General features: G+C 74.6%; 55 protein-coding genes (2 of these 55 only partly in view). 22 read left to right on the forward strand and 33 right to left on the reverse strand.

From position 1 onward, the window contains the following. The 3 genes in view from PIR53_11890 to mmsB are tightly spaced (at most 40 nt apart) and all read right to left on the reverse strand, a layout consistent with a single transcriptional unit that may run on beyond the window. Positions 1–689, reverse strand: the 5' portion of a protein-coding gene (locus PIR53_11890) for an aldehyde dehydrogenase family protein (GenBank protein ID WZH50722.1). Its footprint begins 796 nt before the window's first position; only the first 689 of its 1,485 coding nucleotides appear in the window; it begins with the start codon at positions 687–689; the stop codon falls past the left edge of the window. 40 nt (positions 690–729) lie between these two features. After that, positions 730–2,085: an MFS transporter gene (locus PIR53_11895; GenBank protein WZH50723.1), complete on the reverse strand. Its 1,356-nt coding sequence runs from the start codon at positions 2,083–2,085 to the stop codon at positions 730–732. Continuing rightward, the gene (gene mmsB, locus PIR53_11900; protein WZH50724.1) at positions 2,082–3,026 is read right to left on the reverse strand and encodes a 3-hydroxyisobutyrate dehydrogenase; all 945 of its coding nucleotides are present in this window, start codon (positions 3,024–3,026) and stop codon (positions 2,082–2,084) included. The genes PIR53_11895 and mmsB overlap by 4 nt, the downstream gene beginning before the upstream one ends. Before the next feature lie 178 nt (positions 3,027–3,204). On the opposite strand from mmsB, the gene PIR53_11905 reads away from it, so the two are divergent. The 4 genes from PIR53_11905 to PIR53_11920 all read left to right on the forward strand — a co-directional run bounded on the left by PIR53_11905 (position 3,205) and on the right by PIR53_11920 (position 8,625). Next, on the forward strand, positions 3,205–4,098 hold the full coding sequence (locus PIR53_11905; protein ID WZH50725.1) for a LysR family transcriptional regulator: 894 nt from the start codon (positions 3,205–3,207) through the stop codon (positions 4,096–4,098). 87 nt (positions 4,099–4,185) lie between these two features. Further along, the gene (locus tag PIR53_11910; protein ID WZH50726.1) at positions 4,186–5,565 is read left to right on the forward strand and encodes an MFS transporter; all 1,380 of its coding nucleotides are present in this window, start codon (positions 4,186–4,188) and stop codon (positions 5,563–5,565) included. Between the two features lie 301 nt (positions 5,566–5,866). Then, positions 5,867–7,852, forward strand: coding sequence for a glycosyltransferase family 39 protein (locus tag PIR53_11915; GenBank protein ID WZH50727.1), 1,986 nt, complete (start codon positions 5,867–5,869; stop codon positions 7,850–7,852). Next, positions 7,849–8,625 carry a glycosyltransferase gene (locus PIR53_11920; GenBank protein WZH50728.1) on the forward strand — a complete coding sequence of 259 codons (777 nt, stop codon included), beginning with the start codon at positions 7,849–7,851 and terminating at the stop codon, positions 8,623–8,625. Before PIR53_11915 ends, PIR53_11920 begins: the two co-directional genes overlap by 4 nt. A gap of 59 nt (positions 8,626–8,684) precedes the next feature. On the opposite strand, the gene PIR53_11925 is transcribed toward PIR53_11920, so the two are convergent. The 3 genes from PIR53_11925 to PIR53_11935 are packed head-to-tail and all read right to left on the reverse strand — an operon-like array spanning position 8,685 to position 11,045. Continuing rightward, the gene (locus tag PIR53_11925) at positions 8,685–9,392 is read right to left on the reverse strand and encodes an NUDIX domain-containing protein (GenBank protein ID WZH50729.1); all 708 of its coding nucleotides are present in this window, start codon (positions 9,390–9,392) and stop codon (positions 8,685–8,687) included. A 32-nt stretch (positions 9,393–9,424) separates the two neighbouring features. Next, on the reverse strand, positions 9,425–10,357 hold the full coding sequence (locus PIR53_11930) for an alpha/beta hydrolase (protein ID WZH50730.1): 933 nt from the start codon (positions 10,355–10,357) through the stop codon (positions 9,425–9,427). 55 nt (positions 10,358–10,412) lie between these two features. Next, the gene (locus PIR53_11935; GenBank protein ID WZH50731.1) at positions 10,413–11,045 is read right to left on the reverse strand and encodes a TetR/AcrR family transcriptional regulator; all 633 of its coding nucleotides are present in this window, start codon (positions 11,043–11,045) and stop codon (positions 10,413–10,415) included. 71 nt (positions 11,046–11,116) lie between these two features. Between PIR53_11935 and PIR53_11940 the strand changes: the two genes are divergently transcribed. Both PIR53_11940 and PIR53_11945 read left to right on the forward strand, forming a co-directional pair. Next, positions 11,117–12,691, forward strand: coding sequence for an NAD(P)/FAD-dependent oxidoreductase (locus PIR53_11940; protein WZH50732.1), 1,575 nt, complete (start codon positions 11,117–11,119; stop codon positions 12,689–12,691). After that, on the forward strand, positions 12,688–13,512 hold the full coding sequence (locus PIR53_11945; GenBank protein WZH50733.1) for an SDR family NAD(P)-dependent oxidoreductase: 825 nt from the start codon (positions 12,688–12,690) through the stop codon (positions 13,510–13,512). The genes PIR53_11940 and PIR53_11945 overlap by 4 nt, the downstream gene beginning before the upstream one ends. On the opposite strand, the gene PIR53_11950 is transcribed toward PIR53_11945, so the two are convergent. Next, the gene (locus PIR53_11950) at positions 13,467–14,759 is read right to left on the reverse strand and encodes an O-antigen ligase family protein (GenBank protein WZH50734.1); all 1,293 of its coding nucleotides are present in this window, start codon (positions 14,757–14,759) and stop codon (positions 13,467–13,469) included. The genes PIR53_11945 and PIR53_11950 overlap by 46 nt on opposite strands. A gap of 63 nt (positions 14,760–14,822) precedes the next feature. Here PIR53_11950 and PIR53_11955 point away from each other — a divergent pair, with 63 nt between their 5' ends. Next, entirely contained in the window at positions 14,823–15,353 is a 531-nt protein-coding gene (locus PIR53_11955; GenBank protein ID WZH50735.1) for a DUF402 domain-containing protein, read from the forward strand. Beyond that, positions 15,350–15,892: a hypothetical protein gene (locus PIR53_11960; GenBank protein ID WZH50736.1), complete on the forward strand. Its 543-nt coding sequence runs from the start codon at positions 15,350–15,352 to the stop codon at positions 15,890–15,892. Before PIR53_11955 ends, PIR53_11960 begins: the two co-directional genes overlap by 4 nt. Positions 15,893–15,933: 41 nt before the next feature. On the opposite strand, the gene PIR53_11965 is transcribed toward PIR53_11960, so the two are convergent. After that, positions 15,934–17,265 carry a threonine/serine exporter family protein gene (locus tag PIR53_11965; GenBank protein ID WZH50737.1) on the reverse strand — a complete coding sequence of 444 codons (1,332 nt, stop codon included), beginning with the start codon at positions 17,263–17,265 and terminating at the stop codon, positions 15,934–15,936. A 73-nt stretch (positions 17,266–17,338) separates the two neighbouring features. On the opposite strand from PIR53_11965, the gene PIR53_11970 reads away from it, so the two are divergent. Next, positions 17,339–18,472 carry a glutamate--cysteine ligase gene (locus PIR53_11970; protein WZH50738.1) on the forward strand — a complete coding sequence of 378 codons (1,134 nt, stop codon included), beginning with the start codon at positions 17,339–17,341 and terminating at the stop codon, positions 18,470–18,472. Positions 18,473–18,516: 44 nt separating this feature from the next. Here PIR53_11970 and PIR53_11975 read toward each other — a convergent pair whose 3' ends face one another. From PIR53_11975 to PIR53_11985, 3 genes are all read right to left on the reverse strand, one after another. Continuing rightward, positions 18,517–19,614, reverse strand: a complete 1,098-nt coding sequence (locus PIR53_11975) for an FUSC family protein (GenBank protein ID WZH50739.1) — start codon at positions 19,612–19,614, stop codon at positions 18,517–18,519. Positions 19,615–19,672: 58 nt separating this feature from the next. After that, a complete protein-coding gene (locus PIR53_11980) occupies positions 19,673–20,080 on the reverse strand; it encodes a hypothetical protein (protein ID WZH50740.1) in 408 nt (135 codons plus the stop codon). A gap of 155 nt (positions 20,081–20,235) precedes the next feature. Continuing rightward, positions 20,236–20,925 carry an HNH endonuclease family protein gene (locus PIR53_11985; GenBank protein WZH50741.1) on the reverse strand — a complete coding sequence of 230 codons (690 nt, stop codon included), beginning with the start codon at positions 20,923–20,925 and terminating at the stop codon, positions 20,236–20,238. Between the two features lie 165 nt (positions 20,926–21,090). Here PIR53_11985 and PIR53_11990 point away from each other — a divergent pair, with 165 nt between their 5' ends. After that, complete coding sequence (locus tag PIR53_11990) at positions 21,091–22,491, forward strand: wax ester/triacylglycerol synthase family O-acyltransferase (GenBank protein ID WZH50742.1); 1,401 nt, start codon at positions 21,091–21,093, stop codon at positions 22,489–22,491. Here PIR53_11990 and PIR53_11995 read toward each other — a convergent pair. Further along, positions 22,478–23,665, reverse strand: a complete 1,188-nt coding sequence (locus tag PIR53_11995; GenBank protein ID WZH50743.1) for a site-specific DNA-methyltransferase — start codon at positions 23,663–23,665, stop codon at positions 22,478–22,480. The two genes, PIR53_11990 and PIR53_11995, sit on opposite strands and share 14 nt — an antisense overlap. Positions 23,666–23,720: 55 nt before the next feature. On the opposite strand from PIR53_11995, the gene PIR53_12000 reads away from it, so the two are divergent. Beyond that, positions 23,721–24,266, forward strand: coding sequence for a GNAT family N-acetyltransferase (locus PIR53_12000; protein WZH50744.1), 546 nt, complete (start codon positions 23,721–23,723; stop codon positions 24,264–24,266). Here the strand turns inward: PIR53_12000 and PIR53_12005 are convergent. Continuing rightward, positions 24,211–24,582: a hypothetical protein gene (locus PIR53_12005; protein WZH50745.1), complete on the reverse strand. Its 372-nt coding sequence runs from the start codon at positions 24,580–24,582 to the stop codon at positions 24,211–24,213. The genes PIR53_12000 and PIR53_12005 overlap by 56 nt on opposite strands. Positions 24,583–24,622: 40 nt before the next feature. Here PIR53_12005 and PIR53_12010 point away from each other — a divergent pair, with 40 nt between their 5' ends. From PIR53_12010 to PIR53_12020, 3 genes are all read left to right on the forward strand, one after another. Continuing rightward, positions 24,623–25,504 (forward strand): matrixin family metalloprotease, encoded by an 882-nt coding sequence (locus tag PIR53_12010; GenBank protein ID WZH50746.1) that lies wholly within the window; start codon positions 24,623–24,625, stop codon positions 25,502–25,504. A 100-nt stretch (positions 25,505–25,604) separates the two neighbouring features. Continuing rightward, positions 25,605–26,507 (forward strand): ABC transporter permease, encoded by a 903-nt coding sequence (locus PIR53_12015; protein WZH50747.1) that lies wholly within the window; start codon positions 25,605–25,607, stop codon positions 26,505–26,507. Next, positions 26,500–27,327, forward strand: coding sequence for an ABC transporter ATP-binding protein (locus PIR53_12020; GenBank protein WZH50748.1), 828 nt, complete (start codon positions 26,500–26,502; stop codon positions 27,325–27,327). The genes PIR53_12015 and PIR53_12020 overlap by 8 nt, the downstream gene beginning before the upstream one ends. 493 nt (positions 27,328–27,820) lie before the next feature. Here the strand turns inward: PIR53_12020 and PIR53_12025 are convergent, their stop codons facing one another. Beyond that, a complete protein-coding gene (locus tag PIR53_12025) occupies positions 27,821–28,813 on the reverse strand; it encodes a glycosyltransferase family 2 protein (GenBank protein ID WZH50749.1) in 993 nt (330 codons plus the stop codon). An 83-nt stretch (positions 28,814–28,896) separates the two neighbouring features. Between PIR53_12025 and PIR53_12030 the strand changes: the two genes are divergently transcribed. Further along, entirely contained in the window at positions 28,897–30,132 is a 1,236-nt protein-coding gene (locus PIR53_12030) for a phosphodiester glycosidase family protein (GenBank protein WZH50750.1), read from the forward strand. A gap of 27 nt (positions 30,133–30,159) precedes the next feature. Here the strand turns inward: PIR53_12030 and PIR53_12035 are convergent, their stop codons facing one another. From PIR53_12035 to PIR53_12050, 4 genes are all read right to left on the reverse strand, one after another. Next, positions 30,160–30,780, reverse strand: a complete 621-nt coding sequence (locus tag PIR53_12035; GenBank protein ID WZH50751.1) for a response regulator transcription factor — start codon at positions 30,778–30,780, stop codon at positions 30,160–30,162. After that, the gene (locus PIR53_12040; protein ID WZH50752.1) at positions 30,777–31,979 is read right to left on the reverse strand and encodes a histidine kinase; all 1,203 of its coding nucleotides are present in this window, start codon (positions 31,977–31,979) and stop codon (positions 30,777–30,779) included. Before PIR53_12040 ends, PIR53_12035 begins: the two co-directional genes overlap by 4 nt. A gap of 122 nt (positions 31,980–32,101) precedes the next feature. Then, complete coding sequence (locus PIR53_12045; GenBank protein WZH50753.1) at positions 32,102–32,920, reverse strand: ABC transporter permease; 819 nt, start codon at positions 32,918–32,920, stop codon at positions 32,102–32,104. A gap of 1 nt (position 32,921) precedes the next feature. Then, positions 32,922–33,923, reverse strand: a complete 1,002-nt coding sequence (locus PIR53_12050; protein WZH50754.1) for an ABC transporter ATP-binding protein — start codon at positions 33,921–33,923, stop codon at positions 32,922–32,924. A 91-nt stretch (positions 33,924–34,014) separates the two neighbouring features. Between PIR53_12050 and PIR53_12055 the strand changes: the two genes are divergently transcribed. After that, the gene (locus PIR53_12055; protein WZH50755.1) at positions 34,015–34,620 is read left to right on the forward strand and encodes a mismatch-specific DNA-glycosylase; all 606 of its coding nucleotides are present in this window, start codon (positions 34,015–34,017) and stop codon (positions 34,618–34,620) included. A 22-nt stretch (positions 34,621–34,642) separates the two neighbouring features. Here the strand turns inward: PIR53_12055 and PIR53_12060 are convergent, their stop codons facing one another. Together PIR53_12060 and PIR53_12065 are read right to left on the reverse strand one after the other, a co-directional pair. Next, entirely contained in the window at positions 34,643–36,130 is a 1,488-nt protein-coding gene (locus tag PIR53_12060) for a gluconate:H+ symporter (protein ID WZH50756.1), read from the reverse strand. Next, entirely contained in the window at positions 36,127–36,651 is a 525-nt protein-coding gene (locus PIR53_12065) for a gluconokinase (GenBank protein ID WZH50757.1), read from the reverse strand. The genes PIR53_12060 and PIR53_12065 overlap by 4 nt, the downstream gene beginning before the upstream one ends. 125 nt (positions 36,652–36,776) lie before the next feature. Between PIR53_12065 and PIR53_12070 the strand changes: the two genes are divergently transcribed. Then, positions 36,777–37,544, forward strand: coding sequence for an FCD domain-containing protein (locus PIR53_12070; protein WZH50758.1), 768 nt, complete (start codon positions 36,777–36,779; stop codon positions 37,542–37,544). A gap of 41 nt (positions 37,545–37,585) precedes the next feature. On the opposite strand, the gene PIR53_12075 is transcribed toward PIR53_12070, so the two are convergent. The 3 genes from PIR53_12075 to PIR53_12085 all read right to left on the reverse strand — a co-directional run bounded on the left by PIR53_12075 (position 37,586) and on the right by PIR53_12085 (position 40,791). Beyond that, entirely contained in the window at positions 37,586–38,575 is a 990-nt protein-coding gene (locus PIR53_12075) for a hypothetical protein (GenBank protein ID WZH50759.1), read from the reverse strand. Positions 38,576–38,703: 128 nt separating this feature from the next. Continuing rightward, the gene (locus PIR53_12080) at positions 38,704–39,807 is read right to left on the reverse strand and encodes a hypothetical protein (protein WZH50760.1); all 1,104 of its coding nucleotides are present in this window, start codon (positions 39,805–39,807) and stop codon (positions 38,704–38,706) included. Between the two features lie 150 nt (positions 39,808–39,957). Further along, entirely contained in the window at positions 39,958–40,791 is an 834-nt protein-coding gene (locus PIR53_12085) for a hypothetical protein (protein ID WZH50761.1), read from the reverse strand. A 155-nt stretch (positions 40,792–40,946) separates the two neighbouring features. Here PIR53_12085 and PIR53_12090 point away from each other — a divergent pair, with 155 nt between their 5' ends. After that, the gene (locus PIR53_12090) at positions 40,947–41,393 is read left to right on the forward strand and encodes a VTT domain-containing protein (GenBank protein WZH50762.1); all 447 of its coding nucleotides are present in this window, start codon (positions 40,947–40,949) and stop codon (positions 41,391–41,393) included. A gap of 25 nt (positions 41,394–41,418) precedes the next feature. Then, positions 41,419–43,206: a DUF429 domain-containing protein gene (locus tag PIR53_12095; protein WZH50763.1), complete on the forward strand. Its 1,788-nt coding sequence runs from the start codon at positions 41,419–41,421 to the stop codon at positions 43,204–43,206. Here the strand turns inward: PIR53_12095 and PIR53_12100 are convergent. Then, positions 43,203–43,679, reverse strand: a complete 477-nt coding sequence (locus PIR53_12100; protein ID WZH50764.1) for a GNAT family N-acetyltransferase — start codon at positions 43,677–43,679, stop codon at positions 43,203–43,205. The genes PIR53_12095 and PIR53_12100 overlap by 4 nt on opposite strands. Continuing rightward, positions 43,676–44,308 (reverse strand): tRNA (adenosine(37)-N6)-threonylcarbamoyltransferase complex dimerization subunit type 1 TsaB, encoded by a 633-nt coding sequence (gene tsaB / locus PIR53_12105; GenBank protein WZH50765.1) that lies wholly within the window; start codon positions 44,306–44,308, stop codon positions 43,676–43,678. Before tsaB ends, PIR53_12100 begins: the two co-directional genes overlap by 4 nt. Positions 44,309–44,411: 103 nt before the next feature. Here tsaB and PIR53_12110 point away from each other — a divergent pair, with 103 nt between their 5' ends. Further along, on the forward strand, positions 44,412–45,776 hold the full coding sequence (locus PIR53_12110; protein ID WZH50766.1) for a hypothetical protein: 1,365 nt from the start codon (positions 44,412–44,414) through the stop codon (positions 45,774–45,776). Between the two features lie 23 nt (positions 45,777–45,799). On the opposite strand, the gene tsaE is transcribed toward PIR53_12110, so the two are convergent. From tsaE to glmS, 6 genes are read right to left on the reverse strand one after another with little or no spacing between them, the layout of a single operon-like run. Beyond that, positions 45,800–46,723: a tRNA (adenosine(37)-N6)-threonylcarbamoyltransferase complex ATPase subunit type 1 TsaE gene (gene tsaE / locus PIR53_12115; GenBank protein ID WZH50767.1), complete on the reverse strand. Its 924-nt coding sequence runs from the start codon at positions 46,721–46,723 to the stop codon at positions 45,800–45,802. Further along, positions 46,716–47,819, reverse strand: coding sequence for an alpha/beta hydrolase (locus tag PIR53_12120; protein ID WZH50768.1), 1,104 nt, complete (start codon positions 47,817–47,819; stop codon positions 46,716–46,718). Before PIR53_12120 ends, tsaE begins: the two co-directional genes overlap by 8 nt. Continuing rightward, positions 47,816–49,012, reverse strand: coding sequence for an alanine racemase (gene alr / locus PIR53_12125; GenBank protein ID WZH50769.1), 1,197 nt, complete (start codon positions 49,010–49,012; stop codon positions 47,816–47,818). The genes PIR53_12120 and alr overlap by 4 nt, the downstream gene beginning before the upstream one ends. Before the next feature lie 43 nt (positions 49,013–49,055). Next, positions 49,056–50,480, reverse strand: a complete 1,425-nt coding sequence (locus PIR53_12130; GenBank protein WZH50770.1) for an NAD(P)H-hydrate dehydratase — start codon at positions 50,478–50,480, stop codon at positions 49,056–49,058. A 23-nt stretch (positions 50,481–50,503) separates the two neighbouring features. Next, positions 50,504–50,860, reverse strand: coding sequence for a holo-ACP synthase (locus PIR53_12135; protein ID WZH50771.1), 357 nt, complete (start codon positions 50,858–50,860; stop codon positions 50,504–50,506). Between the two features lie 4 nt (positions 50,861–50,864). Continuing rightward, the gene (gene glmS, locus PIR53_12140; GenBank protein ID WZH50772.1) at positions 50,865–52,709 is read right to left on the reverse strand and encodes a glutamine--fructose-6-phosphate transaminase (isomerizing); all 1,845 of its coding nucleotides are present in this window, start codon (positions 52,707–52,709) and stop codon (positions 50,865–50,867) included. 119 nt (positions 52,710–52,828) lie between these two features. Between glmS and coaA the strand changes: the two genes are divergently transcribed. Then, positions 52,829–53,812, forward strand: coding sequence for a type I pantothenate kinase (gene coaA / locus PIR53_12145; GenBank protein WZH50773.1), 984 nt, complete (start codon positions 52,829–52,831; stop codon positions 53,810–53,812). Positions 53,813–53,842: 30 nt separating this feature from the next. On the opposite strand, the gene PIR53_12150 is transcribed toward coaA, so the two are convergent. After that, complete coding sequence (locus PIR53_12150) at positions 53,843–54,025, reverse strand: DUF5302 domain-containing protein (GenBank protein WZH50774.1); 183 nt, start codon at positions 54,023–54,025, stop codon at positions 53,843–53,845. 237 nt (positions 54,026–54,262) lie between these two features. Continuing rightward, entirely contained in the window at positions 54,263–55,666 is a 1,404-nt protein-coding gene (locus PIR53_12155; GenBank protein ID WZH50775.1) for an amidase, read from the reverse strand. Positions 55,667–55,833: 167 nt separating this feature from the next. On the opposite strand from PIR53_12155, the gene PIR53_12160 reads away from it, so the two are divergent. Beyond that, positions 55,834–56,331, forward strand: partial view of a tryptophan synthase subunit alpha gene (locus PIR53_12160; GenBank protein ID WZH50776.1) — the 5' portion only. 306 nt of this gene lie beyond the right edge of the window; only the first 498 of its 804 coding nucleotides appear in the window; its start codon is at positions 55,834–55,836; its stop codon lies beyond the right edge, outside the window.

Raw genomic sequence — 56,331 nt, forward strand, 5'->3', positions numbered from 1 at the left:
ACCTTGTCGACGCCGCGGTGCTGCACGAGCGCCTCACCGACCTCCGCGCCGTACCCGGTGAGCACGTTGAGCACGCCGTCGGGCAGGTACGGCGCGACGAGCTCCGCCATCCGGATGATGGTGAGCGGCGCGTCCTCCGCGGCCTTGAGCACGATCGTGTTGCCCGCCGCCAGCGCCGCCGGCACCTTCATGGCCGCGATCATGAGCGGGGAGTTCCACGGCAGGATGCCCGCGACGACGCCGAGCGGCTCCCGACGCGTGTACTGCAGCTGGTCGTCGCCGGCCGGCAGCGTGACGCCCTTGAACTCGCCCGCGACGCCACCGAAGTAGCGGAACAGCGCCACGAGCGTCTGCGACTCCGGACGCGCCTGGGGACGCAGCGCGTTGCCGGTGTCGATCGCGGTGAGCTGGGCCAGCTCCTCGGCCGCGGCCTCGAGCGCGTCGGCCGCCTTGAGCAGCGCGAGCTGACGGTCCTTGAAGTGGGTGGCGCGCCACGCGGGGAAGGCGGCACGAGCAGCGCGTACGGCGCGGTCGGCGTCCTCCTCGCGGGCCCGGGGCGTCCGGCCGAGCGAGAGTCCGCGGCGGCCGGGCGAGGTGACGTCGATCCACTCGCCGGCGGCGGCCGCGACGCGCTCGCCGCCGATGAGCATCAGGTGGTCGCCGGAGGGCGTCTCGATGGTCTGGGTCATCTTCACTCCTGGATCGTTCGGGATCGGTGGTCGGGAGCGCTCAGCGCGCGTCGTACTCGTCGTCGAGGGCGGTGAGCGAGGTGCCCTTCGTCTCCTGCGCGAAGGCGAGCGCGACGAGGCTGACGAGCGCGGCAGCGGCGAGGTAGATCGCGATCGGCGTGGTGCTGTCGTACTTGTCGAGCAGCGCGACGGCGATGATCGGCGCCATCGAGCCCGCGACGATCGCGGTCACCTGGTAGCCGAGCGACACCCCGGCGTACCGCATGCGGGTCGGGAACATCTCCGACATCAGCGAGGGCTGGGGGGCGTACATGAGGCCCTGGATGGCGAGGCCGCCGACGATGGCCACGACGACGAGCAGGTCGTTGGCGGTGTCCATCATCGGGAAGGCCCAGAAGCCCCACGTGGCGGTGCCGAGCACGCCGACGAGGTAGACGGGGCGGCGGCCGTAGATGTCGGAGAGCAGGCCGACGGTCGGCACCACGAAGACGTGGGAGAGGTGGCCGACGAGCAGGAGCAGCAGGACGTGCTGGACGTCGAACCCGATGTGGTCCTGGCGCAGGTACGAGATCGTGAACGTGACGACCATGTAGTACATGATGTTCTCGCAGAAGCGCAGGCCCATGGCCACGACGACCTGCTTCGGGCGGTACTTGATCGCGTCGAGCACGGTCGAGCGGGTCGCCTTCTCGGCCTCCTCCTTCTCGAGCGCGGCCTTGAAGATCGGCGCGTCCTCGACCTTGGTGCGCACGTACCAGCCGACGAGCACGATGATCGCGGAGGCGAAGAACGCGATGCGCCAGCCCCAGCTGAGGAAGGCCTCCTCGCTCAGCGCCGCCGACAGGCCGAGCATCACGAGCGTGGCGATGAGGTTGCCGACCGGCACGCCGGCCTGCGGGTAGCTGGCCCAGTAGCCGCGACGGTTGTCCGGCGCGTGCTCCGCGACGAGGAGCACGGCGCCGCCCCACTCGCCGCCGACGGCGAAGCCCTGCACGAAGCGGAGCAGCACGAGGAGGACGGCCGCGCCGTACCCGATCTGGGCGTGGGTCGGCAGCGCACCCATGAGGAAGGTGGAGACGCCGACCAGCACCAGGGAGAGCTGCAGCAGGCGCTTGCGGCCGAACTTGTCGCCGTAGTGACCGAAGACGAGGCCGCCGATCGGGCGGGCGATGAAGCCGACCGCGTAGGTGCCGAGGGCGGCGATCGTGCCGACCGTCGGGTCGCTCTCGGGGAAGAAGAGGGCGGGGAAGACGAGGATGGCCGCGGTCGCGTAGACGAAGAACTCGTACCACTCGACGATCGTGCCGGCCATGGAGGCGGCGACGACCTTGCGGAGGTTGGAGCGACCGGCCGGGGGGACGCTCCGGGCGCTGGTGGGGGTGGTGCTGGTGGTCACGCGGTGGTCTCCTGGCTGAGGGTGCGGGCGACGGCCTCGTCGCGCGCCGGTGAGGTGAGCTCGCCGTCGACGAGCTTGACGAGGACGGAGCAGTCGCGGTCGGCGAGGCCGAGCTCGACGAGCTGGTCCATCCGGTCACGGACGGCGGTGGCGAACGGGAGGGCGGTGGAGGTGGACTCCCCCGCCGCGAGGGCGAGCTCGAGGTCCTTGCGCAGCAGCGCGGTGGCGAACCCGCCCGTGAAGTCACGGTTGACGGCGGCGGTCTCGACGACGCCGGCCACCGGGTACCAGGTGCGCAGGGCCCAGCTGTCGCCGGAGGACACCTGCGCGAGCTCCCAGAAGGTGGTCGCGTCGAGGCCGAGGCGCTCCGCGAGCACCGCGCCCTCCGCCGTCGCGGCGAGGGTGATGCCGAGCATCATGTTGTTGGTCAGCTTGGCGGCCTGGCCGTTGCCGGGCCCGCCGGTGTGGAAGATCCGGCCGGCCATCACCTCGATGACGGGGCGCACCTCCTCGAGCACGGCCGCGTCGCCGCCGACCATGAAGGTGAGCGTGCCGGCGGCCGCACCCGAGATGCCGCCGGAGACCGGGGCGTCGAGGAAGCGGAACCCGGCGGCGGAGACCGACGCGTGGAGGGAGCGCGCGGCGTCGATGTCGATGGTGGACGAGTCGATGACGACCGCGCCCGGCTCGGCGTGCGCGAGCACGCCGTCGGGGCCGTCGAGGACGGCGGTGACGATGCCGTGGTTGGGGAGCATCGTGACGACGACGTCGGCCCCGGCGACCGTCGCGGCCACCGTGTCCTCGACCGTGACGCCCTGCGCCGCGGCGGCCTCACGCGCCGCCTCTGCGAGGTCGTAGCCGTGGACCTCGTGGCCCGCGGCGACGAGCCGCCCGCTCATGGGGGCGCCCATGTTGCCCAGTCCGATCCAGCCGATGCGCATGCCTGCTGCTTTCTACGAGGGAACGTGGAGGTGGGTCCGCGGCGTGACGGGCGTCGCGTGACGCGGACCACTCGACGATCCATGCTCGACCTTCGGTCAGGTGCGCGCAATGAGGGGTCGGGCGGGGTGCCTGTGCGGAAATGCACGGCCTCCCGCAGGCTCGACTAGGGTCCGGAGCGTGCGCGCCGACGACCTCCTCATCCTGCTCGAGGTGGCGCGTGCGCGCTCGTTCGTGCAGGCCGGTGTGGCTCTCGGCATCGACCACACGACCGTCTCGCGACGCATCGGCAGCCTCGAGAAGGAGCTCGGCGACCGGGTGCTCGACCGGTCGCTCTCCGGCGTGCAGCTGACGGCGTTGGGGCGGGCGATCCTGCCGGCCGCCGAGCAGGTGGCGCGGGCCATGGACGCGGCGAGCCAGGCCGCGCGCCCGGACCGCGACGTGGCCGGCCACGTGCGCATCGCCTCCACCGAGGCGTTCGCCGCCGTCTTCGTCGCGCCCGCCATGGCCCGCGTGCAGCGGACCCACCCCGGGGTGAGCCTCGACCTCGTCGCCGCCACCCGCCCGCTCGGCCAGGCCACGGGCGTCGACGTCGAGATCGGGGTGGGCACGCCGCCGTCCCGGGGCTTCGAGGTCACGCCGCTGACCGACTACCGCCTCTCGCTCTACGCGGCGCCGTCCTACCTCGAGCGCGCCGGCGAGGTGACCCCGGCGAACCTGGCCGAGCACCCGATCGTCTACTACATCGACGCCCTCCAGCGCGTCGACGAGCTCGGGCTCACCGAGGCGGGCATCCCCGTCGACGCCGTGCGGCTCGGCTCCACGAGCGTGCTCGTGCAGCACGAGCTGACCGTCGCCGGCGGCGGCGTCGGCCTGCTCCCCGACTTCCTCGCCCGCTCGACGCCCGGCCTGGTGCGCCTGCTCCCCGACGAGGTGCGCATGACGAAGACGTTCGTCGCGCTGCTGCCGCCGCGGGCCCTGCGACGCCCCGCGGCGATCGCGTTCATGTCGGCGCTCGTGCGGGAGATGGCGGAGCGGCGCGACGAGCTGGACGACGACCTGGCCGGTTCCTGAGTCGGGTCGCTGGGCGAGACCGGATTCTCGCTGCGCGAGACGTCGGGCGTAGCGTGCTCCGGTCCCCCTCCCCGGCCGGAAAGACCGATGACCACCGCCCAGCAGTCCGCCACCCCGCCCACCCCCGAGCGCGCCTCCGACGTCACGTCCGAGCCCGCCAACCCGCGCTCGCGGGTGCTCGTCGCCAGCCTCGTCGGCACGACGATCGAGTTCTACGACTTCTACATCTACGCCACCGCGGCGGTGCTGGTCTTCCCGCACCTGTTCTTCCCGGCCGGCAACGACACGACGGCGCTGCTGGCGTCGTTCGCGGTGTTCGGCGCCGCGATGGTGGCCCGCCCGCTCGGCGCCGTCTTCTTCGGCCACCTCGGCGACCGTCGCGGTCGCAAGGTGACCCTCGTGGCGTCGCTGCTCACGATGGGCATCGCGACCTTCGCGATCGGCCTGCTCCCGACGTACGCGCTCGTCGGCTGGCTCGCCCCGCTGCTCCTCGTGCTCATGCGCCTCGCGCAGGGCTTCGCCATCGGCGGCGAGTGGAGCGGCGCGGCGCTGGTCGCCACCGAGAACGCGCCGGAGGGCAAGCGCGCCTGGTACGGCACCTTCCCCCAGCTCGGCGCCCCCCTCGGGTTCATCCTCGCCAACGGCCTTTTCCTCGCCATCGCCGCGGCCATGCCGTCCGACGACCCCTCGACGCCCTCCGACATGTTCCTGTCGTGGGGCTGGCGGATCCCGTTCCTGTTCTCGGCGGTCATGGTGCTCGTGGGCCTCTACGTGCGCCTGCGGCTCGTCGAGAGCGCCGCGTTCCAGCGGGCCGTCGACAAGGGCACCGTCACGCGCCTGCCGCTGGGCGAGGTCGTCCGCACCCACGGCCGTGAGCTCGTGCTCGGCACGTTCCACATGCTCGCGACCTACGTGCTCTTCTACCTGATGACGACGTTCTCGCTGAGCTACGGCCGCGCCGCGACCGACGCCGAGGTGCCCGGCCTGGGCTACACCTACAACGGCTTCGTGCTCATGATGATCGTCGGAGTGGTGTTCTTCGGGATCTTCACCATGGTCTCCGGCCCCGTGGCGGACCGCTTCGGACGCCGCGCGCACCTGCTCGTCGTGACGACCGGCATCATCGTGTTCGGCCTCTGCTGGGTGCCGCTCCTCGAGGCCGGCGACGTCGGCGTCATGGCCTGGCTCCTGCTCGGCTTCAGCCTCATGGGCCTCACCTTCGGCCCGATGGGCGCCCTGCTGCCGGAGCTCTTCGCGACCAACGTGCGCTACACCGGCTCGGGGTTGTCCTACAACGTCAGCTCGATCCTCGGCGCCGCCGTCGCCCCGTTCATCGCCGTGTGGCTGTGGGGCGCCGCCGATGGCAGCCCCTTCCTCGTCGGGGTCTACCTCTCCGCGATGGGGCTCATCACCCTGCTCGCCCTGGCCGTCGGCCGCGACACCCGGAACCTCGACATCGACCGCTGAGGTAGCCGGCTCGGCTCGGCGCGGCTCGGCTCGGCTCGGCTCGGCTCGGCTCGGGGGAAGGAAAACGCGGACCCGGGCCGGAGCCGCCGGGCGTGGTGGAAAGAAAACGCGGACCCGAGGGCGCGACACGCCGATCCGGCAGCCCCTCCGGTCCGCGTTTTCCTTCCCCCGCGCCGTACCCCGCGCACTTTCCCCGCCCCGGCCGGGCCGGGCACCGCGCACCGGTACGCCGCACGCGGCTCACAGCGTCCCCACAGACCGCCCCCACGCGGCACCCAGCACCGGCCCCGAGGGTCGGGGCATGGACTCGACCGTCACCTCCCCCGGCCCCGCCGCACGGTCGGCCGACCCCGCGGACGCCCGTCTCGACCCGGACCCGCGCCCGGCCGCGATCCCGATCACGGACCGGCTGCGCCGGGTGCGTCTCGACCGGCGCAGCGCCGAGCGTCTCGGCCTCGTGGTCCTGCTGGTGGGTACGGCGCTGCTCTACCTCTGGGACCTCGGCGCGTCCGGCTGGGCCAACTCGTTCTACGCCGCGGCGGCCCAGGCCGGCTCGGAGTCGTGGTCCGCGTTCTTCTTCGGCGCCTCGGACGCCGGCGGCGCGATCACCGTCGACAAGACGCCGCTGTCGCTGTGGCCGATGGCCCTGTCGATCCGGGTATTCGGGCTGTCGTCGTGGAGCCTGCTCGTGCCGCAGGCCCTCATGGGCGTCGGCGCCGTGGCGCTGCTGCACGCCACGGTCCGGCGGGCCACCGGCTCCGCGACGGCCGGCCTCCTCGCGGGCGCGGCCCTGGCGCTGACGCCGGTCGCCACGCTGATGTTCCGCTTCGACAACCCGGACGCCGCCCTCGTGCTGCTCCTGCTGGCCGCCGCCTGGGCCACGCTGCGCGCCCTCGAGAGCGTCCACCCCGTGCGCTGGCTCGCGCTCGCCGGGGCACTCGTCGGGCTCGCCTTCCTCGCCAAGATGCTGCAGGCCTTCCTGGTGCTGCCGGCGCTGGCCGCGACGTACGCGGTCTTCGCCACCGCCCCCTGGTGGAAGCGGGTCGGGCACCTGCTGGTGGCCTTCGGCGCGATGGTGGTCGCGGGCGGCTGGTGGATCGCGATCGTGGAGCTCGTCCCGGAGGGCTCGCGGCCCTACGTGGGCGGCTCGCAGGACAACTCGATCCTGGAGCTGGCCCTGGGCTACAACGGGCTCGGCCGCCTGAACGGCGACGAGGAGGGCTCCGTCGGCGGCGGAGGTGGCTGGGGCACGGCGGGACCCCTGCGCCTGTTCACCGAGGCCCTGGGCGACCAGATCTCCTGGCTGCTGCCGGCCGCGCTCGTGCTCGGCGTCGCCGGTCTCTGGTTCGCCCGCGGCCTGGAGCGCGCGCGGGCGGTGCGCGCCGCCCTCGTGCTCATGCTCGGCTGGCTGCTCGTCACCGGGACGACGTTCAGCCTCATGCAGGGCATCTTCCACGAGTACTACACCGTCGCCCTGGCGCCCGCCGTCGCGCTCCTCGCGGCCGTCGGTGGCTGGGTGCTGTGGCGGGTCCGCGCCTCGCTGGTCGCGTCGGGCGTGCTCGGCGGCACGCTCGCCCTCACCGCGACCTGGGCGTTCGTGCTCCTCGAGCGCAGCGGCTGGATGCCGTGGCTCCGCTGGACGGTCGCGGTCGTCGGCCTCGCCGCCGCGCTCCTCGTCGTCGGCGCCCGGCACCTCCCCCGCCGGGCGGCCACCGCGGTGGCGTCCGTCGCCGTCGTCGCGGCCCTGGCCGGGCCCGCGGCGTACTCCGCCGCCACCGCCGCGACGCCCCACACCGGCTCGATCGTCACGGCCGGGCCCGCGACGGCCGGCGGCACGGGGCCGGGTGCCGGACGCGGCAGGGCGACCCCAGCGGGAGGGGGAGGCGGCGGTGCGGTCGGCGGACTGCTCGAGGGCAGCGACCCGACGGAGGCCGTCACCACGCTGCTCCAGCAGGACGCGGACGCCTTCACCTGGGCCGCCGCCACGGTGGGCTCGAACTCGGCGTCGGGCTACCAGCTCGCGAGCGAGGAGCCGGTGATGGCCATCGGCGGGTTCAACGGCACCGACCCGAGCCCGACCCTGGAGGAGTTCCAGACCTACGTCGCGAACGGCGAGGTGCACTGGTTCGTCGCCGGCGGCGGCCAGCTCGGCGGAGGTCCCGGTGGTGCCGGCGACGACGAGACGCGCAGCACCGCCAGCGCGATCACCGCGTGGGTGGAGGAGAACTTCACCGCGACGACCATCGACGGCGTGACCCTCTACGACCTCGCGGGCGGGGTCCGGTGAGCCCGCTGCTGGAGGTGGTCGTCCCCGTGCACGACGAGGAGCGTGCGCTCCCCCGGGCCGTCGCACGGCTCACCGAGCACCTCGCGACGCTGCCGTGGAGCTGGCGGGTGACCATCGTCGACAACGCGTCGACCGACACCACGCCCCAGGTCGCGGCGCGGCTCGCCGCGACGTACCCCGGGGTGCGGCACCGCCGCCTCGAGGCCAAGGGGCGCGGCCTGGCGCTGAAGGCGGCGTGGGGCGCGTCCGACGCCACGGTGCTCGCCTACATGGACGTCGACCTCTCGACCGACCTGCGGGCCCTGCTCCCCCTCGTCGCGCCGCTCGTCTCGGGCCACTCCGACCTGGCGGTGGGCTCGCGGCTGAGCCCGACGTCGCGGGTACGCCGCGGGCCGAAGCGCGAGGTCGTCTCGCGCGGCTACAACCTGCTGCTCCGCCACGCGCTGCACGTGCGGTTCCGCGACGCGCAGTGCGGGTTCAAGGGGGTGCGGGCCGACGCCGCGGCGGCGCTGCTGCCGCTGGTCGAGGACGGTTCGTGGTTCTTCGACACCGAGCTGCTCGTGCTGGCCGAGCGAGCCGGGCTGCGGATCCACGAGGTGCCCGTCGACTGGGTGGACGACCCCGACAGCCGTGTCGACATCGTGCGCACGGCCGTCGAGGACCTCCACGGCATCCGACGCCTGCGGCGCGGGCTGGCGCACCGCACGATCCCGGTCGGGGAGGTGGCCGAAACCGTACGGCGCGTGCGCGGTGGGGCGCCCCTTCCGGTGTGACGCCTCCTGGTCGTAGCGCCTCGGCGGTGCGGCGCCCGGGCGGGGCCCCCGCCCCCACCTCACATCGCGCTGCGGAAAATCGGCGTCGCGAGCTTGTCGAACGGCTCGCCGATCGGCCGGAACACCTCGGCGGGGCGGCCACGGCCCCCGGCCGGCTTGGCAGAGGTGCCCGTCGACTCGAGGAAGTCGCGGGCGGAGCGCAGCTTGCGCTGGAAATTGCCGGGGTCGATGTCGAGGCCCCACACGGCCTCGTACACCCCGCGCAGCTGGGCGAGCGTGAACTCGGCCGGGAGGAAGGACCGGGCGAGGCGGGTGTACTCGAGCTTTGAGGCCACCCGTTCGCGAGCCGTCGCGAGGATCTCGTCGTGGTCGAAGGCGAGGGTGCCCGCGACCTCGTCGACGGGGCGCCAGACGGCCTCGTCGGCGTCGGTCCCGGCGGTCGTGGCCTCCGCGTGGGGGGTGACGGCGAGGTAGGCCACGCTGACGACGCGGTGCGGCCGGCGATCGCGGTCGGGGGCGCCGAAGGTCTTGAGCTGCTCGAGGGCGAGCCCGTCCCCGACGATCCCGGTCTCCTCGACGAGCTCGCGCCGCGCGGCGTCGAGGAGCTCCTCCCCGTCGCCGACGAAGCCGCCGGGCAGGGCCCAGCGCCCGGCGTACGGGTCCTCGCCGCGCCGCACCACCAGCACCGCGAGGACACCGTCGAGCACCGCGAAGACGACGACGTCGACGGTCAGGTAGAAGACGGGGAACTCGCTGCGGTACTCCACCCCGCGACGCTAGTTGTCATCCCGACAACAAGTCAACTGCGGTCGGCGGGCGGCGCGACGCCGAGATCGCGCGCGACGTGACCGAGGATCTCGACCACCGCCCGCCGCCCCTCGGGGACCGGCAGGATCGGGAAGACGTGGATCGCGCCCTCGACCTCGTGGTAACCGACCTCACCCGTGCCGGCGAGGCGCTGGGCGAGCAGGCGGCAGTCGGGCTGCGTCACGTCGCGCGTGCCGACCCACAGCTCGACGCGGGGCAGGCCCTCGGTCGAGCGGAACAGGGGGCTCACCGAGGGGTCGTCCAGCGGCGTACCGGCCGCCCAGACCCGCGCCACCTCCCGCAGCGCAGCGCGCGCCAGCCACGGGTCGACGAGCTCCACGGCGTCGACGGCGGGGTTCGCCATCGAGAGGTCGAGCCAGGGGGCGATGAGGGTCAGCCCCCGGAGCGTCGAGGGGCGCGCACCGGCCGACGCTGTCGCCCGCTCCACCTCGTCCTGGGCGGCGACGAGCGCGAGGCCGCCGCCGGCGGAGTCCCCCATCAGGTACGCCGCGCGCCCGTCCGCGACGAGCCGCTGGAGCACCGTCGCGACGAACGCCCTCGCCTCGGCCGCGTCGTGGTCGGGGGCGAGGCCGTAGATCGGGACCTGGACCTCGACGTCGAGCTCCTCGGCGATCCGCGCGACGAGCTGCCAGTGCTGCTTGACGATCTCGTTCACGTAGGCGCCGCCGTGGAGGTAGACGACGACGGGCCGCTGCCCGACGGGGGTGCCGCGCCGCACCACGGAGTAGACGTCGAACCCGTCGACCACCTCGGTGGCGACGTCCACCCGCCGCGTGACGGCGGCCGGCGGCACCGGAGACCCCTTGGATCGCGCGAGCAGGGCCGCGCCCCCCTCCGGGTCGGCGAAGGAACGCTTGCGCGTCAGGCGCATGAAGGCGCCGATCGCGGTCATCTGCCAGGACACCGCGTCAGGCTCTCATCCGGGGCGGGGACGGGGAAGCGGGGTGCCCCGGTAGCGCTCAGCCCTCGGGCCGCACCGGCGGCGCGCTGACGGCGACCTGCGCCAGGATCGCGGACAGCGAGAGCAGCAGGTCGTCGCGGGCGACGCCCGCCGGGTCCTCCACCCACCGGATGACGACGTCCTCGACGAGGACCGCCCAGCCCCGCACGAAGAGGCGCACGGCCGCCGTGTCGACGACGCCGAACTCCGCGAGACCCTGCTCGCCGGCGGTGGCGAAGATGCGGTCGGTGAGGGCCGCACGGGCCTCCTCGTAGATCTCCCGCATGACGGGGTTGCTGCCGTTGGCGGCCCGCACGAGGGAGACGTAGCCCCGATGGTTGGCCTCGACGAACGCGAGGTAGCGGTCGAGGGAGACGAGCAGGCGCGTGCCCATGTCCCCCTCCTCGACCGGCGCCGTGACGGCGATGAGGTCGGCGGCGGCCCGCCGCACGACGGCCTCGTGGAACTCCTGCTTGTTGCCGAAGTAGTGGTAGAGCAGCCCGCGCGAGATGCCCGCACGCTCGGCCAGGAGGTCGATGGAGAGCTCGTCGAGGTCGCGGGTCGAGAGCAGCTCGACGCCGAGGTCGAGCAGCTGCTCCTTGCGCGTGGCGGGGTCGAGGCGGACGCGGGGCGAACCGGACGCGGCGGACATGGACGGCACTCTACTGAACTGCGTTCCAATTGGCTATTGACCTTCGTTCAACAGCGTGCCACCCTCGGTCCATGAGCACTCAGGGCTTCCGGGGACCTCTCCCCGCGCACGTGGACGTCCTCGTCGTCGGCGCCGGCTTCGCCGGGCTCGCCACCGCGATCCGCCTCGACGAGGACGGGCGGGACTTCCTCGTCGTCGACAAGGGCGACTCCGTGGGCGGCACGTGGCGCGACAACACCTACCCCGGCGCGGCCTGCGACGTGCCGAGCCAGCTCTACAGCTTCTCGTTCGCCCCCGGCGACTGGTCGCGGTCGTTCTCCCCGCAGCCCGAGATCAAGGCGTACCTCGACCGCGTCGCCGCGTCCGCGGGCGTGCTCGACCGGTTCGTGTTCTCCACGTCCCTCGAGCACGCGGCCTGGGACGAGACCCACCAGCGCTGGGACGTCACCACGAGCGCCGGCTCCCTCACCGCCGACGTCCTCGTCTCGGGCGCCGGCGGCCTCTCCGAGCCCCGGCTCCCCGACATCGCGGGCATCGAGGACTTCGGCGGCGAGATCTTCCACTCGGCCCGCTGGGACCACCACGCGGACCTCGCCGGCAAGCGCATCGCCGTGATCGGCACCGGTGCCTCCGCCATCCAGATCGTGCCGCAGCTGCAGCAGGTCGCCGGCCGCCTCGACGTCTACCAGCGCACCGCGCCGTGGGTCATCCCGCGCCACGACCGCACCTACCCCGCCGTCGAGCGCCTCGCGCTGGCCAAGGTGCCGGGCCTGCGACGGCTCTACCGCACGGCGATCTACTGGGGCCGCGAGACCTACGTGCCCGCGTTCACGATGCTCCCCGACATCGCGAAGCCCGCGGAGCTGATGGCCCGTGCCAACATCCGCACGGGCATCTCCGACCCCGAGCTGCGCCGCAAGGTCACCCCCGACTTCAAGATCGGCTGCAAGCGGATCCTGATCTCGAACACCTACTACCCGGCGCTCGACGCCGACAACGCCGAGCTGGTCACCGACCCCATCGCGCGGATCACACCGACCGGCATCGTGACCGCGGACGGCACCGAGCGCGAGATCGACGTGCTCGTCGTCGCGACCGGGTTCCACACCACCGACCAGCCGATCGCCCACCAGATCGTGGGCCGGGAGGGCCGCAGCCTTGCGGACGTCTGGGCCGAGACCGGCATGCAGGCCTACCGCGGCACCACCATCCACGGCTTCCCCAACCTGTTCCAGGTCGTCGGGCCCAACACCGGGCTCGGGCACTCCTCCATGGTCTTCGTCATCGAGTCGCAGGTCGCCTACATCCGCGACGCCCTCCGCGTCATGGCCCAGAACTCGTACGCCGCGGTCGAGCCCCGCCGCGACGCGCAGGACGACTGGAACCGCCGGCTGCACCGTCGGATGCGCCGTACGGTCTGGAGCACCGGCGGCTGCGCGAGCTGGTACCTCGACGAGCACGGCCGCAACACCACGCTCTGGCCGCGCTCCACGGTCAGCCTCCGGCTCGGGCTGCGCTCGTTCGACACCCGCGCCTACACGGTGACCGGACCGGTGCCGGCCACCGCCCCGCCCGACGCCGCCCCCACCCGCGAGACTCCCCCCACCACTCCCACCACCCCCGATCGAGAGGTCGTGACCGCATGAAGTCCCTGGACGACAAGGTCGTCGTGATCACCGGTGCCGGTTCCGGCATCGGACGCGCGCTGGCCGTGAACGCCGCCGGTCGGGGGGCGCACGTCGCCGTCTCCGACGTCAACGAGGCCGGCCTGGCCGAGACCGTCGAGCTCGTCAAGGCCGCCGGCGCGCGCGCCGTGCGCTCGGACACCCTCGACGTCGCGAAGCGCGAGGAGATCGTGGGCTACGCCGAGGCCGTCGCCGACCAGTTCGGTCGCGTCAACGTCGTGGTCAACAACGCGGGCGTCTCCATGACGGGGAACTTCGCGAACATGACCTACGAGCAGATGGAGTGGATCGTCGACATCAACTTCTGGGGTGTCGTCAACGGCACCAAGGAGTTCCTGCCGCACCTCATCGCCTCCGGCGACGGCCACGTCGTCAACCTCTCGTCGCTCTTCGGGCTCATCTCGATGCCGGGCCAGACGCTCTACAACTCGACGAAGTACGCCGTGCGCGGCTTCACCGAGGCGCTGCGCGAGGAGATGCTCATCGGCAAGCACAAGGTCGGCGTGACCGCGGTGCACCCGGGCGGCATCAAGACGGGCATCGTCCGCAACGGTCGCGTGACCGACGGCGACGACCTCGAGGCCCTCGCGAAGCTCTTCGACAAGAAGCTGGCCCGCACCTCTCCCGAGGACGCGGCCGCCGCGATCGTGAAGGCCGTGCTGCGCAACCAGCCGCGGCTGCTCATCGGTGCCGACGCCCACGCGCTGCACCAGATCGGCAAGCTCCTGGGCGCCCGCTACCAGGACGTGTTCGCGTTCGGCGCCAAGCGCGTGCTGCCCTGATCCACGCCGTCGACCGGTGACCCTCGTCGCCGGCGGGCCCCCAGCTCGCCGGCGACGAGGATCGCCACCACCGTCCACAGGGGCACCGCCACCGTGGTGCGGAACGACGGGTTGTCGAAGAGGCTGATGACGGCGAAGCCCGCCAGCCCGACACCGGCGGCGATGCTCAGCGCGTCCCGCCGACGCGCCCCGCGCACGACCAGCACGGCGAGGACGACGGAGAGCGTCAGGGCCGCGAGCAGGCCCGGCAGCCCGGCCTCCACCAGCCAGGTCAGCCACAGGTTGTGGGAGTGGTAGAACCGCTGGTCACCCGGGATGCGCGCGTCGATGAACGGTCCCGAGCGGCCGAGGCCGACGCCCCACGGGTGCTCCCGCACCAGCTCCAGCGACACCCGCCAGACCTCCGTGCGCGGTCCCAGCGAGAAACGCGCCAGCAGGGTCCCGAAGGCCACGGCGATGCCCGCCGCCACGCCCAGCGCGGAGCCCACCAGCGTGCGGGACGAGGGGTTCCGCAGCGCCAGCGCGGCCACCGTCAGGGCGACGAGGCTGACGAGGCCGCCCCGCGACAGCGTCATCACGAGGGCCGTGGTGCCCAGCGCGCCGAGGGCGATCGCCGCCGCCTGGGCCCACCGCCGCCCGACCCGCGGGCCGAGGGTGCCCCGCAGCGCGACGCACCCGACCGGCACGAGGAGCACCAGCACGGGCGCGAGCAGGTTCGGGTTGGTCAGCGTGCCGATCACCCGCACGGCCGTGACCGCGCGCTCGCAGCTGTCCGCCCCGCCGACGATCTCCGCGCGGCAGTAGCCCGTGTCGAGCCCCAGCACCCACTGCAGGACGGCCACGAGCGCGGTCGTCCCGACCGCTGCGGCCGCCGCCAGCGCGAGCACGGTGCGGCCGCGCCGCCAGGCGACCTGCACGCCGACGAGCAGGTAGAAGGCCAGCGCGAAGGCGAGGTGCGCCCAGAGGCGGCTCCCCCCGTGGCCGTTGATCCAGAAGGCCAGGACCCCCGCCCCCAGCCCAGCGGCGACGGCCAGGTCGAGCGGGGTGCGGAGCGCCCGCCGCGGCAGGCCGCCGCGGAGGAGCGCGAGCAGCCCGGCAGCGGAGAGCGCGGCCACCGGCGTGGCCGAGAGGCGGACGACGACGGTGGCGACGACGACGAGGAGCGCGGCCCCCACGGCGACGACGAGGGCACCCCTCGTCGGGCGGATCGCTCCGGTCGGGACGGTCCGCGTGCGTTCGTCGGTCACCACGTCGAGCCATCCTGTCCGGTCCCCCAAGCGCTCACGCACCCGAGGGGGTAGAACGGAGCCATGACCCCGGCTGCCGGCGACGCGGTGCGCGTCGAGATGAGCAAGCACGGCGGAGCGCCCCACTGGCGCTACGACGCCGTGGTGCTGGGCTCCGACGCCGACGGGACCTGGCTCGGGGTGCCGGCCGGCACCCACCACGAGCGTCCCGGCGCCGCGTTCGACTCCGCCGTCGACAAGGTGGTGAGGATCACCGCCGAGCACCGGGTCGCGGCCCTCCTCGACGCCGGCCTCTGGTGCGACGTGTACGTCGACGTCGCCACCCCGCCGCGGTGGGACCTGACCGGACCGGTGCCGGTGCTGCGCTCCGTCGACCTCGACCTCGACGTCATCCGTCGCGCCGACGGCACGGTGTTCGTCGACGACGAGGACGAGTTCGCCGACCACCGGGTGAGCCTCGGCTACCCCGACGACCTCGTCGCCGCCGCGGAGGCGTCGAGCGCCACGACGTTCGCCGCCGTGCGCGACGGCGCGCCGCCGTTCGACCGCGCCACCGTGGCGCACTGGCTCGACGTGCTGCGGGCGCTCCGGTGAGCGGCGGCACCCCGGGGCTGCCGGTCCACCTCCGCCCGCCGGACCGTCCCGGCCTGGTCCGCCTGCTCGAGTGCGTGGCGGTGCTCGGTGCCCTGCTGCTGGTGCTGGGCGGACCCGTGTGGTGGTTCATGCACGGCACGGCCGCCGGCTGGGCGGAGCAGCACGTCGTCGAGGTCTCCGTGCCGGCCGACGCGACCTGCCGCACCGGTCCCCCGCCCGGACGGCCCGTGACCTGCGAGGCCGCGTGGACGGCGTACGACGGCGGCACGCCGGTCACGGGCGAGGTCAGCAACCGGTACGGCGGGGACGAGCCCCGCCCGGGCGCGACCCTGGACGCGCGGGAGGTGCGGGCCGCCGGCTCGGACGGGGACGGCGGCCTCGCGTTCACGGGCTACCAGGCCGTGCTGCTGCGCTGGGCGCTGGTCGCGCCGTACCTGGCGGTCGGGGGCGGCGTGCTGCTCGTCGGCGCCGCGGTCGGGCTCGGGCGCCACGACCCGCGCTGGCGCTCGACCCGGACCGACCTGCCTCCGCCGGGCTGACCGGGGAGGAAGAAAACGCGGACCGGACCCGGCCGGCGGGCTCAGCGGCGACGCGCCGCCCGGGCCCGGAGCGGTCCGACGAGACGGGGGCCGGCCAGGCGGTTCTCGAGCCGGGCGGCCTCCCGCTTGAGGGGCTGGGCGACGTACTCCCCCAGGATCACGCCCGAGGCGAGGGCGACGGCCACCGACGCGGCCTGCACGAGGGCCAGCAGCCCGGGCGAGGTGGAGCCGCCGCCCTCGGCGAGCAGCGAGAGGCCGCGGTAGATCGTGAGCCCCGGCAGCATCGGCACGATCGCCGGCACGACGATGACCAGCGGCGGCACGCGCACCCGGCCGGCGACGCCATAGGCCACGAGGCCGATGCCGAAGGCGGCGATGCCCGCCGCCCAGACACGGCTGTCGGAGGCCTCCCGCACGGCGGAGTAGAGCAGGATCGCCAGCGACGCGACGACCGCGAGCGGCAGGATCGAGCGACGCGGGGCGTAGGTCGCGCCCGCGAAGGCCGCCGCGCAGACCGCGGAGCCCAGGGCGAGCATGCCGACGCCGACCCAGCCGGCGCGCCCGGGGTCGACGTTGGTGATCTCGACCCCCACGACCGACGCCAGCGTGAGGCCCCCGCTGACGCCGGCGATGATGCCGGCCGTCGCGAGCAACGCCTCGAGGATCCGGGCGCTGGCGGTGACGTAGAACCCCGTGAGGGCGTCCTGGATCGCGCCCATGAACCCGATCCCGGCGAGCAGCATGATGATGTTGGCGGTGACCATCAGCGACACGTCGACGTCGGGGACGACGGCGGCGATGCCCGTGGCCAGCACCGCGGCCACGAGCCCGCCGGCGACCTGGAGGTAGAACGTCGGGAGGCGGCGCCGCGCCATGGCGAGCTGCACCCGGTCGATGAGCACCGCGGCCACCAGCGCGAGGCCGACCACCACGAGGGACCCGCCGAGCTGCAGCGTCACCCCGGCGCACATGAACCCCCAGGCACCGGTGACGAGCCAGCGGGGCGAGCCGTGGCCCGACGAGACGATGCCCGCGAGGCGGGACCGCGCCTCGACGAGGTCGATCTCGTCGGTCAGCACGGCGGTCACCAGGCGGTCGACCTTGGTGAGGTCGTCGTAGTCGATGTCGCGCTGCTTCACCTGGCGGATCTGCACGATCGGGGGCTCACCCGGGTCGGCCTGGTAGGACATCGAGAGCGAGGTGAAGGTCACGTCGATCTCGGGGTGTCGCACGCCGAGGTGGCGGGCCAGCGACTGCATCGTGGCCGTCACGTCGGCGGCGCCCGCACCCGAGGAGAGCAGCACCTCCCCCACCCGCAGGCTGAGGTCCAGCGTGAGGTTGAGGGTCCGTGCGTCGAGGGATTCGGCAGCCACGTCCCGCATGATGCCTGCCGCTCGCTCGCGGCCGAAACGGGCGTGGTGGGGGTTCCTGTGGTTGGCTCGTGCCGTGCGCATCGACTTCCGCGGATCGCCCCGCCCGACGCTCGGCGTCGAGTGGGAGCTGGCGCTCGTGGACCGGACCTCCCGCGACCTCGTCAGTCGGGCCCAGGAGGTGCTCACCACCGCCCACGGGCGGTTGGAGCAGCCCCACCTGCTGCACGCCGAGCTGCTCCGCAACACCGTCGAGCTGGTGACGGGGGTCTGCGACGACGTCGGCGAGGCGATGGCCGACCTGCGCACGACGTACGACGTCGTGGCCGCCGCCGCCGCGGAGCACGACGCCGACCTGTTCGGCGCGGGCACCCACCCCTTCGCCTCGTGGTCGACCCAGCAGCTGTCGCCGGGCCACCGCTACGAGGAGCTCATCAACCGCACCCAGTGGTGGGGGCGCCAGATGCTCATCTGGGGCGTGCACGTGCACGTCGGCCTGCCGGAGCAGGCCCGGGTGATGCCGGTGCTGTCGGCGCTGCTCACCTACTACCCCCACCTCCAGGCCCTCTCGGCGTCGTCGCCCGTCTGGGCGGGCACCGACACCGGCTACGCCTCCAACCGCGCCCTCATGTTCCAGCAGCTGCCCACCGCGGGCCTGCCCTTCCAGTTCGAGCGCTGGGAGGAGTTCGAGGCCTTCGCGCACGACCAGATGACCACCGGCGTCATCGACGACCTCTCGGAGATCCGCTGGGACGTGCGTCCCGCCAGCCACCTCGGCACCATCGAGAACCGTGTCTGCGACGGCGTCTCCAACTTCGACGAGCTCGCCGCACTGACGGCGCTCGTGCACTGCCTCGTCGTCGACCTCGACACCCGGCTGGCCGCCGGCGAGACACTCACCGTGCTGCCGCCGTGGCACGTGCAGGAGAACAAGTGGCGCACTGCGCGCTACGGCCTCGACGCGATCATCATCCTCGACGCGGCCTCCAACGAGCGCCTCGTGACGGACGACCTCGACGACCTGCTGACCCGGCTCGAGCCCGTGGCGCGACGGCTCGGGTGCGCCGACGAGCTCCGCAGCGTCGCGGACATCCCCCGCCGCGGCGCGTCGTACCAGCGCCAGCGGGCCGTCACCGCCGGCGGTGGCGACCTCGTCGCGGTCGTCGACGCCGTCGTGCGCGAGCTGCGCGACGGGATCGCGCCGGCCTGAACGCCCGAGCGCTCGAGGCCCGGGGCCGCCGAGCGCCAGCCGCCTCAGCCCACGGGCGGCAGCGCGTCCGTCGCCTCCAGCGCCTCCATGCCCGTGACCTCGAGCAGGTCGGCGATCACCGAGCGCATCTGGGCGAGGAGCACCTCGACGCTCAGCTCGTCGGTGCGCTCCAGCTGGGCCGAGCCGCGGGCCGCCCGCAGCAGCAGCGGCTGCGCGTCGGTCGCCATGCGGTTGTGGGCGAGCTCGCCCGCGACCGCCTCCGCGGCCTCGGAGATCTCCCGGCACAGCACGGCGTACCCCGGCGGCACCGGCCGACGGCGGTACGCCGCGATCGCCGTGCGCCGCGTCAGCACGCGCGTGCTGCGCAGCGCCTTGTCCAGCGGCTCTACCAGCTCGCTCATGCGCCGCACCGAGTCGCGGTGCCGGAACCGGAACGGTGACGACGCCACGACCGACATGCCCTCGTCGGCCGCGTCCTGCAGCTCGCGGATGAGGAAGTCGGTGGCCCGGGCGTCGGCCAGCACGTCGAAGGCCCGCTCGGTGTCGCCGTCGACCATCACCTCCGAGGCCGCCCGCAGCAGCGCCGCGATCTTGCGCACCACCACGGCCGCCTGCTCCCGCGGGCGCCGTAGCGGCGCCGACGGCACGAGCGTCGCGGCCACCAGCGCCACCGCGCCCCCGACGAGGGCGTCGGTCCAGCGCACGAACGCGCCGCCCGGCGTCGGCACGAGCGTGGCCACGAAGATGGCCTGCACCGCCGACTGGGTGACCAGCAGCTGCCCACCGTCGAGGAGCAGCGCCGTCGACATCGACAGCACGACGATGAGCATCAGCTGCCACCAGCCCGAACCGATCTGCAGCACGAGGAGGTCGGCGACGAGCACGCCGACGGCGACGCCGACCGCCACCTCGGCCACCCGGCGCAGTCGCTGACCGTAGGACGTGCCGAGACCCAGCACGGCCGCCACGGGCGCGAAGAACGGGTGGTCGTGGCCGAGCACGTCGGCGGCCAGGAACCAGGCCACACCGGCCGCGATCGCGCACTGGGCGACCTGGAAGCGCTTGGAGCGCCACCGCGCCACCCGGGCGCTCGCCGACAGCCGGCCCTTGGCCCAGATCCGATCGACGGGCAGCGCCTCCACGAGGCCCGATCATGCCAGAGGAGGCGCCGCCCCGAGCCGTGACGAGGCCCGCAGCCGGTCAGCCGGCGTGCACCGCGCCACGGCCTCCCCCGCCGGCGTCGTGGCGGGCCCAGGCGATGGCGACCTGGAGGTCGGCGAGGTCCCGGTACCACGTCTCCACCTCGGCGACGCACACCGCGACCTGCACCTCCGTGTCGTACTCCCCGCACTCCGCCGTCGCCTCCGACAGCGTCGGCGGGTGCAGCGTCGTGCCGTCGTGGTGCTCGATCGAGAACCCGTTGTCGGCGTCGCCCTTCACCGCCACCACCGTGTCGCCCGGCGGCACCCAGCCGGGCGCCCGCTCGGCGGCACCCTCGGCACCCACGGCGGCCACCGCACCGCCCCCGCCGACCGCGAGGGCCACCACGGCCCCCACCGCCGCTCCCGCCACGGTCCCCATCGCGATCCCTGCTGCTCGACGTGCCATCTCGTCCCCCGTCCCGTGCGCACCGGACCGTCCGGCGCGGACGAGGACGACGCTAGGACGCAGCGACCCCGCCCGGGCGTGCCCGGACGGGGCCTGGGGACAGCGGTCCCCCGCGCTGCGGCTGGGGAGGACGAGCGGGCCGATCAGCGGGCCGATCAGTAGATCGTCACGCTCACCGTCTGGGAGCAGCCCGCGGCGTACGACGTCAGCGCCTGCTTCTCGGCCGCGTCGACGGTGAGACCCCAGCGGTGCTTCACCGACACCCACTCGGTGACGTAGCGGCAGCGCGAGCCGGAGGGCATCCACTCGGCGGGGTCCTGGTCGCTCTTCGAGCGGTTGGAGGAGGCGCTGACGGCGATGAGCGACCCGTAGAAGCCGAGGTCGTTGGCGAAGGCCTCCCGGCGGCTCGACGACCACCGCGAGGCGCCGGAGTCCCACGCCTCCGCCAGCGGCACCATGTGGTCGATGTCGAGCGAGGACGCGCTCGTGTAGCTGGTCGCGTCGTAGTAGGAGTACCAGCGACCGCCGGAGATCGAGCAGCCCGACCCGACGCTCGGCGCGGAGTCCGCCTCGCTGAGGAGCACCTCGGCGCGCGTGTTGCACCCGTCGCCGTCGGCGTCGATCCAGTGCCGGAACAGGTCGCGGCTGTAGCCCGTGCGGTTCTCGGCGGCGACCGGCAGGTCGGCGACGGCCTGCGTCACCGGCGCCGAGTACGTCGCGGCGTGGGCCGGCGAGGGCGCGACCAGCAGGCTGCCGATCGCGAGGAGCGCCGCGAGGACGGCGGCGGCGAGGTAGGAGGTCGCCCGGTGGGCGGCAGGGGGGCAGGGCTGGGCGAGGTCGCGCATGGTGGTGCTCCCGAGATGGAGTGGACGACGTGTGCGCCCCCACCCTCCGCCGTCGGAGCGCGTCGGCGGAAGGCATGGGGAGGAAAACCTGGGTAACGCGCGGACGGCGAGTACGTTGTGAGCCACGACACGACGTCGTACCTCTCCACCCCCTGGAGGCCACCCGTGGGCGCACCGCTGGACCCGACCGCTGCCGCGTTCCTCTTCGCGGAGAGCCGCAGCATGCCGATGCACGTCGGGGGGCTCCAGCTGTTCGAGATGCCCCCGGACGCGGGGCCGGAGTTCACGCGCGAGCTGGTGCAGCGGGTGCGGGCGACCCCGGACATGTCGCCGCTGTTCCTCCAGCACCCGCACCGGTCGCTCGCGACGGGTGGCGCGTGGACGTGGCGGGAGGACGTCGAGTTCGACGTGGAGCACCACGTGCGCCACAACGCCCTGCCCGCGCCCGGCCGCATCCGCGAGCTGCTCGACCTCTGCGGCCGGCTGCACGGCACGCGGCTGGCCCGGGAGCGCCCGCTGTGGGAGTGGCACCTGATCGAGGGGCTCGCGGACGGTCGCATCGCGATGTACTCCAAGATGCACCACGCGCTCCTCGACGGCGTCGGGGCGATGCGCCTGCTGCAGAGCGTGCTCACCGACGACCCCGACCTGCGCGACATGCCGGCGCCGTGGGCGCGGCGCGAGCGGCCCTCCCGGCCGTCGTCGAGCCGCTCGAGCCTGGCCCTGCCGACGCAGGCGCTGAACGGCGCGCTCGCCGTCGCCGGCGAGGCGGCCGGGATGCCCACCTCCCTGGTGCGCACGCTCAGCCGCGGCGTGCGCAACGAGACCTCGGCGGTGAGCTTCTACTCGCCCCGCACCCTGCTCAACCGCCGGATCACCGGCGCCCGACGCTTCGCCGCCGACGACTGGCCGCTGGACCGGCTGCGCGCCATCGGGCGGGCGTCGGGCACGACGATCAACGACGTGGTGCTGGCGATGTGCTCCGGCGCGCTGCGGGCCTACCTCTCCGAGCTCGACGCCCTCCCCGACACGACGCTGACCGCGATGGTGCCGGTCTCGTTCCGGCGGGGCCAGGCGGCGGTCGCCTCCGACGAGGGTGGCAACGCGGTGGGCGCGGTCATGGTGAAGCTCGGCACCGACCTGGCGGACCCCGCCGACCGGCTGCGCTCCGTGCGTCGCTCGATGCTGGAGGGCAAGGAGGCGCTCGGGTCGATGACCAACACGCAGGCGCTGGCCATGACGGCGCTCGGACTCGCGCCGGCCGTCGTGCTGCCGCTGCTGCGGATGCAGGGCCTGGTGCGGCCGCCGTTCAACCTGATCATCTCCAACGTTCCCGGTCCGGACGGTCCGCGCTGGTTCGACGGCGCCCGCATGGTGGGGATGTACCCGCTGTCGATCCCGCTCCACGGTATCGCCCTCAACATCACCTGCACGTCCTACGACGGGCGCCTCGGGTTCGGCCTCACCGGCTGCCGCCGGACGGTCCCGCGCCTGCAGCGCCTCCTCACCTTCCTCGACGACGAGGTCGCGGCCCTCGAGAAGGCGACCGGCGTCAGCGGGGCGTGAGCCCGTCCTCGAGGCCCTCGGCGTAACCCCCGCCGAGGGTCGCGTCCACCGCCCGCAGCCGGGCGCGGGTGACGTCGGCGACGGTCGCGAAGCCGGCCTCCGCCGCCGCGGACCCGGGCCGCACGGGCTCGCCCGCGTTGATGCTGAGGCACGTGCGGGTGCCGCCGTCGGCCGCGTTGAGCAGCGCGATCGCGTGCCCCGTCGTACCGCTCCCGGCGAAGGGGTCGAGCACCCGGGCGTCGGCGGGGTACGTCGCGACGACACGCCGCAGCAGGCCCGTGGGCTTCGGCGAGTCGAAGGCCTTGCCCACGAGGGCCGTGACCTCGGCGACGGCCGTGTCGGTCGAGCCGATCTCCTCGGCCAGCCAGATCGTCGTGAGCTTCTTGCGGCGCTCGGGGGTGAGCCAGTCGCGCTGGAAGACGTCGACCCGCTCGCCGAGGCGTCCGCGCACGGTGCGGCAGACCAGGTCGTCCCGCCGCTGGGCCACGAGGGGGGCCGACCACCGCCACACCGCGGGCGCCCCGTCGCCGAACACCGGGTGCACCTCGACCGCGCCGTCGAAGGGCTCGCAGGAGACCCGGCCGGTCGTCGGGTCGCCGTGGAGGGGGTAGTGCAGCGTCGGGGCGGTCGACGGCCGGAAGCGCTTGTTGGTGTTGCGCAGCGGGAGCAGCCGGTAGCGGCGGCCGTCCTCGGACGTGTGCCCGAAGTCGGCCGGGTCCACGGTGTCGGGGCTCGTCGGGTCGAGGCGGCAGCGGCGGGCGTCGCGGGCGTAGACGAGGAGGTACTCGTGGCTCACCGCGAAGCCGCCGCCCAGCTGACGGCCCTTGGCGTTGAGGTTGACGACGACCTGCGCCACGAACGCGGCCTCGCCGAAGACCTCGTCGAGGAGGAGCCGGAGGTGGGCGGCCTCGCGGTCGTCGATGCTGACGAACACGGCGCCGGAGGGGGCGAGCACGCGGCGTACCTCGGCGAGCCGGGGCCGCATCATCGCCACCCACGCCGCGTGCCGGTCGGCCGCGCCGGCCCGGGCCACGGCGCTGCGGTCGCGGTAGAGCAGCGCCGTGTCGCGGTTGTAGGGCGGGGCGAGGTAGGCGACGTCGACGGAGCCGTCGGCCAGGCGGGCGAGCACGTCGAGGTTGTCGCCTTCGACGAAGGTGTTGCTGGGCGCCGGCACGCCGTCATCATGCCAAGCGGACGGCCTCCGCGGCGGGCCGTTAGCCTCGACGACCGTGTCGCCCGCCCCGCCTGACGTCCCGCCCGCTGTCACCGTGTCCGTGGACCCCGACCTCACCGCCCGTGACGTGCGGGCCCTGCTGGAGGCCCACCTCGCCGACATGCGCGCCGTCTCCCCGCCGGAGTCCGTGCACGCGCTCGACCTCGACGAGCTGCGGGTCCCCGCCATCACCTTCTGCGTCGCCCGCGCCGCCGACGGGACCCTCCTGGGCGTGGGGGCGCTCAAGGAGCTCGACGACCCGGCCGAGCCCGGGGGCCACGGCGAGGTGAAGTCGATGCGGACGGCACCGACGGCCGTCCGCACGGGGGTCGCCTCCCTGCTGCTCGCCCACCTGCTCGGCCTCGCCCGCGAGCGCGGTCTGGCCCGCGTGAGCCTGGAGACGGGGGCGGAGCCGTTCTTCGCGCCGGCGCGACGGTTCTACGCGCGGCACGGGTTCGTCGAGTGCGGCCCGTTCGCCGACTACGCGCCCGACCCGAACAGCGTGTTCATGACCCGCCCCGTCGCAGGGACCGCGGCTTCTCCGGCGGCACCGCCCGCGTGAGGTCCGCGTGGGCGACGAGCTCGGCGAGCGGGGTCGCGACGGGCGGGTACGCCGCGACCGGCGTGGCGCCGCTCAGCACCACGTAGACCGTGTCGCCGCCCGGCGCCAGCTGCAGCACCGAGGCGTCGACCAGCCCGGCCGCGTGCGCGTGGGCCTGGCGCTTGGCGCGCACCAGACCGGCCCGGCGGGCCGCCGCCTGCGCGGCCTGCTTGCCGCCCTTGTCCCAGGCGAGCTTCAGCTGCGGGCCGTACTTCACCGCCAGCGTCACGCCCGTCGTCGCCAGCGTCGCCGCCTTCTTCGGGTCCATTCGTGCCATGTGGCCATGATGCCGCGCCGTACCGCAGCATGATGGGCGCGTGCACGGGGACGGGCGGGGAGAGAGCAGGCGGGAACGGCGGGAGCGCCGACGCCGCGAGGCGGAGATGCTGCGGCGTCTCGAGGAGCTCGACCGCGTCGACGCCGCGCTCGGCCTGGGCGCGATGCCCTACGGCGTGCCCGCCGGCTCGCGCCGGCCGCCGCCGCGCCGCCGCTGGGTGACCGTGCTGATGGGGTCGACGGTCCTGGTCCTGCTCATGGGCGTCGTCGTCGCGCTCGCGCCCCAGGCCGCGCCGCTGCGCGACCTGCTGGGGATCCAGCGGTACGGCGAGCGACCCACGTACGCCGCGGGCGAGGGCACCTACGCGTTCCTCGCGACGCAGCCCGGCAGCGACCAGCCGGTCGGCTACGACCCGTGCGACACCGTCGAGGTGCTCGTCAACCCCGACGGCGCCCCGCGCGACCACCGCGAGCTCGTCGACACGGCGTTCGCCCACGTCGGCGCCGCGACCGGGCTCGACCTGCGGGTCGTCGGCGAGACGGACGACCGTGACACCGACCGCCTCGACGACGCCGGTCTGCCCGAGCCGGTGCTCGTGCTGTGGGCAGACGAGGACGAGCAGCCCGACCTGCGCGGGGACGTCGCCGGGTACGCCGGCAGCGTGGCGCTCGGCGGCGCGCGGCTGTCCTACGTGACGGGCGTCGTCGTGCTCGACGTGGAGGCCTTCGCGCAGATGGCCGCCGAACCGGGCGGAGCGGCGTACCGGCAGGCGGTCGTGGACCACGAGGTGGGCCACCTCGTCGGGCTCGACCACGTCGACGACCCCGGGGAGCTGATGTACCCCGAGACCGGCGCGATGACCGAGTTCGGCCCCGGCGACCTCGAGGGGCTCGGCCGTCTCGGTGCCGTTCCCTGCGGTTGAGGGAGGTACCCTGCCCGATGCTGTCCGCACCACCCGGCCCCCGGCCGCCCCGATCCCCGAGGAGCACCTGCATGACCCGCCGCCTCCGCGAGGTCCCCGCGTGACGTCCGCGGAGCCCGTCGCCGACGCACAGGGCCGTCTGCCCGACGAGGTCGGTCTCTCGCTCAAGGAGATCGCCGAGCGCAACGGGCTGCGCCAGGTCGGTGGACGACCGCGCCTGGCCACCTATCTCTCCGGGCTCTGGGGCCGGCGCCACTTCGCGTGGATGCTCGCCAAGTCGCAGGCCTACAGCCAGAACCAGGGCAGCTACCTCGGCCAGGCGTGGAACATCCTCAACCCGCTCATCAACGCGGCGGTCTACCTCACGATCTTCGGCTACGTCCTCAAGACCGACCGGGGCATCGAGAACTACATCGCCTACCTGCTGATCGGCATCTTCTTCTTCCAGTTCGTCACCCGCGCCATCACGCTCGGCTCGAAGGCGGTCGTCGGCAACACCGGGCTGGTGAACTCGTTGCAGTTCCCGCGGGCGCTGCTGCCCATCTCGACGGTCCTCACCGAGCTGCTGACGTTCCTGCCCGCCACCGTGGTGCTGCTCGTGCTGGTGCCGCTGTCGGGCGAGCCGTTCACGTGGTGGTGGCTGGCGCTGCCCGGCGCGATCGCGCTCATGCACGTCTGGGGCACCGGCATGGCGTTCCTGCTGGCCCGGCTCGTGGTCGAGGTGCGGGACGTCGCCAACCTGATCCCGTTCATCATGCGGGCCCTCATGTACTTCTCCGGCGTCTTCTTCTCGATCACCACCTACGCCGGCTCGGGCCTGCTCGGCACCCTGCTGGCCTACCAGCCGGTGGCCGTCTACCTGCAGCTGGCCCGCACGTGCCTCATGGTGGAGGCCGAGCCGTCGGCGACGCTGTGGCTGGCCGCGCTCGGCTGGGCGGTCGGCACCCTGGTGGTCGGCTTCCTCTTCTTCTGGCGGGCGGAGGCGAAGTACGGCCGTGGCTGAGCAGACCCCTCCCCCCGAGGCCGCCCCGGCGGCGCCCACGACCCCCGACAAGGGGCGTCCGGTGCTCGTCGTCGACGACGTGCACCTCAAGTACAAGACGTTCGGCGGCAAGCGCCGTACCGGTTCGTCGCGGTTGCCCGGCTGGGCCCGCGGCTTCTCGCAGGGCGTCGGCGCGGTCGACGTCGTGCACGCCGTCAAGGGCGTCTCGTTCGTGGCCCACCACGGCGAGTCGATCGGCCTCATCGGCCACAACGGCTCGGGCAAGTCGACGCTGCTGCGCGCCGTCGCGGGCGCGATGCCCGTCACGAGCGGGGCGATCTACACCGACGGGGTCGCCTCCCTGCTCGGCGTCTCCGGCGCGCTCATCAAGAACCTGTCCGGCGAGCGCAACATCATCCTCGGCTGCCTCGCCCTCGGGCTGAAGCCGGACGAGGTGGCGGCGCACTACGAGGAGGTCGTCGAGTTCGCCGACATCGGCGAGTTCGTGCGCCTGCCCATGGAGGCCTACTCCTCCGGCATGGGCGCGCGGCTCCGGTTCGCCATCTCGACCGCCGCCTCCCCCGACATCCTCATGATCGACGAGGCCCTCGCCACCGGCGACGCGTCGTTCAAGGCGCGCTCGCAGCGCCGCATCGACGAGATCCGCGAGCGCGCCGGCACCGTGCTGCTCGTCAGCCACTCCATGGGCACCATCAAGGAGACGTGCGACCGCGTGCTGTGGCTCGACTCGGGCGTGCTGCGCGCGGACGGCAAGCCCGACGAGGTCATCGAGGCCTACATGGAGACCCAGCGCGCCAAGGTCGAGGCGTCGAAGAAGTAGGGCTGTCCGGGGCTGTGCCGGGGCTGTGCCGGGGCGCTGAAGTGTGCGGCTGGGACAGACCCGCCACCGTCCCACCTGCACCAGACGCACAGTCCTGGCCCCGACCAGCTCAGCCCCGCCGGACGTCATGCGCAGCGGCCGCCCCCGGCACCGGACCGCATGACGTCCCTAGCCTGGCGGGACGCGCCACCCGACCGACCCGACGCGGACCCCGGCCGGGGTCCGGAAATGTGCGGCTGGGACAGGCCCGCCACCGTCCCAGCTGCACCAGACGCACAGTCCTGGCCCCGACCAGCTCAGCCCCGCCGGACGTCATGCGCAGCGGCCGCCCCCGGCACCGAACCGCATGACGTCCCACGAAGGCCGGGACTCGCGCACCCGGACCCCTGCACCGAACCGACCGCTTTGACCATCAACGTTGATGGTCAAAGCGGCGTGTTCCCCGGCTGACCGGGGAACCGACCGCTGACCGGGGAACCGACCGCCCGGACGATCAGGCCCGCTCGCTCCGCTCGACGTTGCGCAGGAACCCGGCACCCCACGACAGGTGCATCGTCATGATCACGGCAGGCAGCCACGCCCGGGCCCGCGGCGGCAGGTCGCGGCCCTCGGGCAGCGACGCGGCGGTGATGGCCGCGGCGTACCCCACCGGCGCCGACCAGCCGAGCTGCAGCACCCGGGAGCCCGTGACCGCGCCCAGGACGCCCGCGGCGGTGCCGAGCGCGACGGCGGCGGTGACGACCGGCGGGGCGAGGTAGCGCACGGACGCGGTCTCCGGGTAGTGCTCGACCACCCGGCGACGCCACCGACCCGAGCCGTGGAACTGCTTCGCGAGGGCCCGCACGGTGCGGCGCGGGCGGTAGGTGACGGCGATCGAGGGGTCGAACCAGATCTCCTCCCCGGCCGCCCGGATGCGGTGGTTGAGCTCCCAGTCCTGGGCGCGGCGGTAGCGCTCGTCGTACCCGCCCAGCCGCTCCAGCACCGACCGGCGGAAGGCGCCGAGGTAGACCGTCTCCGCCGGCCCGGCCTCCCCGCCCACGTGGAAGCGCGAGCCGCCGATGCCGAGCCGCGAGCTCATCGCCACGGCGACGGCCCGACCGAAGTCGTCCTCGCCGACGACGTGCATGCGCCCGCCGACGTTGGCCGCGCCCGTCGACTCGAGCAGCTCGACGACCCGGCGCACGTAGCCGTCGGGCAGGAAGCCGTGGGCGTCCACCCGCACCACGTAGGGCTGCGTCGTCGCGGCGAGCGCGGCGTTGAGGGCCTGGGGGGTGCGCCCCGTGGGGTTCGGTACGACGCGCACCCGCGCCTCCCGGGCCGCGATGTCCGCGGCGATGGCCTCGGTGGCGTCGGAGGAGGGTCCGACGGCGAGGACGACCTCGAAGGGGCCGTCGTAGTCCTGGGCGAGCACCCGGTCCACCGAGTCCGCGAGGTAGGGCTCCTCGTCGAGCACCGGCATCACGACCGAGACTCCGGGGAGGGTCACGGGCCGAGCGGTCTCGGGCGAGGTCGCGGGTGAGGTCTCGGGATGCACCGGCGGAATGTTACCGATCGCTCTACCGTGCTCCCATGTCCCTCCGCCGCAGCACGGCGGCCGGCGTCGGATCCCTCCTCCTGCTCCTCTGCGCCGCCGCACCCTCGCCTGCCACCACGGATCACCCGATCGCGTGGAGCACCGGCGCCGTCACCGACGACGGCTCCTCCGACACCGAGGACCCCTCGGTCGTCCCGGTCCCGCCCGCCGCCCGCCGCGGCGAGCAGGCGCGCACCGCCGCCACCCACCCGCTCCGCACCGGCGACACGGTGCGGCTCGCCACGGGCGTCTACCTCAAGACGTTCAGCGAGGTCGACGAGCGCGGCGGGTACGTCGGCAAGCTCGTCGCCATCGACCTCGGGGGGTCCACCAAGGTGCGCCCCGACCACGCCTGGAGCGGCCAGGTGTCGACGCGCGCCACCCTGGACCGCCTCGTGGGCCCGAACGCCGTGGCCGCGATCAACGGGGACTTCTTCGACATCGACACGACGGGCGCTCCCCGCGGGTTCGGCATCAGCCGCGGCGCCGGGGTGCTCAACGGCCGCGAGAGCGGCTGGAACTACGCCGTCTGGATGACCCGCGGCGGCAGCGTCGGGCTCGGCCAGCTCGACCTCCAGGCCAGCCTGGCGGAGTTCCCGGGCCTCACCGTCAGCGCCTGGAACTCGGGCGCCGTGGCGGTCGACTCGGTGGGGGTCTACTCGTCGGCCTGGGGCACCTCGGTCGACGCCCGCCCCGTGACCGCGGGCGCGACCGACGTGCGCACCGTCGTCGTCCGCGACGGCCGCGTGGTGCTCAACTCGTCCGCGCCGGTGCGCACGGTGCCGCGAGGCGGCTACGTGCTCGTGGCCCGCGGCGCGGCGGCGGCCCAGGCCGCGCAGATGCCCTACGGCACGGTCGTCACGCCCCGGGTCGCCGTGCCGGGCAACGTGGCGTTCGCGGTCGGGGCCAGCGGCCCCCTCGTGCGCAACGGTCAGGTCGCGAACCGCAGCGACTCCACGCTCGCGCCGCGCACCGTCGTCGCCTACGACCGCGACACCCACCGGCTGCTGCTGTTCGTCGTCGACGGTCGCTCCGAGCGCAGCCGCGGCATCACCCACCTCGAGGCGGCCGAGATCGCGCTGTGGCTGGGCGCGGACGAGGCCCTCAACCTCGACGGCGGCGGGTCGTCCACCATGCTGGCCCGGGTCGGCGGCCGGATGGTGACGGTCAACCAGCCCTCCGACGGGAGCAAGCGCCCGGTGCCCAACGGGATCCAGGTGGGCTACCCCTGACGGATGCCTGCGGAGTGTCGGCGGGGCTCAGATCCAGCCCATCCGACGCGCGGTCGCGCAGGCGTCGTGGCGGTTGGCCGCGCCGAGCTTCGTGACGGCGCTCGAGAGGTAGTTCCGCACCGTGCCCGGCGACAGCGACGCCCGCCGCGCGATCTCCTCCACCGGGGCGCCGTCGGCCGCGAGCTCGAGCACGTCGGCCTCCCGGGGCGTCAGCGGGCTGTCGCCGGCGCTGATGGCCTCCGCCGCCAGCTCGGGGTCGACGTGACGGCCGCCGTCGTGGACGGTGCGCACCACCCCGGCGAGGGTCGCCGCCGAGGTCGTCTTGGGCAGGAACCCGCGTACGCCGGCGGCGAGCGCCCGCTTGAGGTGTCCGGGCCGCCCGTGGCTCGTGACGATGACCGCGACGCACCCGGGGGCTGCGTCGGCGAGACCCTCGGCGACCTCGATGCCGTCGGGGCCGCGGCCGTCACGCCCCGGCATCTGCAGGTCGAGGACCGCCACGTCGGGGCTGGTCTTGCGGGCCATCGCCAGCGCCTCCTCGCCGCTGGCCGCCTGCGCGACCACCTCGAGGTCGTCCTCCAGCGCGAGCATCTGGGCGAGCGCCTCCCGGATGAGGTTCTCGTCGTCGGCCAGCAGCACCCGGATCATGCGGGTCCCTCCCCTCGTCCGGCCGCGGTGTCGGCCGGGAAGTCGACGCGGAGCACGAACTCGTCGTCGTGCCGCGCGGTGGCGAGCGTCGCGCCCGCGGGGGCGAGCCGCTCCCCGAGGCCGACGAGACCCGTGCCCCCGTGGCCGGGGCCGGCCGGCCGGGCGCCGTCGTTGCGCACCACGAGCGAGCCCGCACCGCCAGCACCGCCGGGGCTGCCGGCGTCCCGCTCCCAGCGCACGGCCACCTGGGTCGGGGTGGCGTGGCGGAGCACGTTGGTGACGGCCTCGCGCACGACCCACCCGACGGGCTCGCGCCACCGGGGTGGCAGGTCGTCGAGGTCCTCGCGCCACTCGATGCCGGCGGACCGCACCAGCGACCGCGCGCCCTCCAGCTCGGTGGTGAGGTCGACCGGACGGTAGCCGCGGGCCAGGGCGCGCGCCTCGCGCAGCGCCTCGTGGGCGGCCGACCGCACCTCGAGCATCGTGGCGGCGGCACGCTCGTCACCGCGCTCCGCGAGCCGGGAGGCGAGCTCGGCCTGCACCGCGATGGTCGACAGGTGCCGACCCAGCACGTCGTGCACGTCGCGGGAGAAGCGGAGCCGCTCCTCCGCGATGGCCAGCCGGCCCTGCGCGCGCCGGGCCTGGTCGAGCTCCCGCACCACGGCGAGCAGCCAGAGCGACGAGCGCAGCGTGAAGACGAAGAACGCGTAGACCCCCAGCCAGATCACCGCGGCGGGCGCCGCGCCGAACCCGAACAGCGCCACGGTGCCGCCCGCGACGAGCACCGGGCCGATGGCGACCGCCGCACGGCCCCGCACGGCGCCGACGCCCCAGGCGACCGTGCCGGCCACCACCGTCACCACGAGGCCCCGGTCGTCCTGCGGCAGCCCGAACCCGAGACCGAGCGCGACGAGGGCGGCGACGACGTTGGTGGCGGTCGCGCGGCGTACCAGCGGGTCGTCGAGACGGGGCCGCACCTGGGCCATCGCGACCCGGAGCCCCAGCGTCGCCGCGAGCGCGGTGACCACGACGGCCAGGGCCAGCAGCAGCGCGGTGCGCGTCGAGGCGAGCGCCTCCGGACGGAACGCGACGACGGAGACGCCGACCCACCAGACGAGGAAGTAGAGCGAGACCCTCGTGTAGAGCTCGACGCGCTGCACGTCGGTGCGGCGGGTCCAGAACCCGTTCCACCGTGCCATCGGCCCTCCTCCTCGTCTCGGCCGCCGTGCGTGCGACGGGGCGCCGGCGACCATCATGGCCGCCCGCGCCCCGCGGGTGTCCCGCGCGTCCCCCGCGCGTCCGGGACCGTTCGAGGAAGCACTCAGCCGCGCGGCTCCCACCGCATCGACCGCGCCGCCAGCGAGGCGGCCACGACGGCCCACACGGCGAGGGTGACGAGCGGCTGCGCGGACGCCGCGAACGAGTCGCCGAGCGAGACGGCCGCGCCCTCGGTGTCCTGGCCGAACCAGCCGATCCGCACGAGGGCGTCGAGCGCCGCGCCCGGTGTCCACTCGAGCACCGGCTGCACGCGCTCGGGCAGGATCGCCACGAGCGAGCCGACGACGGCCACGAGGATGACGGGCATCGAGGTCAGCTGGGCGGCCTCGGCGTTCTTGGTCCAGGCCGCCGTCCAGAACGCGAGTGCGGCGAAGGCCCCGGCGACCAGCACCGCGGCGAGCGCCACGACCACCCCGTTGTGGGGCAGCGGCTGGCCGAGCGCCGCGGCGACCGGCACGCTGATCGCCACCACGGCGAGCAGGACGGCGACACCGGGCAGCGCCATGGACGCCAGGATCTCCCGGTCGGTCGCCTCGCCGGTGCGCAGCCGCTTGAGCACCAGCTCGTCGCGGCGGGTCACGGTGAGCGAGAGCAGGTTGTAGTAGACCGGGAAGATCGCGGCCAGCATCAGCACGTTGGTGAGCGCGGAGACACCGGTGCCGGCCTCGCCACGCGGCCCGGCGAGGAGCAGGGCGAGCGGCACCAGCGGCATGACCACGGCATAGACGAACGTCATCCGGTTGCGCACGAGGAGCACCGCGTTGGCACGGGCCATGCCGAGCACGCGGCGGGCAGAGGAGCCCTGCGGTCGGGTGCTCTCCGCCGTCCCGTACGAGGCGGGCGTCAGGTCGATCGTGCTCATGTCAGGCTCCCTTCGGGTGGACGGGGGCGTCCCGCCGGTCGTCGGTGCTGGAGTCGGCGATCGCGAGGAACACCTGCTCGAGGCTGGCGCTGCGGGCGTCGAGCCCCTCGAGGCGCACCTTCTCGTCGCGGGCCCAGTCGAGCAGCGCGGTCAGGGTGGCCTGGAGGTCGACCGTCTCGACGACGGTGCGCGGCTGCCCGTAGGACGCCGGGTCGACCACGCCGCCCGCGAGCTGCGGCGGCAGCGCCCGCTCGAGGCGGTCGAAAGCGATGGTCGAGGGGTGGCCGTCGGCGATCTCGCCGGCCGTGCCGCTGCGCACGATGCGGCCGCCGTGCATGATCTCGAGCCGGTCGGCCAGGGTCTCGGCCTCCTCGAGGTAGTGCGTCGTGAGGAGCACCGTCGCCCCTGCCGCGCGGAGCCCGCGCACGAGGCGCCACACCTCGCGCCGGCTTTCGGGGTCGAGGCCCGTCGTCGGCTCGTCGAGGAAGACGAGCTCCGGCCGGCCCATGAGGGTGCACGCCAGGTCGAGCCGGCGGCGCTCGCCGCCCGACAGTGCGCTCACCTTCACCGCGGCACGGGCGCCGAGGTCCAGCATCTCGAGGGCCTCGTCCACCGGCCGCGGGGTCGAGAGCGTCGAGTGCCACAGCCGGGCGGTCTCGGCGACGGTGAGGTCGCCGGAGAAGCCGCTCGTCTGCAGCAGCACGCCGGTGCGGCGCCGCACCTCGGCGCGGTCGGCGATCGGGTCGAGCCCGAGCACCTGCACGGTGCCGCCGCTGGCGCGGCCGAGGCCCTCCACGACCTCGAGGGTCGAGGTCTTGCCGGCGCCGTTGGTGCCGAGCAGGGCGGTGACGGTGCCGGTCGGCACGTCGAGGTCGACGCCGCGCACGGCCTCGAAGGCGCCGGCGCCCTTGCCGTAGGTGCGCCGCAGGCCGCGGACCGAGATCGCGGCCCCTGTCCCGGCACCTGCGCCGGACGCGGTTCGGGTCTGCTCTGTCGTGGTCATGGCTCCATCGTGGCCGCCGTCCGGTCCTGCGGGCAGTGCACGACCGCACGGGTTCACCGGCGGACCTCACGGGTCACCGATGACATCTGTCATGCTCCGACGGGTGGCCCCACCGCGTCGTACGTTCACCCGCGCCGAGCTCGAGACCTACCGGGGGCAGGAGGTCCCCGACCTCCTGCCGGGCCCGGACGACCCGCCGCTGCGGCTGCTCTTCGTGGGGATCAACCCCGGCCTGTGGACCGCGGCGACGCAGACGCACTTCGCGCACCCGACGAACCGCTTCTACCCGGCGCTCCACGCCGCGGGCATCATCGAGCGGCCCATCGACCCCGCGGCCGGCATGACGGACGCCGACCGCGACCACCTGCGGTCCCGCGGGATCGGGATCACCAACGTCGTACGGCGCGCGACTGCCCGCGCCGACGAGCTGACCACCGCGGAGTACCGCGAGGGCGGACAGCGCCTGCGCGACCTCGTGGAGCGGCTGGCCCCGCGGGTGGTGGCGGTGGCCGGGCTGACGGCGTACCGCAGCGCGTTCCGGCAGCCCCGCGCGACCGGCGGCCTGCAGGCCGACCCGTGGGGCGAGACCGAGGTGTGGGTCGTGCCCAACCCGAGCGGGCTCAACGCGCACGACACCCCGGCGACGCTGGCGGAGAAGTACGCCGCCGCCGCGCGCGCCGCCGGGGTGCTGGGCTAGCTCCGGGAGGGGTGCCGGACCGCTAGATCACGAGGTCGGCGGCCAGCACGAGCACGAGGCCCGTCACCGACAGCACCGTCTCCATCGCCGACCACGTCTTGATGGTCTGGGGCACGTCGAGGCGGAAGTACTCCTTCACCAGCCAGAAGCCGGCGTCGTTGAGGTGCGAGAAGAACACCGACCCGGCACCGATGGCCAGCACCATGAGCGAGACCTCGCCGGAGCTCAGGCCGTCCACGAGGCCCGCCATGAGCGACGACGCGGTGACCGTGGCGATGGTGGCCGAGCCCGTCGCGAGGCGGATCAGCACGGCCAGCACCCAGGCGAGGAGCATGACGGAGACGTTGGCGTCCTGCGCCCACTCGGCGAGCAGGGTGCCGACGCCGGTCGAGACGAGCACCTCCTTGAAGCCGCCGCCGGCGGCGACGATGAGGAGGATCCCGGCGACGCCGGGCAGCGAGGACTCGACGCTGCGGCCGACCTCCTTGAGGTTCCAGCCGAGGCCGAGGCCGAAGGTCCACATGGCGACGAGCACCGCGATGAGGAGCGCGACGAACGGGGTGCCGAGCAGGTCGAACACGCGGTAGGCCGGGTTGTCCTCGGAGAGCGCGATGTCGGAGATCGCCTTGCCCATCATGAGCAGCACGGGCAGCAGCACCGTGGCGACGGTGACGGCGAACCCCGGCCGCCGGGCACCCGCGGGGGCTCCCTCGGGAGCCTCGGTCCCGCCGGGTCCCTCGCTGCCGGGGCCGTCGTCGTTCTGCGTGCCGGGGCCGGCGGGGGCGCCGACAGCCGCCGGGGCCGGGACGGGCACCCACCGGGCGGCGAGGATGCCGAAGAGCGGTCCCGCGACGATGACGACGGGGATCGCGAAGAGCACGCCGAGCCCCAGCGTGATGCCGAGGTCGGCGCCGAGGTTGTCGATCGCGAGGAGCGGGCCCGGGTGGGGCGGCACCAGCGCGTGCATCGCGGAGAGGCCCGCGAGCGTCGGGATGCCGATGGCCACGAGGGAGAGCTCGGCGCGGCGGGCGACGAGGTAGATGACCGGCATCAGCAGGACGAGGCCGATCTCGAAGAACATCGGCAGGCCGATGAGCGCACCCACGCCGGCCATCGCCCACGGCAGGGCACGCCGCGAGGACCGGCTGACGATGGTGTCGACCACCTGGTCGGCGCCGCCCGAGTCGGCGAGGAGCTTCGCGAACATCGCGCCGAGGGCGATGAGCAGGCCGACGCTGGCGGTCGTGGAGCCGAAGCCGGTCGAGAAGACGGTCACGACGTGGGCGAGGTCGTAGGCGACCCCGTCGACCTGCGCGTCGGAGCCGATCGACGCGATGCCGCCGACGGTGAACCCGCCGAGCACGAGGGCGAGGAACGGGTGCAGCTTGACGACGGCGACGAGCACCACGACGACGGCGATGCCCGCCAGGCCGGCCCCGATGAGCTGGGCGCCACCGTTGATGGGCTCGACGAGGTCACCGGTAGCGGCGCTCGTGAACGCGGCGCTCATCGGGCACCGCCGTCGGTGACCCAGGTGGCCGCCTCGGCCACGATGTCGTCGACGGACTGCGCCACATCGACGGCGACACCCACCTCGTCGTCGCCGAGGTCCTCCAGCGTGTCGAACTGCGAGTCGAGGAGCGAGGCCGGCATGAAGTGGCCGGGGCGGCTGGCCTGCCGCCGCGCGATCACCTCGCGGCTGCCCTCGAGGTGCACGAACACGGCCGTGGGGGCGGCGTCGCGGATGAGATCGCGGTAGGACCGCTTCAGCGCGGAGCAGGTCACCACTCCCCCGCTGGTGCCCGCGCGCTCGGCGAGCCAGCTGCCGATGGCCTCGAGCCAGGGGCGACGGTCGTCGTCGTCGAGCGCGTGGCCCGACGCCATCTTGTCGATGTTGGCCTGGGGGTGGAAGTCGTCGGCGTCGCCGAACGGCACGCGGAGCCGCTGCGCGAGAGCCGCGCCGACCGTCGACTTGCCCGACCCCGACACGCCCATCACGACGACGAGCGGCGGCTGGTCCTGCTGGCTCATGCGCTTCCTCCGTTCCCGGGCACACCTACGTGCGCGCCGTCACACCAGTTGCCCTCCAGTGTGGGATGATTCATCAGTCGTTTACAAGCCCGAAGCAAAAGAAATCTGATTTGTGAGGAGCGCGCGTGAGCGGAGACCCCTCCCGACCGGTCGGACCTCGCACCGGCACGGTCCTCGACGCCCTCGGCCGGCGCATCGCCCACGGCGACCTCCCGCCGGGCTCGGTGCTGCGGCTGGAGGACGTGGACGCGGCGTACGCCGTCTCCCGGTCCGTCTCCCGCGAGGCCGTGCAGGTGCTGACCTCGATGGGGCTCGTGACGTCGCGGCGGCGCGTCGGGATCACGGTCGCCGAGCGCGACTGCTGGAACGTCCTCGACCCCCGCCTCATCGTCTGGCGGCTCGACGGACCCGAGCGGGACGCCCAGCTGCGGAGCCTCTCGGAGCTGCGGGCCGGGTTCGAGCCGGCCGCGGCGGCGCTCGCCGCCGCGCGCGCCGACGCGTCGCGGGCCGCCACCCTCGCCGCCGCGGTGTCGGACATGACGGTGCACGCGCGCGCCCGCGACCTCGAGGCCTACCTCGAGGCCGACCAGCGCTTCCACCGCACGCTGCTGGCGGCCTCGGGGAACGAGATGTACGCCGCCCTCGCCCACGTCGTCGACGCCGTGCTCGCCGGCCGCACCCACCACGACCTCATGCCGGTCGATCCCGAGCCCACGGCCATCGAGTGGCACGCGGACGTCGCCGACGCCGTACGCCGCGGACGACCCGCCGACGCGGACGCCGCCATGCGGCGGATCATCGCCGAGGCGCAGGAGGCCCAGCAGGCCCGCGCCCTCGAGGGTCGGACGGAGGGCGGGACCCACCTGGGGAAGAACAGCGCGGAGCATCACTGAGGCGACGGGTGCTCAGCGAACCACCGCGCCGAGCGGGCCCGTCAGGCGGCCGCCCGCGCCGCGACGCAACCGGCGCCGCAGGGCGTGACCGCGCCCTCCCAGCCCCGCTGCACCAGCAGCATGCCGATCCGCTGGGCCGTCGCGCACGGGCGGTCGAACACCTGCCCGTAGGACAGCCGTACCGTCGCCCGGCCCTCCACGAGACTGTCGAGGTCGCGCTCCATGTCGGCGTCGCGCTGGCGCGTCGTGTCGTGGTGGAGCCGCCCGTCGAGCTCGACGAGCAGGCCGTCGTAGGCGTTGTCGCGGTAGACCACGCCGCACCGCAGCGTCCCGCGCTGCTGCCGCTCGGCGACCGGCAGCCCGTGGGCGCGCTCGACGCGCTCGACGTAGGCCTGCTCGAGCACCGAGCAGGCTCCGTCCGCGACGTCACGCAGCACGCCGACCCAGAACGCCCGGTCCCGCACCCGCCGCCGTGCCCGGAGGGCGTCGGCGAGCTTGGCGGCGACGGTGCGGCGCGCCTGCACCCCCGCGGCCAGCACGGCCAGCCCGTCGGTGCGGGTGGCGCAGCGGAGGGCGACCTCGACGCTGGCCTCCTCGTAGCGTTGGCGGGGCGGCTGCCGGTTCCACTGGACCGCGTCGTCGCCGAAGCGCGCCACCCGGTGGACGACGACGCCCCCGGCCGTGCGGAGCCCCCGCACCGGGCGGTCGCGGGCGACCGCCACGTGCACCGGCCCGGTGTCGTCGTGGCCGCGGCGACCCGGCCCCTCCGCCGCCCGGAGGGCGGAGATCCCGTGGAGGGCCGCCGGACGGGCGTGCAGCACGGCCGCCCACCCGCGCTGCTGCCAGGTCAGCGGGCCGGTGTGCGCGACGTACACGCCCGGGTGCACCACCACGAGCCGGCCCCGGGTGAGCCAGCGGCGGAGCTGCCAGGCCGGCACCCCGAGGTCGTCGAGCAGCTGGGAGCGGGCGACGACGGAGTCCTGCTCGGCGAGCAGGGCGAGGACCGGCGCAGGCAGCGGGGCGGGAGGCACCCGCTGGTCGTTCCCCGCCCGGCGGGACGTCGCACGTGGCGCGGGCGGCCTGTGGAGAAGCAGCGCGGTGGATCGCTGAGCCGACGGGTGCTCAGCGACCTGCCGCGCTGATCGGGCCGGTCACACCGTCAGGGGCGTCGGCCGCCGAGCGCCCGGCCGGCCGTGAACAGCGCGGCGGCGACGCCGAGGACGACGAGGCCGTAGCCCACGTAGGTCAGCACGTGGGATCCCGTCGACTGCACCGACTGCGAGGCGGCCTGGCCCGAGAAGAAGGCGAGGAGCGCCCCCACACCGGCGAGGAAGCCCGCGACGACCAGCCCGTCGCGCAGTCGCGAGGTCGCGTCACCGGCCGGTGCCGCGGGCACCGGGGACTGCTGCGGCGCGGTGCGCGGAGGCGCGGGCGGCGCTGCCTGCGGCGGGACCATGCCCGCACGCCGCTCCTCCGCGAGGCGCGCGGCCCGGAGCCGGGACGACGACGGCGGGTGGGACGACGGCGGGTGGGACGACGGGCGGGCCTGCGGCGCAGCGGGGGCGGTGGGTGCCGGAGGCGCGTGAGGGCGGTAGGCCGCCGGGACGGTCGGGTACGACGCGCTGGACGGCCACGCCAGGGCTGCCGGGGCTGCGGGGACCGGCGGCGCCGCGGGGGCCGCCGGCACGGTCGGGACCGGCGGGACCTGCGGGGTGTCCACGCGGGCGGTGGGCGGCCCGAACGGGCTCGGCCCCGAGCGTCCCCGCGCCGTCACGGGCACGTCCGTCACGGGCACGTACGCGGGCAGCTGCTCGGTCGGCGCCGCGGCGGCGACGAGCGCGACGGGCGGTGCCGGCACCGCGGGCGCCGGCACGTACGGCGCGGCCACCGGGGCCACCGGGGCCACCGGCGCCACCGGGGCCACGGGGGCCACGTGCGCCGCGGCGACGCGCTGCGCGTGGAGCACCTGCTCGAACGCGTCCCGGTCACGCACGTCGGGGAAGGTGAGGCGCGCCGGCAGGAGGCCGTGGACGTGGAGCACGACGCCGTTGACCCCGACGAGCTCGAGGGAGGCGACGTCGGTGAACGGGCGTGTCACGAGTCCGCCCTGCTCGCTCCAGGTGAGGCCGGCGGAGGAGGCCGCCAGCAGGCCGCGCACCCCGGAGCGGTTGATGCGCCAGATGCGGCGGTCGCCCGGCAGACCGGCGACCGCCGGTGCGAGCCCCGGGACCCAGGCGTGCAGGGCGGCGTCGTCGATGTCCATGTGGGTTCTCCCTTCCCCACGAGCCATCGTGCGCCCGGGAGCGGTGCCGCAGCGAGACCCCCGCGCCACCCTGGAGCGGATCTTGACGGCGGCTTGAGGCCCCGGATCGGGGCTCCGCCGGGCCGGGATCAGGCCGGCGTCAGGCCGGGATCAGGGTGCGGCGGTGCCCGCTGCACCGGGTGCGGCGGAGGTCGGCGGAGCCGTGGGGGCCGTCGGGATCGTGCCCCCGGTGGGCGTGCTGGTCGTCCCCGACGTGGGGGCGTCGGTGGTCGGCTCGCTCGTGGGGCTGCTGGGCTCGTCGGTGGTCGTGGGGCTCGACGACCCCTCCGAACCCGGCTCGGTCGTCCCCGGGGTGCCGTCCGTCGTCGGCTGCGGCGACGGGTCGCGCTGGTCGGTGTCCCCCGCACCGCCGCCGCCCCCGACGAGCTGCCCGAACGACGTGCGGGACCCGCCGTCGGACCCTCCCGTGAGGTCGGACGCGGACTTCCCGACGATGCCCTCGATGACGGTCAGCACGAGCATGGCGGCCACGAAGAGGCCGGCGGCGGCCAGCGCGACCTTGCCCCAGGGCACGGAGGCCAGCAACGAGCCGACGCTGCGGTCGGTCCCGGTCGGCTCAGCGGCCGGAGCCGACGCAGCCGCCGTGGGCTCGACCCCGTCCGTGACCGCCGCGAACGTGATCGTCGGCATGCTGCGCGGGTCCACGGGCTCAGCGGGCTCGACGATCTCCTCCGCCGGGGTGTCGACGACGAGGGTGGTGGTGTCCTCGCCGTCCGGGCGACGCCGCAGCGGCACCTGCACCTCGAGCACCTTCTGGCGGCTGCGCTCGAGGGAGGTCGTGTAGAGCGTGGAGCTCACCGAGGCGATGACGCTGCCCAGGGCCGCGCCGGCCAGGGTGCCGACCGCGCCGAGGGTGGACAGCAGGAACGCCGACGAGACCGCGGCGAGCGCACCCGCGACCAGCTTCACCCAGTCGAGGTCCATCCGGGGCTTCTCCGGCGTCGCGGACGAGTCGTCAGGGGGGCGGGGCGGTCGAGCAGACATCGCCGTCGAGTATGCCGTCCGCGCTCAACCCACCGCGCACGACCACCGGGCCCGCCGGTGCGCCCTCCGCAACCTGGGACTGGTTCGATTGACCCGTGTTCTCCGACCAGCCCGTCGCGATCGCCTTCGCCCTGCTGTGGCTGATCGCGACGCTGCGCGGGGGCGCGACGTACGGGCTGGGGCGTGCGCTCCGCGGCGCCTCGGGGCGCAGCGACCGGGCCGCACGCCTGCTCGCGCGGCCGGAGGTGGCGCGGGCGGAGGGCACGGTGCGGCGGTTCGGTGCGCCCGCGGTGACGCTCTGCTTCCTCACGGTGGGCGTGCAGACGGCGGTCAACGTGGCCGCCGGGCTGCTGCGGATGCCGCTGCGGCGCTACGTGCCCGCCCTGCTGCTGGGCGCGGCGCTGTGGGCGACGATCTACGTGACCGTCGGCATCGCCGTGCTCACCGCCGTCTGGGGCGGCCACCCCGAGCTGCTCCTCGTCGCGCTCGCGGTCGTGGTGCTGGTCGTCGTCGTGGCGCGCGCCGTACGTCGTCGTCTCTGAGCCGCCCGACTGGCAGGCTGTGCGCATGCACCTCGTCGGCATCGACCTCGCGTGGGGCGAGCGGGCACCCACCGGCATCGCCGTGCTCGACGAGCGCGGCCGGCTCCTGTCCACCGCTGCCGTCACGACGGACGACGAGATCGACGCGGTCGTCGCGCCGTACGTCGCCGGCGACTGCGTCGTCGCCTTCGACGCCCCCCTGGTGGTGCGCAACGCCACGGGCACGCGGCCGGCCGAGAAGGCGCTCAACCAGGACTTCCGGGCCTTCGAGGCCGGCACCCACCCGACGAACCTGGGCAAGCCCGAGTTCGCGGACGGCCCGCGGGCGGCACGGCTGGCGGCGCGCTGGGACCTCGACCTCGACCCGGACGCGACGGGACGGCGGGCGCTGGAGGTCTACCCGCACGCGGCGACCGTGGCGCTGCTGCGGCTGGGGCGGACGCTGAAGTACAAGCAGAGCCGCGACCGCACCTTCTCCCAGATGCGCTCGGAGATGCTCCGCCTCACCGAGGGCCTCGAGCAGCTCGGCCGGGCCCGCACGCCGTTGCTCCTGCACCGCCGCCCCGTGTGGGAGGAGCTGGTGGCGCTCGTCGAGAACGCGGGGCGCAAGTCGGAGCTGCGGCTGGCCGAGGACCGGCTCGACGCGGTGGTCTGCGCCTATGTCGCGCTGCTCGCCGCGCGGGAGCCCGAGCGCCTCACCCGCTACGGCTCCGTCGAGGACGGCGTCATCGTCACCCCGACGCTGCCCGAGGGCCTCGAGCCCGCACCGCGCCGTACCCGGGCCGAGCGGGCGCGGGCCAAGGAGGTCGAGGCGTACGCCGCGCGCCTGCCCGCGACGCAGCACGCCACCGACCAGGCGGCGGCCCTCGTCACCGCCGCGCTCGACGACGCCGGCCTCAACTACCTGTCGGTGACGGCACGGGCCAAGTCGGTGGCGTCCTTCGCCGCCAAGGCGGCGTCGCTGGAGGACGGGCACCCGCGCTACACGGACGCCCTGGCCGAGATGGCCGACCAGATCGGCGTGCGCGTCGTGACCTACCTGGCCTCCGACGTCGAGGCCGTCGCCGACGTGCTCGGGGCCGAGCTGACCGTGCTCGGCGACCGCGACAAGGGGCTCGAGACGGCGCGGGCCGGCCGCTGGGGCTACTCCAGCCGCCACCTCGACCTGGCCCTGCCCGAGGGCGTCGACCCGACGCCCGGCACCGACGCGCTGCCCGGGCGCATCATCGAGGTGCAGATCCGCACGGCGCTGCAGCACGCGTGGGCCGAGTTCGAGCACGACATCCGCTACAAGGGCGAGGTGCCGCCCGAGCACGCCTCCGAGCTGGACCGCCGCTTCACGCTCGCCGCGGGGCTGCTCGAGCTGGCCGACCGCGAGTTCTCGACGATCCGCGACCAGCTGCGCGGCGACCAGGTCGCCGGCGGTGCGGCGAGCGGCGCCTGGGTGGCCGACGGCGACCGTGACCCGACCCGCGCGGACCGCCACCGGCTCAGCCCGGGCGACCTCGCGGCGTACCTCGCCGGCCGCTATCCCGGCGCGGGCTGGTCCCGCACTGACCACTACGAGTGGATCGCCGGTCTCCTCGCGGAGCTCGGCATCACCTCGGCGGCCGACCTCGCCGGCGCCATGGCGGACGTCGACAGCGAGGCCGTGACGGCGCGGATGGGCTACCGCTACCCCGCCGGCGCGGTCCGCCGGCTCGACGACGACCTGCTGGCGACCTACGAAGAGCGGTACGTCGAGCTCCCCGGCAACGCCCACCGCGTGGCCTTGCTGTCGTCGCGGTTGGCGAAGCTGACGAGCGCCTCCTAGAGGCCGCGCTGGAGGACGAGGGCCGCGGCGTCGTCGCGGTAGTAGCGCGGTCGGCGGTGGATCTCGACGAAGCCGCGAGCGGCGTAGAAGGCCGCGGCGCCCGCGTTGGCCTCGCTCATCTCCAGCAGCATCCGCTCGGCGCCCGCGGCGCGGGCCGCGCCGAGGAGGTGGGCAAGCAGCGCGGAGGCGACGCCGGTACGACGGAGGGTCGGGTCCACACCGATCCGGAGCAGGTCGGCGACGTCGCCCTGCACGCCCAGGACGGCGTAGCCGACGACGGCAGCCCGGTCACCGGGGGCGACCGCGTTCTCGGCGACGAGCATCGCACGGCCGGGCGCCGACAGCTCGGCCCCGATCTGCTCCTCGCTCCAGGCGTCGCTGCCGAACAGGTCGGCCTCGAGGGCCGCGACCCGGGCGACGTCGCCGGTGCGGGCCGGGCGCAGGACGGGGGCCGCCGGGGTCGGGGCGCTCACCGCTCGGCGCTGGCGACGGCGTCGGGACGGCGGAGGTAGAGCGGCTCCGGGTCGAGCAGCTCGACGTGCTCCCCCGCCACGGCGCGGGCGAGCCAGGCGGCGTCGGGCTCGGTCGGCCCGACGGGACGGGTGAAGGCGTCGGGGTAGAGCGACGGGCCCGCGCCGACGACCGGCAGGTCGGTCGCGACGTCGGCGGGCCGGGTGACGGTGGGGCCGCTGAGGCGGGTGCCGGTCTCGTCGTAGGAGGCCAGGTAGACCTCCTTGCGCCGCGCGTCGGTCGCCACGAGGAAGGGCTCGGCCACGGCTCCCGTGGCGACGGCCTCGACGGCGAGCGCGTCGAGCGAGCACACGCCGTACACGGGCAGGTCGAGCACGTAGCCGAGCGTGCGCGCCGTGACCAGCCCGACGCGGAGCCCGGTGAAGGGCCCGGGGCCGACGCCGACCACGAGCGCCGTGAGGTCGAGACGGTCGAGACCGGCGTCGCGCAGGCAGCCGTCGATGAGCGGGGCGAGCTGCTCGCCGTGCTTCATCGGCCGCTCGGCCACCCCGGAGGCGAGCACGGTGTCGGTGTCGGCGTCGTAGACCGCGGCGCACACCCGCGGGGTCGCGGTGTCGAAGGCGAGGAGCACCCGACGAGGTTAGGACACCTCCGCGGGGGAAGAACGGTCGCGGTCGTCGGGAGGGCGGCCCGCTGGAGACGACGGGGATGACGGGGTCATCGATGGGAGCAGCATGAGCGAGCGGGACTGGTCGTCGTTCGAGCCCGAGCCGCAGGACGTGGGCACCTTCGCCCGCGCCGTGGCCGGCACACCGGCGGAGGGCTGGTGGGACGACTATGCGACGGTCGAGGACACCGACGCCTACGCCGCGCCCGAGGGGTGGATCGTCCAGCTCGTCGAGGCCCGCACCAGCGACGCCGACGAGGCGCACGACTTCGCGGACCTCGCCGAGGCCGCGTTGCGGGCCGAGCTGGGGACACCGGAGGAGCGGGCGGCGGTGCACGGCTACACCGACGCCACCTGGATCGACGCCGTCGCGGTGGCGCTCGGCGCGGGGCAGGTGGTCGTGTGGCCGGTCGACGACGCGGCCGTCGCCCTGCTCCGGGTGTCCGTGGGCGACACCCTCGACGTATGGCTGGTGACCGCGGTGGGGCCTGCCGCGGCCGCGACCCTGCCGGCCCTGCTGCCCCCGGAGCCCGACGGTGCCCCGACCTTCGACGAGCTGCCCGACGAGCTGGCCCGCACCTTCCGGTGGCTGGCGCGTCGCCGCCTGCCCGTCGGCGTCGAGCCGGGCGGCTCGCTGGAGGGATGGTTCCCCGAGGGCACCGACCCCGCCGTCCTCGAGCGGCTCCGCCCGCTCGTGCAGCTCGACGGGACGGGATCGGTCGGTGCCCTGTGGCGGGACGACGACGGCCGCGACCTCGTCGTCGCGCTGGGCAGCGAGGGCGACCGCTTCGTCGTCGCCGACTCCGTGCTCGACCTGGTGCGGCTGATGGCGGTGGGCTACGAGGAGCTCGACCGGCCCAGCGGGCCGCCCGTGACGCCCTTCGGGGTGCTGCGCGGGGCCGAGCTGCGCGCCTGGGTCGAGGAGACCTTCGGCGTCGACGTCCCGCGGGAGTGGGTCTCCGGCGGCCCCGACGAGTTCAGCGCCTGGATGGACGCGGTGCTCGGCGAGGACACCACGCCCGCCGAGCCCCCGGCGGGCCTGCCCGCCGACGCCCTCGGCGGCGACATCGACGTCCTGCTGGGCGCACTGGGCACGACCGACGCCGTGCAGCGGATCGCCTACCTCCTCGCCCTGCCCGACACCCCCACCCAGCGCGACCTCGCTCTCCACGGTGTCGAGGTCGACCTGGGCCGTGCGGGCGCCCGGACGATCTGGGTGAAGCTGAAGCAGTACCCGCGGGCGCAGCAGCTCCTCGACGGCATCGACCTCGACGCCGACGCGGACGCCGTGATCGCCGCGTGGGGCACGCCGGAGGGAGCGGACGAGGAAGAGGGGTCGTGGGTGCGGTACGTCGTCGGGGGGCGCTACCTGCACCTGCAGTTCGGCTCCAGCGGGATCAGCCGCGTCACGGTGATGGTCGACGCTCCCTGAGCCGGGTGGTGCCCCGCGCCGGATCAGGCCAGGGCGGCCCGCACGTCGACGTCGGCCCACCGCGCGCCGTACCCGGTCAGGCGGACCAGCCGCACGTCGTCCGTGTCGTTGCGCTCGATGACCACCTCGAGGCGGTCGTCGGCGAGCTGCTCGGCGAGGCCGGCGCCCCACTCGACGACGGTGACGGCGTCCTCCAGCGACGTGTCGAGGTCGAGGTCGTCGAGCTCCGCCGCGCCGCCGAGCCGGTAGGCGTCGACGTGGACGAGCTCCGGGCCGCCGACGGTCGACGGGTGCACCCGCGCGATGACGAAGGTCGGGGACGTCACGTCCCCGCGCACGCCCAGCCCCGCCCCCAGGCCCTGCGTGAACGTGGTCTTGCCCGCCCCGAGACCCCCCGTGAGCACGAGGAGGTCCCCGGCGCGCAACAACCCGGCGAGCCGCCGGCCGAGGTCGCGCATGGCGTCCGCATCGGGCACGACGAGGGCGGCGGGGCGCACCATCTCGACGTACGGCGCCGTCCGTCCCACCTCGACGAAGCCGTGGCCCGCCCAGAACGCCTGGGCGCGCGGCAGCTCCTCGCGGGCGAGCACCGCGATCTCCTGACCCGCGGTCGTGGCGATCACGGTCTCCACCATGCGGGCGCCGACGCCGTGGGCCTGCCAGGCCGGTACGACGCCGAACCGCCGCACCCAGACCCGGCCCTGCGCCGGTTCGGGATCGAGCACGAGCGCCCCGACGGGGTGGCCGTCGCCCTCGGCGAGCAGGCCTCCCCCGGCGGCGAGCGCGTCGGCGATCGAGCCCACGGTCTCGGCGAGGGCCGCTGTCGGCGGGTCGAGGGCCGGGCGGGCGGCGAAGGCGGCGCGGACGACGGCGTGCACGGCGGCGGCCCCCTCCGGGCCGACCCGCCGCACCGTCACGGGCTGCGCGGACGCGTCGACCTCAGGCACGGTGCTTCCCCGCCCGGCCCGCCCGGCCCGCCTGGCCCGCCTGGCCCGCCTGCACCGCCTGCACCGCCGCGATGAGGTCGTCGAGCGCCTCGTCGACCAGGACGTGCCGTTCCATGATGACCATGTGCCCGGCGTCCTCGACCTCGACGAGGCGCGAGCCGCCGATGTGGGCGTGCAGCTTGCGGGCGTGCCCGATGCTCGTGAGCCGGTCGCCGGTGCCGCAGACGATGGTCGTCGGCACCCGCTCGAGGGCGTGCACGACGGAGAACTTGTCCAGGCTGCCGAACGCCGGGAAGAACTGCGCCAGCACCTCGAAGGGCGTGCGGCTGAGCATGTCGTCGACGAACGCGACGTAGCTCTCCGGCACGTCGCTGCCGAACGCGAACCGGTCGGTGCCCACCATGGCGAGTCCCTTGCCGATCCGCCGGAACCCGTCGACCACGCGGTGGCCGCGCGACAGGCCGGCGACGAACCGCAGCGACAGCGGCCCGCCGAACGCCTTCGGCACCATCGGCAGCAGCGCCCGGGTGGGGTCGAGCCCGCCGGCGGTCGTCGCGATGAGCCCGACCCCGACGACGCGGTCGCCGAACAGCTCGGGGTGCGCCTCGGCGAGCGCGATGATGCTCATGCCTCCCATCGAGTGGCCGACGAGCACGACCTCCTCGTCGGGCGCGACGTGGTCGAGCACCGTCAGCAGGTCGGCGCCGAGCTGCTCGATCGTCGCGTGCTCGGCGTCGGACCGGCCCGAGCGTCCGTGGGAGCGCTGGTCGTAGAACACCGCGCGCACCTGCCCCCGGTAGGCCGCGCGCTGGAAGTGCCAGCAGTCGAGGTTGAGGGCGTACCCGTGCACGAACACCAGCGTGGGCGCGACCCCCCGGGCCGCCGCGTCGGGCTCGTCGACCTCGACGTGCAGCGCGACGCCGTCGCCGGCCACGACGGTCAGCGCGGGCGAGCGCAGCGACCCGAACTCGACCGCCTCACCGGCGTCGCGGTGGGCGATGACACGGCGCTGGTGCACCAGGCCCGCGGCACCGCCCGCCAGGACGACACCGGCCGCTCCCGCGGCCAGTCCCGCGATCGCACGTCCGAGCTTCACTGGTCGCCTCCCTCCACCGTTCCGTCCGCCGTCGAGCCCACGTGGACCCGCCGCGCGCGTCCGCGGAAGCGGGTGACCACCTCGTAGTCGATCGTCCCGCAGGCCCGCGCCCAGTCCAGGGCCGTCGGCTCGCCGTCGTGGCCCGGCCCGAACAGCACCACGGGGGTGCCCGGCGGGTAGGTCTCGCCGTCGAGGTCGACGACGAGCTGGTCCATGCACACGCGTCCACGGACCGGCCGGCGGCGCCCGCCGACGAGCACCTCGGCGGCCTGGTCCGTGCCGACCCCCGCGGCGGCGTGGCGGGGCACCCCGTCGCCGTACCCCAGCGGCACGAGCCCGACCGTCGTCGCCGCGGGGGCGACCCACGTGTGCCCGTAGGAGACCCCGTCGCCCGCGGCGAGCGGCTTGCTCAGCACCAGCGGCGCCCGCACGGTCATCGCCGGCACCAGGTCCGGGCGACCGCCCGGGAACGCGGCGTCGGGGACGTCGGGCGCGGGGTCGATGCCGTACGACGCGATCCCGCACCGCACGAGGTCGAAGTGCGCCGAGGGCCGGAGGAGGGCTGCGGCCGAGTTGGCGAGGTGGCGGACCTCGGGCTCGAGGCCGGCGGCGGCGACGACGTCGAGCGCGGCGCGGAACACCGCCTCCTGCGCGTCGTTGGCGGGATGCGTCGGGTCCTCGGCGGCCGCGAGGTGGGACCAGATGCCGGTGACCCGCAGCGTCCCGGCCTCCTCGGCGGCGCGGGCGGCGGCGACGAGGTCGGGCCAGTCGTCGGGGAGCGCCCCGCCGCGGTGCAGACCGGTGTCGACCTTGAGCTGGAGCCGGGCGACCCGCCCGGCGCGGGAGGCCGCCTCGACGACGGCGGCGACCTCGTCGGGCGAGTACGCGGTGAGGTCCACCCCGGCGGCCACCAGGGGCGCGAGGTCGTCGGCCGGCACCGAGAGCCAGCAGAGCAGCGGCCCGGTGTCCCCCGCGGCGCGCAGGGCCAGCGCCTCGGCGGGCGTCGCGACGCCCAGCCAGTCGGTGCCCGCCTGCCGCGCGGCCCGGGCGACCTCGACCATGCCGTGGCCGTAGCCGTCGGCCTTCACCACGGTCATCATGCGCGCGGGGGCGACGCGGGCGCGCAGCACGGCGACGTCGTGGCGCACCGCGGCGAGGTCCACGACGACCTCGGGACGGTCGACGGCGTTCACGGAGGAGATTGTGGCAGGCGCCCGGAGCCTCGATCCGGCGCGGTCAGGTCAGCAGGTCCCGGACGACCTCGGGGATCGCCGCGGCGACCTGGGTCGCCACGACGGGGCCGCCCTGGCTGGCGTACGTCGCGGCCGCACCGTGCAGCCAGGCGCCGACCGACGCCGCGTCGTACGGCGCGAGCCCGCCCGCCAGCAGGGCCCCGATGAGCCCGGCGAGCACGTCGCCCGCCCCGGCGGTGGCCAGCCACGGGGTGCTGCTCGTGTTGACGCGCACCCGCCCGTCGGGATGGGCCACCAGGCTGTGGCTGCCCTTGAGGAGCACGACCGCGTCGTACCGCTCCGCGGCGCGGCGGGCGGAGGCGAGCTGGTCGGCCTCGACCTCGGCGCGCTCCACGTCGAGCAGGGCGGCGAGCTCCCCGGCGTGGGGCGTCAGCACGGCGGGCACGGGCGCGCCGCCCTCCCGGCGCACCGGGGCGTCGAGGTGGCGCAGCGCCTCGGCGTCGACGACGAGCGGCACCTCGTCGGCCAGCGCCGCACGGAGGGCGGCCCCCGCGCGGTTGTCGCCGCCCGAGCCGACCGTCCAGGCCTGCACCCGGCCGACGCCCACGACCTCGGGGTGGGCCTCCCGCACGCGGTCGAGCACGGTCGGGTCGCCGACGTAGCGCACCATCCCCACCAGCCCGCTCGCCGCGCCGGCGACGGCCAGCAGGCCGGCGCCCGGGTAGCGTCCCGAGCCGGCGCGCACGCCGACGACGCCGCGGGAGTACTTGTGCGACGACGCGTCGGGGCGCGGCAGGAGCGCCGCCACGTCCGCCGCCTGCAGGGCCTCGACGGCCGGGGCGGGCAGGTGCGGTGCGAGGCCGATGTCGACGAGCTGCACCACGCCGCACGCGCGGGCGGCGGGGTCGACGAGGTGGGCGACCTTGTGGGTGCCGAAGGTGACGGTGACGTCCGCGCGCACGTGCGCGTCCTCGGGCAGGCGCCCCGTGTCCACCTCCACGCCGCTCGGGACGTCGACGGCCACCACGGTCACCCCGGAACCGGCGGGTGCGTGGGCCTCGAGCGCGGCCACCGCGTCGGCCCGCAGCCCCGGGCGGCCGCCGATCCCGACGATCCCGTCCACCACCAGGTCGGGCAGCTCGCGGGGGGCGGCGGTGTCGCGCCGTACCCGGCCGCCGGCGGCCTGCAGCGCCGCGAGCCCGGCCTCGTGGGGCGACGCGGTCAGGAGCACCGCGTCGACCGAGGCGCCGCGACGGGCGAGGAGCGCCCCCGCGAAGAGCGCGTCGCCGCCGTTGTTGCCGCCACCCACGAGCAGCGTGACCCGGCGACCGTAGGCACCGTCGAGGAGCGCCAGCACGGCGTGGGCGAGCCCCGAGGCGGCCCGCTGCATGAGCGCCCCGGGCGGGAGGCCCGTCAGCAGGGCCTCCTCGGCGGCACGGACCTGGGCCTCGGTGTGGGCGGCGCGCATGGGAGCGACCCTAGCCGCGCCGCTCAGCCCTCCAGCACCACGAACGCCGTGGCGATCCCCGCGTCGTGGGTGAGCGAGAGGTGGCTGCTGCGCACGCCCAGCGCGTCGGCGCGGGCCAGGACGGTGCCGGTGAGCCGCAGGTACGGCGCCGCCCCGGCCTCGCGGAGCACCGCGGCGTCGTGCCACTCCAGGTCGCCCGGGGCGCCCAGGGCCTTCGCCAACGCCTCCTTGGCGGCGAAGCGGGCGGCGAGCGACTCGAGCGAGCGCCCGTCGGTCTCGACGGTCGTGAACAGGCGCGACCTCAGCGCGGGTGTGCGCTCGAGCGACGCGGCGAAACGACCCACGTCGCAGACGTCGACCCCGACGCCGACGATCGGCACCGGGTCACTCCACCGTGACGGACTTGGCGAGGTTGCGCGGCTGGTCCACGTCGTGGCCCTTCGCGGTCGCCAGCTCGCACGCGAAGAGCTGCAGCGGCACGGTCGCGACGAGCGGCTGCAGCAGCGTCGGCACCTTCGGCAGCCGGAAGAGCACGTCGGCGTAGGGCTCGATCGCCGTGTCGCCGACCTCGGCGAGGCACAGGGTGCGCGCCCCCCGGGCCCGCACCTCCTGGATGCCGGAGACCATCTTGTCGTGCAGCTGGTCGCGGCCGCGGGACGGCACGACGCAGAGCACGGGCAGCCCCTCGTCGACGAGGGCGATCGGGCCGTGCTTGAGCTCGCCGGCGGCGAAGCCCTCGGCGTGGAGGTAGGCCAGCTCCTTCAGCTTGAGGGCACCCTCGAGGGCGACGGGATAGCCCGCGTGGCGCCCGAGGAACAGCACCGACGTGGCGTCGACGTACTCCCGCGCCAGCGCGTAGACCTCGTCGGCCCGGTCGAGCACGTCCTGGATGTGCGCCGGCATGGCCTCGAGCTGGCGCACGATCTGGTGGATCTCGTCGCCGTAGCGCGTGCCCTTCACCTGCGCCAGGTAGAGCGCCAGGAGGTAGCAGGCCACGAGCTGCGTGAGGAAGCCCTTGGTGGAGGCGACGCCGATCTCGGGGCCGGCGTGGGTGTAGATCACCGCGTCGGACTCGCGCGGGATGGTCGAGCCGTTGGTGTTGCAGATCGCCAGCACCTTCGACTTCTGCACGCGCGCGTGACGGATCGCCTGCAGCGTGTCGGCGGTCTCGCCCGACTGGCTGATCGCGACCACGAGGGTCGAGTAGTTGAGGATCGGGTCGCGGTAGCGGAACTCGCTCGCCAGCTCGACCTCCACGGGGATGCGGCACCAGTGCTCGATGGCGTACTTGGCGACCATGCCCGCGTAGAACGACGTGCCGCACGCGATGATGATGATCTTGTCGATGTCGCGCAGCTCGTCGTCGGAGAGCCGCACCTCGTCGAGCTGCAGCAGGCCGTCGGCGCCCATGCGGCCCAGGAGCGAGTCGGCGACCGCGCGGGGCTGCTCGAAGATCTCCTTGCGCATGAACCAGTCGTGGCCGTCCTTCTCGGCGGCCGAGAGGTCCCAGTCGACGTGGTACTGCTTGCCCTCCGCCGGGCTGCCGTCGAAGCCGGTCACCTCGACGCCCTCGCGGGTGATGGTGACGACCTGGTCCTGGCCGAGCTCGAGGGCCTCGCGGGTGTGCTCGATGAACGCCGCGACGTCGGAGCCGAGGAAGTTCTCGCCCTCGCCGAGGCCGACCACCAGCGGGGAGTTGCGGCGGGCGGCGACGACGCGGTCGGGGTCCTGCGCGTCGACCGCGACGAGCGTGAACGCGCCCTCGAGCCGCGAGCAGACGCGCTGCATGGCGGTCGTCAGGTCCTCGCCCGACTCCAGCTGCAGCTCGAGGAGGTGGGCGGCGATCTCGGTGTCCGTCTCGGAGACGACGGTGATGCCCTCGTCCTCGATGCGGTCCCGCAGCGCTGCGAAGTTCTCGATGATGCCGTTGTGGACCACCGCGAGGCGCCCGTGGCTGCCGAGGTGGGGGTGCGCGTTGACGTCGGTGGGCGCGCCGTGGGTCGCCCACCGCGTGTGGCCGATGCCGATGGTCGAGGCGGGCAGCGCCTGCTCGGCGATCGCCTTCTCCAGGTTGGCGAGCTTGCCGGCGCGCTTGTCGACGGCCAGCGTGCCGTCGGCGACCAGTGCGATGCCGGCCGAGTCGTAGCCGCGGTACTCCATCCGCCGCAGCCCCTCGATCACCACGTCCTGCGCCGAGCGAGCTCCGACGTAACCCACGATTCCGCACATAGCGGCCGAGTCTACGACCGGTCGGTGGTCGTCCTCGGATCCTGCGCGCGGCGCCACGCGCGTCTGTGACGCGCGTCCCTCCGCCGGCCCTGTCCTGGCATGCTGCAACAATGCCGAGCATGTCTGCCGCGGGCGACCTCGCCACCGCCCTGGACCAGGGCCGCGACCCCACGTCGCCCTACGTCGAGCTCGACCGGTCCGCCTGGGCGGCCCTCGCCAGCGCGACGGAGTCGCCGCTGACGCTCGAGGAGGTACGCCGCCTCCGCGGCCTGGGCACCCACCTCGACCTCGACGAGGTGCGGCAGATCTACCTGCCCCTCTCGCGCCTGCTCAGCCTGTACGTCGAGTCCGCCGGCCAGCTGCACCGCCGGACCGAGGAGTTCCTCGCCCGGCCGCAGCCGCGGCGTACGCCGTTCGTCATCGGCGTCGCGGGCTCCGTGGCCGTCGGCAAGTCCACGACGGCCCGCGTGCTCCAGGAGCTGCTCGCCCGCTGGCCGGAGCACCCCAACGTGGCGCTCGTGACGACGGACGGGTTCCTCTACCCCAACGCCGAGCTGGAGCGGCGCGGACTGCTCACCCGCAAGGGCTTCCCGGAGTCGTACGACCGGCGCAAGCTGCTCAAGTTCGTCGTCGACATCAAGTCGGGGCGCGACGAGGTCGAGGCGCCGATCTACTCGCACCTCTCCTACGACGTCCGCCGCGACGAGAAGGTCGTCGTGCGCCACCCCGACATCGTCATCGTCGAGGGCCTCAACGTGCTGCAGCCGGCGATCGTGCGCGAGGACGGCCGCACGAGCCTGGCGGTCAGCGACTTCTTCGACTTCTCCGTGTACGTCGACGCCGCGACGTCCGACATCCAGCGGTGGTACGTCGAGCGGTTCCTCCGCCTGCGCGAGACCGCGTTCCTCGACCCGGCGTCCTACTTCCGGAAGTACGCGACGCTGTCCGTGGAGGACGCCGTCGCGGAGGCCACGCGGATCTGGGGCGCGATCAACGGGCCCAACCTCATGCAGAACGTGCTGCCGACCCGGTCGCGCGCCACGCTCGTGCTGCGCAAGGACCGCGACCACTCGGTGCGGTACGTGCGGCTGCGCAAGCTCTGAGAGCCGGCCCAGCCGCACGTCCGCCGACGGTCAGCTGCCCCCGCCGCCGGCCTTGCGCCGGTGCATCTGCGGAGCCGCGCCGCCCGCGACCTCCGGACCGTGCGCCTTGCCCTCGCCGGCCACCGAGTCGTCGGGGTGCTCGTGGGCCTGCTTGCGCTTCAGTGCCTCCCGCATCTTGGCCTTCACGTCGTCCGGTGCCGAGTTGTCGGTCATGGGGTCCTCCCGAGGTCGAGGTGCTGGGCGTGACCCACCCCACCCTGCCACCTGCGCGGGTGGGGATCGAGCGAATTGCGGCGCGCTCGGCCGGACAGCGGGGGCGGGCCCGGCGGGCGGAAGGGGCGGGCCCGGCGGGCGGGAATGTGCGGCTGGGACGCCCCGGATCGACTCGGACCGGCACCAACCGCACACTTCGCGGGCCGGCGCGGCGTTCGGCGCGGCGCCGGGCTGGCTTCACCCCTGGATCCGCGCGAAGGGCCGGGCCTCCTCCAGCTCGTAGGCCACCTCGAGCAACGTCGCCTCCCGACCACGGCCGGCGCCCAGCATCACGCCGAGCGGCATCCCGTCCGCGCCGGTCGCGAGCGGGAGCGAGATCGCCGGCTCGCCCGTGGCGTTCTGCAGCGGCGTGAAGGCCACCCAGTCCATCAACCGCGTCATCACCGTGTCGAAGTCCTGCATCGGGTCGAGGTGACCGATCTCCGGCGTCGTCGTCGCCACCGTCGGGGTCAGCACGACGTCGTGGTCGGCGAAGAACGCGGCGCTGAGCCGCTCGGAGCGCGCCAACCGCGCGATGGCCCCCGGGAGCCGGTGCATCCGTCGCGCGGCGTACCGGGCCAGCCCGCGGGTCAGGTTGTCGAGGCGGGACGGGTCCCACGAGCCGCGGTGCGTCGCCCGCCCGGTCGAGACGAGGAAGGTCGACAGGAAGCCCCAGTAGAGGAGGAAGTCGTCCCGGAACGACGGCGGCACCGGCGGCTGCTCGAGCTCCACGACGTGGTGGCCCAGCTCCTCGAGCAGGCGGGCCACCCCGAGCGTCGCCTCCCGCACCTCGGGGCTCGCGGCCGTGTCGATCGACGTGGTCACCACGGCCACCCGCAGCCGCTTCGTGCCGGGCCGCGTGATGTCGCCGACGGGCGCGAGCGCGAGGTTGCGGTAGACCCGCTCCGCCTCGCGGAGGTACGCCGCCGTGTCCCGCACCGACCGCGTCACCACGCCGTCCGCGACGATCCGCACGGGCATGTCGCGGAACACCTTGTCCTGCGCGAAGCGGTTGCGCGTGGGCTTCAGCCCCACGAGGCCGCAGGCCGCCGCCGGGATGCGGATCGAGCCGCCCCCGTCGTTGGCGTGCGCGATCGGCACCACGCCCGCCGCCACGAAGGCCGACGACCCCGCCGAGGACGCGCCCGCCGTGCGCGTCGGGTCCCACGGGTTGCGCACCGGACCGAGCCGCGGGTGCTCCGCCGAGGCCGAGAACCCGAACTCCGAGAGCTGCGACTTGCCGATCGGCACGACGCCGGTCGCGCCGTACATCCGGAAGAAGTCCCCGTCCTTCGGCGCCGGCCGGGCGACGAACGCGTCGCAGCCGTCCTGGGTGGGCAGTCCCTCGACCGCGACGTTGTCCTTGACGAACGTCGGCACCCCGGAGAAGAACCCCGCGCGCGGGTCGCGCGCCTGCCGCCGGGCCCGCGTGTAGGTGTCGAGGGCCAGGCCGTTGAGCGTCGGTCCCACCGCCTCGCAGCGGGCGATCGCGGCGTCCACGACCTCGACCGCGGAGACCTTCCCGGCCGCCAGGTGCTCCGCCAGGCCGACGGCGTCGAGGTCGCCGAGGGCGTCGTCACGGAACGCGTGCACTCTCGTCATGGGCGCACGCTACTGAGCGAGCGCGCCGCGCACGAGGCCCGGAGCTGTCCGCCGAGCGCGGTCGTCATCCGCGGAACGCGGACCGTGCCGTCGCACCCGTTGACGTGGCGCCCGTCACCTCCCTACCTTCTCTTCTAGTCTTCTAGATGAGTGGGAGTGACCCGACGATGAATCGTCTGACGGCCCGGCTGCGCGGTGTGCGGCGCAGCGGACGCCTGTTCGTGCTCGGCTTCCTGCCGGCCGGCTACCCCGGTCGTGCCGGCTTCGCCGCCGGCGTGGCCGCCGCGTTCGACGCCGGTGCCGACGCCCTGGAGATCGCTCTCCCCAACCCGCCCCTGCCCCTCGACGGCCCGCTGATCCAGGCCGCGGGCCAGCAGGGCGCCGCCGCCATCAGCGGGCCCCACGAGGGCCTGCGGCTCGCCGCTCTGCAGCGCCGCGAGCCCGACCAGGCGGTCGTCGCCCTGGCCTACCGGCACGCCGCCGAGCAGCTCGGTCAGCAGGGGTTGCTCCAGACCTGCCTCGACGCCGACGTCGACGCGGTCCTCATGCCCGAGCACACCTTCGCGGAGCAGATCGAGGCCGCCACCGCGGCCCGGAGGGTGGGGCTCGAGCAGGTGCTCTTCATCCACCTCGAGAAGGACCTCGCGCTCCTGCGCGACCTGCCC

It is taken from the genome of Nocardioides alkalitolerans (assembly GCA_038184435.1).
Taxonomy (GTDB): domain Bacteria; phylum Actinomycetota; class Actinomycetes; order Propionibacteriales; family Nocardioidaceae; genus Nocardioides; species Nocardioides alkalitolerans_A.

Bases quoted from the DNA above. Each gene is read 5' to 3' on its own strand.
- PIR53_11940 (WZH50732.1), top strand. From the start codon at position 11,117: ATGAGCACTCAGGGCTTCCGGGGACCTCTCCCCGCGCACGTGGACGTC.
- PIR53_12150 (WZH50774.1), bottom strand. From the start codon at position 54,025: ATGACCGACAACTCGGCACCGGACGACGTGAAGGCCAAGATGCGGGAG.
- PIR53_12045 (WZH50753.1), bottom strand. From the start codon at position 32,920: ATGAGCACGATCGACCTGACGCCCGCCTCGTACGGGACGGCGGAGAGC.
- PIR53_12085 (WZH50761.1), bottom strand. From the start codon at position 40,791: ATGGACCTCGACTGGGTGAAGCTGGTCGCGGGTGCGCTCGCCGCGGTC.
- PIR53_11910 (WZH50726.1), top strand. From the start codon at position 4,186: ATGACCACCGCCCAGCAGTCCGCCACCCCGCCCACCCCCGAGCGCGCC.
- PIR53_11915 (WZH50727.1), top strand. From the start codon at position 5,867: ATGGACTCGACCGTCACCTCCCCCGGCCCCGCCGCACGGTCGGCCGAC.
- PIR53_12060 (WZH50756.1), bottom strand. From the start codon at position 36,130: ATGAGCGCCGCGTTCACGAGCGCCGCTACCGGTGACCTCGTCGAGCCC.
- PIR53_11985 (WZH50741.1), bottom strand. From the start codon at position 20,925: ATGCGCGACCTCGCCCAGCCCTGCCCCCCTGCCGCCCACCGGGCGACC.
- PIR53_11935 (WZH50731.1), bottom strand. From the start codon at position 11,045: ATGTCCGCCGCGTCCGGTTCGCCCCGCGTCCGCCTCGACCCCGCCACG.
- PIR53_11955 (WZH50735.1), top strand. From the start codon at position 14,823: ATGACCCCGGCTGCCGGCGACGCGGTGCGCGTCGAGATGAGCAAGCAC.
- PIR53_12155 (WZH50775.1), bottom strand. From the start codon at position 55,666: ATGACGAGAGTGCACGCGTTCCGTGACGACGCCCTCGGCGACCTCGAC.
- PIR53_12095 (WZH50763.1), top strand. From the start codon at position 41,419: ATGCACCTCGTCGGCATCGACCTCGCGTGGGGCGAGCGGGCACCCACC.
- coaA (WZH50773.1), top strand. From the start codon at position 52,829: ATGTCTGCCGCGGGCGACCTCGCCACCGCCCTGGACCAGGGCCGCGAC.
- PIR53_11945 (WZH50733.1), top strand. From the start codon at position 12,688: ATGAAGTCCCTGGACGACAAGGTCGTCGTGATCACCGGTGCCGGTTCC.
- PIR53_12110 (WZH50766.1), top strand. From the start codon at position 44,412: ATGAGCGAGCGGGACTGGTCGTCGTTCGAGCCCGAGCCGCAGGACGTG.
- PIR53_12035 (WZH50751.1), bottom strand. From the start codon at position 30,780: ATGATCCGGGTGCTGCTGGCCGACGACGAGAACCTCATCCGGGAGGCG.
- PIR53_12080 (WZH50760.1), bottom strand. From the start codon at position 39,807: ATGGACATCGACGACGCCGCCCTGCACGCCTGGGTCCCGGGGCTCGCA.
- glmS (WZH50772.1), bottom strand. From the start codon at position 52,709: ATGTGCGGAATCGTGGGTTACGTCGGAGCTCGCTCGGCGCAGGACGTG.
- PIR53_12050 (WZH50754.1), bottom strand. From the start codon at position 33,923: ATGACCACGACAGAGCAGACCCGAACCGCGTCCGGCGCAGGTGCCGGG.
- mmsB (WZH50724.1), bottom strand. From the start codon at position 3,026: ATGCGCATCGGCTGGATCGGACTGGGCAACATGGGCGCCCCCATGAGC.
- PIR53_12055 (WZH50755.1), top strand. From the start codon at position 34,015: ATGCTCCGACGGGTGGCCCCACCGCGTCGTACGTTCACCCGCGCCGAG.
- PIR53_12065 (WZH50757.1), bottom strand. From the start codon at position 36,651: ATGAGCCAGCAGGACCAGCCGCCGCTCGTCGTCGTGATGGGCGTGTCG.
- PIR53_12030 (WZH50750.1), top strand. From the start codon at position 28,897: ATGTCCCTCCGCCGCAGCACGGCGGCCGGCGTCGGATCCCTCCTCCTG.
- PIR53_11980 (WZH50740.1), bottom strand. From the start codon at position 20,080: ATGGCACGTCGAGCAGCAGGGATCGCGATGGGGACCGTGGCGGGAGCG.
- PIR53_12005 (WZH50745.1), bottom strand. From the start codon at position 24,582: ATGGCACGAATGGACCCGAAGAAGGCGGCGACGCTGGCGACGACGGGC.
- PIR53_12130 (WZH50770.1), bottom strand. From the start codon at position 50,480: ATGCGCGCCGCCCACACCGAGGCCCAGGTCCGTGCCGCCGAGGAGGCC.
- PIR53_12040 (WZH50752.1), bottom strand. From the start codon at position 31,979: ATGGCACGGTGGAACGGGTTCTGGACCCGCCGCACCGACGTGCAGCGC.